At 35.2% G+C, this 57,671-nt stretch carries 57 protein-coding genes (1 of these 57 running past the window's edge); 24 read left to right on the top strand and 33 right to left on the bottom strand.

Annotated elements, in window-relative coordinates; genetic code table 11:
* Nucleotide 1: 1 nt before the first annotated feature.
* A complete protein-coding gene (locus tag L1S35_RS04345; protein ID WP_236396978.1) occupies nt 2-943 on the bottom strand; it encodes a LysR substrate-binding domain-containing protein in 942 nt (313 codons plus the stop codon).
* Between the two features lie 114 nt (nt 944-1,057).
* On the opposite strand from L1S35_RS04345, the gene L1S35_RS04340 reads away from it, so the two are divergent.
* From L1S35_RS04340 to can, 4 genes are all read left to right on the top strand, one after another.
* Complete coding sequence (locus L1S35_RS04340; protein WP_236396976.1) at nt 1,058-1,345, top strand: hypothetical protein; 288 nt, start codon at nt 1,058-1,060, stop codon at nt 1,343-1,345.
* 59 nt (nt 1,346-1,404) lie between these two features.
* Nucleotides 1,405-3,060: a SulP family inorganic anion transporter gene (locus L1S35_RS04335; protein WP_236396974.1), complete on the top strand. Its 1,656-nt coding sequence runs from the start codon at nt 1,405-1,407 to the stop codon at nt 3,058-3,060.
* Between the two features lie 10 nt (nt 3,061-3,070).
* A complete protein-coding gene (locus L1S35_RS04330) occupies nt 3,071-3,745 on the top strand; it encodes a carbonic anhydrase family protein (RefSeq protein WP_236396972.1) in 675 nt (224 codons plus the stop codon).
* Between the two features lie 133 nt (nt 3,746-3,878).
* Complete coding sequence (gene can / locus L1S35_RS04325) at nt 3,879-4,514, top strand: carbonate dehydratase (RefSeq protein ID WP_236396970.1); 636 nt, start codon at nt 3,879-3,881, stop codon at nt 4,512-4,514.
* A gap of 31 nt (nt 4,515-4,545) precedes the next feature.
* Here the strand turns inward: can and L1S35_RS04320 are convergent, their stop codons facing one another.
* The 5 genes from L1S35_RS04320 to L1S35_RS04300 form a co-directional block, all read right to left on the bottom strand.
* On the bottom strand, nt 4,546-5,751 hold the full coding sequence (locus L1S35_RS04320) for an LETM1-related biofilm-associated protein (RefSeq protein WP_236396968.1): 1,206 nt from the start codon (nt 5,749-5,751) through the stop codon (nt 4,546-4,548).
* Nucleotides 5,752-5,807: 56 nt separating this feature from the next.
* A complete protein-coding gene (locus L1S35_RS04315) occupies nt 5,808-6,422 on the bottom strand; it encodes a YdeI/OmpD-associated family protein (protein WP_236396966.1) in 615 nt (204 codons plus the stop codon).
* A gap of 19 nt (nt 6,423-6,441) precedes the next feature.
* On the bottom strand, nt 6,442-7,014 hold the full coding sequence (locus tag L1S35_RS04310; protein ID WP_236396964.1) for a hypothetical protein: 573 nt from the start codon (nt 7,012-7,014) through the stop codon (nt 6,442-6,444).
* Between the two features lie 249 nt (nt 7,015-7,263).
* On the bottom strand, nt 7,264-7,791 hold the full coding sequence (locus L1S35_RS04305) for a superoxide dismutase family protein (RefSeq protein ID WP_236396961.1): 528 nt from the start codon (nt 7,789-7,791) through the stop codon (nt 7,264-7,266).
* A gap of 67 nt (nt 7,792-7,858) precedes the next feature.
* Nucleotides 7,859-8,383 (bottom strand): DUF8685 domain-containing protein, encoded by a 525-nt coding sequence (locus L1S35_RS04300; RefSeq protein ID WP_236396959.1) that lies wholly within the window; start codon nt 8,381-8,383, stop codon nt 7,859-7,861.
* Nucleotides 8,384-8,608: 225 nt separating this feature from the next.
* Between L1S35_RS04300 and L1S35_RS04295 the strand changes: the two genes are divergently transcribed.
* Nucleotides 8,609-9,865, top strand: a complete 1,257-nt coding sequence (locus L1S35_RS04295) for a YncE family protein (RefSeq protein ID WP_236396957.1) — start codon at nt 8,609-8,611, stop codon at nt 9,863-9,865.
* On the opposite strand, the gene L1S35_RS04290 is transcribed toward L1S35_RS04295, so the two are convergent.
* From L1S35_RS04290 to L1S35_RS04280, 3 genes are all read right to left on the bottom strand, one after another.
* Nucleotides 9,862-10,332: a hypothetical protein gene (locus L1S35_RS04290; protein WP_236396955.1), complete on the bottom strand. Its 471-nt coding sequence runs from the start codon at nt 10,330-10,332 to the stop codon at nt 9,862-9,864. The two genes, L1S35_RS04295 and L1S35_RS04290, sit on opposite strands and share 4 nt — an antisense overlap.
* Nucleotides 10,333-10,336: 4 nt before the next feature.
* Nucleotides 10,337-11,305 carry a YitT family protein gene (locus L1S35_RS04285; protein ID WP_236396954.1) on the bottom strand — a complete coding sequence of 323 codons (969 nt, stop codon included), beginning with the start codon at nt 11,303-11,305 and terminating at the stop codon, nt 10,337-10,339.
* Nucleotides 11,306-11,383: 78 nt separating this feature from the next.
* On the bottom strand, nt 11,384-11,914 hold the full coding sequence (locus L1S35_RS04280; RefSeq protein ID WP_236396952.1) for a hypothetical protein: 531 nt from the start codon (nt 11,912-11,914) through the stop codon (nt 11,384-11,386).
* A gap of 187 nt (nt 11,915-12,101) precedes the next feature.
* Here L1S35_RS04280 and yaaA point away from each other — a divergent pair, with 187 nt between their 5' ends.
* Nucleotides 12,102-12,860 (top strand): peroxide stress protein YaaA, encoded by a 759-nt coding sequence (yaaA, locus tag L1S35_RS04275; RefSeq protein ID WP_236396950.1) that lies wholly within the window; start codon nt 12,102-12,104, stop codon nt 12,858-12,860.
* A 30-nt stretch (nt 12,861-12,890) separates the two neighbouring features.
* Here yaaA and L1S35_RS04270 read toward each other — a convergent pair whose 3' ends face one another.
* From L1S35_RS04270 to L1S35_RS04220, 11 genes are all read right to left on the bottom strand, one after another.
* A complete protein-coding gene (locus L1S35_RS04270) occupies nt 12,891-13,241 on the bottom strand; it encodes a coiled-coil domain-containing protein (RefSeq protein ID WP_236396948.1) in 351 nt (116 codons plus the stop codon).
* A 371-nt stretch (nt 13,242-13,612) separates the two neighbouring features.
* The gene (trpA, locus tag L1S35_RS04265; RefSeq protein ID WP_236396946.1) at nt 13,613-14,374 is read right to left on the bottom strand and encodes a tryptophan synthase subunit alpha; all 762 of its coding nucleotides are present in this window, start codon (nt 14,372-14,374) and stop codon (nt 13,613-13,615) included.
* A gap of 2 nt (nt 14,375-14,376) precedes the next feature.
* Complete coding sequence (gene trpB / locus L1S35_RS04260; protein WP_236396944.1) at nt 14,377-15,564, bottom strand: tryptophan synthase subunit beta; 1,188 nt, start codon at nt 15,562-15,564, stop codon at nt 14,377-14,379.
* Nucleotides 15,565-15,567: 3 nt separating this feature from the next.
* Nucleotides 15,568-16,194 carry a phosphoribosylanthranilate isomerase gene (locus L1S35_RS04255; protein ID WP_255700826.1) on the bottom strand — a complete coding sequence of 209 codons (627 nt, stop codon included), beginning with the start codon at nt 16,192-16,194 and terminating at the stop codon, nt 15,568-15,570.
* Complete coding sequence (gene trpC, locus L1S35_RS04250) at nt 16,194-16,979, bottom strand: indole-3-glycerol phosphate synthase TrpC (RefSeq protein ID WP_236396942.1); 786 nt, start codon at nt 16,977-16,979, stop codon at nt 16,194-16,196. Before trpC ends, L1S35_RS04255 begins: the two co-directional genes overlap by 1 nt.
* The gene (gene trpD, locus L1S35_RS04245) at nt 16,976-17,974 is read right to left on the bottom strand and encodes an anthranilate phosphoribosyltransferase (RefSeq protein ID WP_236396940.1); all 999 of its coding nucleotides are present in this window, start codon (nt 17,972-17,974) and stop codon (nt 16,976-16,978) included. Before trpD ends, trpC begins: the two co-directional genes overlap by 4 nt.
* The gene (locus tag L1S35_RS04240) at nt 17,971-18,540 is read right to left on the bottom strand and encodes an anthranilate synthase component II (RefSeq protein WP_236396937.1); all 570 of its coding nucleotides are present in this window, start codon (nt 18,538-18,540) and stop codon (nt 17,971-17,973) included. The genes trpD and L1S35_RS04240 overlap by 4 nt, the downstream gene beginning before the upstream one ends.
* 2 nt (nt 18,541-18,542) lie before the next feature.
* Nucleotides 18,543-19,937 carry an anthranilate synthase component I family protein gene (locus L1S35_RS04235; RefSeq protein ID WP_236396935.1) on the bottom strand — a complete coding sequence of 465 codons (1,395 nt, stop codon included), beginning with the start codon at nt 19,935-19,937 and terminating at the stop codon, nt 18,543-18,545.
* 262 nt (nt 19,938-20,199) lie between these two features.
* Nucleotides 20,200-20,766 (bottom strand): YceI family protein, encoded by a 567-nt coding sequence (locus L1S35_RS04230; RefSeq protein ID WP_236396933.1) that lies wholly within the window; start codon nt 20,764-20,766, stop codon nt 20,200-20,202.
* Between the two features lie 23 nt (nt 20,767-20,789).
* Nucleotides 20,790-21,422, bottom strand: coding sequence for an NAD(P)H-dependent oxidoreductase (locus L1S35_RS04225; RefSeq protein WP_236396931.1), 633 nt, complete (start codon nt 21,420-21,422; stop codon nt 20,790-20,792).
* Between the two features lie 12 nt (nt 21,423-21,434).
* Nucleotides 21,435-21,893, bottom strand: coding sequence for a MarR family winged helix-turn-helix transcriptional regulator (locus tag L1S35_RS04220; RefSeq protein WP_236396929.1), 459 nt, complete (start codon nt 21,891-21,893; stop codon nt 21,435-21,437).
* Nucleotides 21,894-22,061: 168 nt separating this feature from the next.
* Between L1S35_RS04220 and L1S35_RS04215 the strand changes: the two genes are divergently transcribed.
* Genes L1S35_RS04215 through L1S35_RS04205 form a run of 3 tightly spaced genes read left to right on the top strand, consistent with a single transcriptional unit; the run spans nt 22,062 to nt 24,360 of the window.
* Nucleotides 22,062-22,382 carry a rhodanese-like domain-containing protein gene (locus L1S35_RS04215; protein WP_236396927.1) on the top strand — a complete coding sequence of 107 codons (321 nt, stop codon included), beginning with the start codon at nt 22,062-22,064 and terminating at the stop codon, nt 22,380-22,382.
* 9 nt (nt 22,383-22,391) lie between these two features.
* Nucleotides 22,392-23,696: an NAD(P)/FAD-dependent oxidoreductase gene (locus L1S35_RS04210; RefSeq protein ID WP_236396926.1), complete on the top strand. Its 1,305-nt coding sequence runs from the start codon at nt 22,392-22,394 to the stop codon at nt 23,694-23,696.
* Between the two features lie 4 nt (nt 23,697-23,700).
* A complete protein-coding gene (locus L1S35_RS04205) occupies nt 23,701-24,360 on the top strand; it encodes a M15 family metallopeptidase (RefSeq protein ID WP_236396924.1) in 660 nt (219 codons plus the stop codon).
* Here the strand turns inward: L1S35_RS04205 and L1S35_RS04200 are convergent.
* From L1S35_RS04200 to tsaD, 7 genes are all read right to left on the bottom strand, one after another.
* Entirely contained in the window at nt 24,357-24,926 is a 570-nt protein-coding gene (locus L1S35_RS04200; RefSeq protein WP_236396922.1) for a hypothetical protein, read from the bottom strand. The genes L1S35_RS04205 and L1S35_RS04200 overlap by 4 nt on opposite strands.
* A 3-nt stretch (nt 24,927-24,929) precedes the next feature.
* Nucleotides 24,930-26,108 carry a THUMP-like domain-containing protein gene (locus tag L1S35_RS04195; RefSeq protein ID WP_236396920.1) on the bottom strand — a complete coding sequence of 393 codons (1,179 nt, stop codon included), beginning with the start codon at nt 26,106-26,108 and terminating at the stop codon, nt 24,930-24,932.
* A gap of 78 nt (nt 26,109-26,186) precedes the next feature.
* Nucleotides 26,187-27,146, bottom strand: a complete 960-nt coding sequence (locus L1S35_RS04190) for a zinc metalloprotease (RefSeq protein WP_236396918.1) — start codon at nt 27,144-27,146, stop codon at nt 26,187-26,189.
* 196 nt (nt 27,147-27,342) lie between these two features.
* On the bottom strand, nt 27,343-27,981 hold the full coding sequence (locus L1S35_RS04185) for a DUF4159 domain-containing protein (RefSeq protein ID WP_236397298.1): 639 nt from the start codon (nt 27,979-27,981) through the stop codon (nt 27,343-27,345).
* Nucleotides 27,982-27,988: 7 nt separating this feature from the next.
* Nucleotides 27,989-28,696 carry a 16S rRNA (uracil(1498)-N(3))-methyltransferase gene (locus L1S35_RS04180; protein WP_236396915.1) on the bottom strand — a complete coding sequence of 236 codons (708 nt, stop codon included), beginning with the start codon at nt 28,694-28,696 and terminating at the stop codon, nt 27,989-27,991.
* A 1-nt stretch (nt 28,697) separates the two neighbouring features.
* On the bottom strand, nt 28,698-29,270 hold the full coding sequence (locus L1S35_RS04175) for a hypothetical protein (protein WP_236396913.1): 573 nt from the start codon (nt 29,268-29,270) through the stop codon (nt 28,698-28,700).
* An 18-nt stretch (nt 29,271-29,288) separates the two neighbouring features.
* On the bottom strand, nt 29,289-30,311 hold the full coding sequence (tsaD, locus tag L1S35_RS04170; protein WP_236396911.1) for a tRNA (adenosine(37)-N6)-threonylcarbamoyltransferase complex transferase subunit TsaD: 1,023 nt from the start codon (nt 30,309-30,311) through the stop codon (nt 29,289-29,291).
* Nucleotides 30,312-30,528: 217 nt separating this feature from the next.
* On the opposite strand from tsaD, the gene L1S35_RS04165 reads away from it, so the two are divergent.
* From L1S35_RS04165 to L1S35_RS04145, 5 genes are all read left to right on the top strand, one after another.
* The gene (locus L1S35_RS04165; protein ID WP_236396909.1) at nt 30,529-34,932 is read left to right on the top strand and encodes a translocation/assembly module TamB domain-containing protein; all 4,404 of its coding nucleotides are present in this window, start codon (nt 30,529-30,531) and stop codon (nt 34,930-34,932) included.
* A gap of 142 nt (nt 34,933-35,074) precedes the next feature.
* A complete protein-coding gene (pfkA, locus tag L1S35_RS04160; RefSeq protein WP_236396907.1) occupies nt 35,075-36,061 on the top strand; it encodes a 6-phosphofructokinase in 987 nt (328 codons plus the stop codon).
* Nucleotides 36,062-36,154: 93 nt separating this feature from the next.
* A complete protein-coding gene (gap, locus tag L1S35_RS04155; protein WP_236396905.1) occupies nt 36,155-37,162 on the top strand; it encodes a type I glyceraldehyde-3-phosphate dehydrogenase in 1,008 nt (335 codons plus the stop codon).
* A gap of 58 nt (nt 37,163-37,220) precedes the next feature.
* A complete protein-coding gene (locus tag L1S35_RS04150; protein WP_236396903.1) occupies nt 37,221-38,072 on the top strand; it encodes a BadF/BadG/BcrA/BcrD ATPase family protein in 852 nt (283 codons plus the stop codon).
* Nucleotides 38,073-38,205: 133 nt separating this feature from the next.
* Nucleotides 38,206-38,580, top strand: a complete 375-nt coding sequence (locus L1S35_RS04145) for a methylglyoxal synthase (protein ID WP_236396901.1) — start codon at nt 38,206-38,208, stop codon at nt 38,578-38,580.
* 195 nt (nt 38,581-38,775) lie between these two features.
* On the opposite strand, the gene L1S35_RS04140 is transcribed toward L1S35_RS04145, so the two are convergent.
* The 4 genes from L1S35_RS04140 to L1S35_RS04125 all read right to left on the bottom strand — a co-directional run bounded on the left by L1S35_RS04140 (nt 38,776) and on the right by L1S35_RS04125 (nt 44,153).
* Nucleotides 38,776-40,356, bottom strand: a complete 1,581-nt coding sequence (locus tag L1S35_RS04140) for a Na+/H+ antiporter (RefSeq protein WP_236396900.1) — start codon at nt 40,354-40,356, stop codon at nt 38,776-38,778.
* A 45-nt stretch (nt 40,357-40,401) separates the two neighbouring features.
* Nucleotides 40,402-41,028 (bottom strand): hypothetical protein, encoded by a 627-nt coding sequence (locus L1S35_RS04135; protein ID WP_236396898.1) that lies wholly within the window; start codon nt 41,026-41,028, stop codon nt 40,402-40,404.
* Nucleotides 41,029-41,074: 46 nt separating this feature from the next.
* The gene (locus tag L1S35_RS04130) at nt 41,075-41,455 is read right to left on the bottom strand and encodes a RidA family protein (RefSeq protein ID WP_236396897.1); all 381 of its coding nucleotides are present in this window, start codon (nt 41,453-41,455) and stop codon (nt 41,075-41,077) included.
* A gap of 109 nt (nt 41,456-41,564) precedes the next feature.
* Complete coding sequence (locus L1S35_RS04125) at nt 41,565-44,153, bottom strand: putative LPS assembly protein LptD (RefSeq protein WP_370641049.1); 2,589 nt, start codon at nt 44,151-44,153, stop codon at nt 41,565-41,567.
* Between the two features lie 211 nt (nt 44,154-44,364).
* Between L1S35_RS04125 and L1S35_RS04120 the strand changes: the two genes are divergently transcribed.
* The 9 genes from L1S35_RS04120 (at nt 44,365) to L1S35_RS04080 (ending at nt 54,748) form a co-directional block, all read left to right on the top strand.
* Complete coding sequence (locus tag L1S35_RS04120) at nt 44,365-45,522, top strand: N-acetylmuramoyl-L-alanine amidase family protein (protein ID WP_236396895.1); 1,158 nt, start codon at nt 44,365-44,367, stop codon at nt 45,520-45,522.
* A 22-nt stretch (nt 45,523-45,544) separates the two neighbouring features.
* A complete protein-coding gene (locus L1S35_RS04115; protein ID WP_236396893.1) occupies nt 45,545-46,705 on the top strand; it encodes an N-acetylmuramoyl-L-alanine amidase family protein in 1,161 nt (386 codons plus the stop codon).
* Between the two features lie 51 nt (nt 46,706-46,756).
* A complete protein-coding gene (locus L1S35_RS04110) occupies nt 46,757-47,713 on the top strand; it encodes an MlaD family protein (protein WP_236396891.1) in 957 nt (318 codons plus the stop codon).
* A 9-nt stretch (nt 47,714-47,722) separates the two neighbouring features.
* Nucleotides 47,723-49,027: a 4Fe-4S dicluster domain-containing protein gene (locus L1S35_RS04105; RefSeq protein ID WP_236396889.1), complete on the top strand. Its 1,305-nt coding sequence runs from the start codon at nt 47,723-47,725 to the stop codon at nt 49,025-49,027.
* A gap of 115 nt (nt 49,028-49,142) precedes the next feature.
* Nucleotides 49,143-49,589, top strand: a complete 447-nt coding sequence (locus tag L1S35_RS04100) for an LNS2 domain-containing protein (protein WP_236396887.1) — start codon at nt 49,143-49,145, stop codon at nt 49,587-49,589.
* Between the two features lie 79 nt (nt 49,590-49,668).
* The gene (locus tag L1S35_RS04095) at nt 49,669-50,460 is read left to right on the top strand and encodes a (Fe-S)-binding protein (RefSeq protein WP_236396885.1); all 792 of its coding nucleotides are present in this window, start codon (nt 49,669-49,671) and stop codon (nt 50,458-50,460) included.
* Nucleotides 50,461-50,468: 8 nt separating this feature from the next.
* Nucleotides 50,469-51,236 carry a phosphatase PAP2 family protein gene (locus L1S35_RS04090; RefSeq protein ID WP_236396883.1) on the top strand — a complete coding sequence of 256 codons (768 nt, stop codon included), beginning with the start codon at nt 50,469-50,471 and terminating at the stop codon, nt 51,234-51,236.
* Between the two features lie 8 nt (nt 51,237-51,244).
* Nucleotides 51,245-51,727, top strand: coding sequence for an ABC transporter ATPase (locus L1S35_RS04085; RefSeq protein ID WP_236396881.1), 483 nt, complete (start codon nt 51,245-51,247; stop codon nt 51,725-51,727).
* A gap of 9 nt (nt 51,728-51,736) precedes the next feature.
* Nucleotides 51,737-54,748 (top strand): serine hydrolase domain-containing protein, encoded by a 3,012-nt coding sequence (locus tag L1S35_RS04080; RefSeq protein ID WP_236396879.1) that lies wholly within the window; start codon nt 51,737-51,739, stop codon nt 54,746-54,748.
* A 3-nt stretch (nt 54,749-54,751) separates the two neighbouring features.
* On the opposite strand, the gene L1S35_RS04075 is transcribed toward L1S35_RS04080, so the two are convergent.
* The gene (locus L1S35_RS04075; RefSeq protein ID WP_236396877.1) at nt 54,752-55,144 is read right to left on the bottom strand and encodes a ribosomal maturation YjgA family protein; all 393 of its coding nucleotides are present in this window, start codon (nt 55,142-55,144) and stop codon (nt 54,752-54,754) included.
* Complete coding sequence (locus L1S35_RS04070; protein WP_236396874.1) at nt 55,131-56,333, bottom strand: serine hydrolase domain-containing protein; 1,203 nt, start codon at nt 56,331-56,333, stop codon at nt 55,131-55,133. The genes L1S35_RS04075 and L1S35_RS04070 overlap by 14 nt, the downstream gene beginning before the upstream one ends.
* A 215-nt stretch (nt 56,334-56,548) precedes the next feature.
* Here L1S35_RS04070 and L1S35_RS04065 point away from each other — a divergent pair, with 215 nt between their 5' ends.
* Nucleotides 56,549-57,671, top strand: partial view of an NAD(P)-dependent oxidoreductase gene (locus L1S35_RS04065; protein ID WP_236396872.1) — the 5' portion only. The gene runs 83 nt beyond the window's last position; 1,123 of the gene's 1,206 nt are visible here — the first part of the coding sequence; its start codon is at nt 56,549-56,551; its stop codon lies beyond the right edge, outside the window.

Genomic DNA, 57,671 nt, shown 5'->3' with positions numbered 1-57,671 from the left:
CTTATTTTTTTTGCAGTGGACTTATGATTTGTACATTCTGAAAAACAATCGCACCTTTTACTACTCCTGCAATTGTGCTTCTCAAAGCATCAATAATATGAATTTTTAATTCACTTTTCGGAAAAATTAAACTTACTTCACGTGCTGGTTTTGGTTCTTTAAAATGACGCAATTTATGTTGGTCTTTTTCTTTTAAATCCAAAGTATGCAAATAAGGAAGTAGCGTTGTTCCCAAACCTTCATCAGCCAGTTTTATAAGTGTTTCAAAACTTCCGCTTTCAATTTGAAAATGTGCTTTTTCATTGGCAGCTACATTTCTGCACAAGTTCAATATTCCATCTCTAAAACAGTGCCCGTCCTGAAGCAACAGGATTTCATCTATATTTAAGTCATCAACTTCAATTTCCCGTTTTTGAAAATTGCTGTGACCTTCCGGGATGTATGCTACAAAAGGCTCAAAATACAAAACAACTTCTTTTATTTTTTCTTCCTGCAATGGTGTTGCTGCTATAGCGGCATCGAGATGTCCGTTATTAAGTTTGAGAATAATTTCATCTGTATTTAACTCTTCAATAATGAGTTTTACTTTTGGGTATTTTTTGATAAAGTTATTTAGAAACATAGGTAATAAGGTTGGCATTATCGTTGGAATGATTCCCAAACGAAATTCACCACCAATAAATCCTTTTTGCTGGTCAACAATATCCTGAATTCTATCCGCTTCGTTAACAATATTCTTAGATTGATTGACAATTTGTTGACCGATTTCCGTCAACTGAATAGGTTTCTTGGTTCTGTCAAAAATTTGTATGCCTAATTCCTCTTCAATTTTCTGAATTTGCATGCTTAAGGTTGGTTGGGTAACAAAACATTTTTCGGCTGCGAGTGTAAAGTTCTTATGTTCAGCAACTGCCAGAACGTATTTTAATTGTGTAATTGTCATTATATAGTAAAATTTGATACAAATATAAAACCTATAAATTTAATTTATAGTTAATGAATGTTAAAAATATTATAATCCTTTTCAAAACCTATTATGAATGCCTATTTTTGTGTCATGAAATTCATAGCAAGATTGATATTAATAGTATTTGTAACATTTCTTTCAACACCAACTTTGGTTACGTTGATTAAGAAAAATACAGACACATCTATGTTTTATAGTTTTGCGGAAGAAGAAATCCATAAAGAAATAAAAGAAGTTAAAGCCGAAGTAAAGCAACACTTTGATTATCCTTTCTTGGAATTACAAATCGATAAAAATACCGCCATTATTTCTGAAAATTTGTCACGACATGATAATGTTGCTTCGGAAATCTTTTCACCACCGCCCGATTTTAGTTAATAAAAATTCAAACCATCATTCTTTTGATGGCAATACTTTTATTAAACTAAATTTTTGGTATGACAAAAAAAATCAATCTTTTTGCTAACCTTAAATCTGATTTTTCATCAGGTTTAGTGGTTTTCTTAGTAGCACTTCCGCTTTGTTTAGGAATTGCTTTGGCTTCCGGTGCGCCTTTATTTGCCGGCATTATTTCCGGTGTTGTTGGTGGACTTGTAGTAGGTTATCTGAGCCAATCCCATCTTAGTGTTTCCGGTCCGGCTGCGGGTTTAACAGCCATAGTTTTAACAGCCATAAGTGATTTAGGTGCTTTTGATGTGTTTCTGATGGCAGGTCTGATTGCCGGTGCTATTCAGTTGCTGCTTGGTTTTATCAAAGCAGGAAGTATTTCCAATTATTTTCCGACAAATGTTATCGAAGGTATGCTGGCCGGTATTGGAGTAATTATTTTCCTGAAACAAATTCCACACGCCTTTGGCTATGACCCAGATCACGAAGGTGATTTAGGTTTCTTTCAACCCGATGGAGAAAACACTTTTTCGGAAATTTTCCAAATGGTAAATCATGTACAACCAGGAGCCATAGTCATCACTTTAGTTTCGCTAACTATTTTAATTGCATGGACAAAAATTGATTTTTTGAAAAAACTAAAATTAGTTCCAGCTGCTTTGATTGCTGTGGTAATTGGTATTCTTTTAAATGAATTTTTTATTCAAACAGGAAGTAGTTTAGCCATCGGAGCAGAGCATTTAGTTGCATTGCCGGTACCGACATCTTTTGAGGAATTCAAAGCAATATTTGTCGCTCCTGATTTTTCATCGATTACCAATAGCAAAGTTTGGATTGTCGGTGTAACAATTGCAGTTGTGGCTTCTATTGAAACTTTATTATGCGTTGAAGCTGCCGATAGAATGGATGCACAAAAACGATATACTGACACTAATGTCGAATTGAAAGCACAAGGTGTCGGAAACATTATCAGTTCATTACTTGGCGGTTTGCCAATGACATCAGTTGTAGTAAGAACTTCAGCGAATAATAATGCCGGAGCAAAATCTAAAATGTCAACCATAATTCATGGGACTTTGTTATTGGTAAGTGTTTTGTCTATTCCGGCACTTCTGAATAAAATTCCGTTGGCCACTTTGGCAGCTATTTTATTATTGATAGGCTATAAATTGGCCAATCCAAAAACAATTAAGCATTTTTGGGAAAAAGGTAAATACCAATTTGTCCCTTTTATAGCAACATTTGTTGGTGTTGTTTTTACCGATTTGTTAAAAGGTGTCGCATTGGGAATTATAATCAGTATTATTTTTGTTTTGAAGGGAAACCTGAAGCGTGCCTACAATTTCAGAAAAGAAGAATATGCCGATGGCGATGTCATTCATATCGATTTGGCTCAGGAAGTTTCATTTTTGAACAAAGCCGCAATTAAATCAACCCTAATGGCTATTCCGGAAAACTCGAGAGTGATTATTAATGCAGAAGATACGGTATATATTGCCCATGATATTTTGGATTTGATTCGAGAGTTTAAAACAACCAGGGCAAAAGATGAAAATATTAAAGTAAAATTAAAAGGATTCAAAAAGGCGTATCAGCTGGAAAACAGTGATGAAACCGTCAACAAAGTTAGTATCGAACATTATTATGATGTTATGAAAAGGAAAACCGTTAAGAGAGAAATTATTGATGAAAAATTTAATGATTAAAAACTGAAATATGAAAACGTTAAATAAAGAAATGCAAGCTTCTATTACACCAAGAAAAGCTTTAGAAATATTAAAAGAAGGAAATACCAGATTTATAAACAACTTAAAAGCACACAGAAATTTACTGGAACAAGTTAACGATACCCGAGATGGACAGTGGCCATTTGCAACAATTTTGAGTTGTATAGACAGTAGAACATCGGCTGAATTAATTTTTGATCAAGGATTAGGAGATATTTTTTCAGTTAGAATTGCAGGGAATATAGTTAATACTGATATTTTAGGCAGCATGGAGTTTGCCTGTAAAGTTGCGGGCTCAAAGCTAATTGTAGTGCTTGGACACAGTAAATGTGGTGCAATAAAAGGAGCATGTGATCATGTGGAAATGGGGAATTTAACAGAATTGTTGTCAAAGATTCAACCGGCAGTTTATCAAGAGATAGAAACCAAGGAAGAACGAAATGCCGCTAATGCTACTTTTGTTGAAAATGTTGCTGAAATTAATGTGAAGCGAAGCGTAAAAAATATTATTGAGCGCAGTAATGTACTAGAGCAAATGATTGCAAAAGGAGAAATCGGAATTGTGGGAGCTATGCATAATATTGAAACAGGAGAAGTTACTTTTTATAAAGACGCTGAATTTATTAATGAACAATTGAATGCAAGTTTCACCGTAGCTGAATAAGAATAAAAAAAATTAACTTGGTTATAGTTAGTGCCATTAATCACATGCTAGCAATAAATTGTGGTTAATGGTTTTTATATTTTATATATTTGAATTTTATACCAATAAAGGATGAAAAACTAAATCATTTTCAATGAGCGATTTTTATAAAAAAATATTAGACAACAATAAGGAATGGGTTGAAAAAACATTGGAAAAAGACCCCAATTATTTTAAAGATTTAGCAAAAGGTCAAACACCGCCGTTATTGTGGATTGGATGTTCTGACAGCCGTGTTCCTGCAAATGAAATTATTGGCGCCAAACCGGGAGAAGTTTTTGTACACAGAAACATTGCCAATATGGTTGTTCATTCCGATATGAATATGTTAAGTGTTCTTGATTATGCTGTGAATGTTTTAAAAGTAAAGCACGTAATTGTTTGCGGACATTATGGTTGTGGTGGTATAAAAGCCGCAATGGGAAATGATTCTATCGGAATTATTGATAATTGGATTCGCCATATCAAAGATGTTTATCGTTTGCACGATCAATATCTGGACTCAATCACCAACGAAGACGATCGTTTCAATGCTTTTGTTGAAATCAATACCAAAGAACAGGTTTTTGATTTGTCTAAAACCTCTATAGTTCAGGCAGCATGGAGAAACGGGCAGGAGCTTACTTTACACGGTTGGGTTTATGGTTTGAACTCGGGTTACGTAACCGATTTAAAAGTCAACATTAGTTCCAATAAAGATTTAGATGAAGTGTATCAGTTAAAGTTTTAAAAAGTAAATCGTCTTCGGGCGATTTTTTTATTTATTCTGATTCTCTTTCTTCGTTTTCGTTAAAAGCTGACGGTAATAACTGTGGAATGAACTTTATCAGAATTGGCAGTAATAAAGCTCCGCCAGGCAAAAGAAAAATAGTTAATGACGGCACCGATTTACAAATGTCAAGCAGTTGAACCTTAATTTTTTTCTTTTCTTCTTTATCCAATTCCTTATGAGTTGATTTTGCCAGCAGTTGCATCAGTTCCTTGCTTTGCGATAATTCTTTAACTAATCTTTTTTTGTTTCTGTTGATTAGGATTTGTACGCTTTCGGTAGTGTGATCATAGAAATTTTTTACCGGATTGGAATTGTTGAAATAAGGAATTTGGTTTTTGTATTTTACAATGAAATCATTAATAAAATCGATACTTTTTGTAATGAAAGATTCGGTAATCGCTAGTTTTTCACCTAATTTATACAAAAAATAGCGCTCCTCATTTTCTACTTTTTCATCGCTCCACAAACTGATTCCGGCCAAATCAAGCACATAAAATTTTTCCAAATCATTACTGAGATAACTTAAATCTAAGTCATCGATTGTTACAATTTTTGAAGATGAAAACTTATTGTAGCGCACAGAAGATTCAAAAAGTTTAGCTAACAAATCATCATGAACCGAAATTCCGGTCTTTGATTTCAGCGAAAGCGAAATAATACTAATAACAATATCCTCAATTTTGTTGAAGTATTTCTCAGGAAGCGAACCTTTTTCCAAGTATTTTTTGAATGCCAGCACATCTACAAAAAGTAACGCATTGGTAATTACATGAGAGAAACTTTTACTAAACAAATCTTCGTTAGTCTGAACTCTGTCGTGTATGATTTTTTCGAGTTTACTCGATTCAGAACTGCTTGGTAATATCTTTTCCAAAGGATTGAAGCCTTTAGGTATAAGCAAATCATAAAAAACAACTGCTTCAGCTATGAAATGATTCGCATCTGTATCGTTTTTGGTCAGGCAGTACATTCCATAAAGCGTATTCAGCATTCCGATTTTTGAAATTTCTTCAGGAAGTCTATCTGTAATACTTATTGGACTAGGTACATCAAAGCTAACAATATGCCCAAATATAAATCCTGTAGCCCGAGTTCGTATATAAAACTCAACCTCATTTAAAGATAAATCCGATTTGGCTACTTTTTGTTCAACAAAAAATTTATCTATCCAACCTGGTGCCGATGGGTTAATCATTTGAAATACTTTTACTTTGCAAAACTAAATCATTTTTGCGATGATTGAAACCAAATTTAGAATGTATCTCTTGATTTAATATTTTGTTCACAAAGGCTTATGATTTCTAAAATACGGGCTTTTCGTGTTTCCTCTCTTTTGGCCTGATTAAGCCAATACAGATAGCTTTTTCTGTAAGATGGACTAAAGGAATTGTAATTATCCAAAGCTTTTTTATTTTTTAAAAATGCAACTTCTAACTCTTTTGGCATTTCTAAATTCTCTACAGCATCAAGCGTTGTCCAGGAACCGTTTTGTTTAGCGATTTCAATCTTTTTTAAACCGCTTTCGTGCATCAGATTATCAGCAATAAGTTTCTCTATATAGGTTTTGTTGAGTTTGCTCCAAACACTTTTGTCTTTTCGCGGCGTAAACATTTGGCGTCTGCGTTCGTCGTCTAATCTCTTTACGGTAGAATCAATCCAACCATAACAAATGGCTACTTGAACTGCTTCTTCCCAACGCATGCTTTCAGCTTCGCTACCAACTTTATAGAAAACTAAATGAACTCCTTTTGACGTATGATGGTTGTCGTGCAGCCATTCGCGCCATTCCTGAGCATTTTTAAAGTATAAAAGTTCTTTTTCTTCCAATCGGTTTTCTTTTTCAGTTACATCGTATGCTTTTTTCATGTCATCTTGTGATAATTTTTCACTTATGTGGCATATAGGTTGTCGGACTACATTGGGCAAACTTGGTTTTAGCTGTTAGTGAAATTTTATAGTCTGAAATAAAAATAGTAAGTAGCCTTTGAAATTCCTTTTCAACATTTTCAGAAGGTTTGTTTTCTGTCTTATCCATAAAATTAAATAGGAAATAATCTATTGTTCCATCTGAGTTAAAATATATTCTATTGAAGCATCTTGTCGGCTTTTCCCATTTGAAGTTGTTTTCAGATAGGAATATGCCAAAGTCTTGTAATAGTTTGGCATATGCTTGCTGCATTGCTTTTTGCTCGGTTTCTGTTTTAAAAACAGCTAATGAAATGTTGTTGTGTAAAGCACTCGTATAGATACTGTCTAAATACTTAATTGAAATACCTTGTTTTTCAGCTTCCTGAAAAGTCAAGCCTGAATGTTGTCCAAAAATTTGTAAACAGGGTGTTAGCAAAAATGCAATAATAAAATTTATTTTTATCAAAGTATTTTTTTGTTTTCTGTCCATTTCGTCTTTTAAACTGATCGCTGACGTTTCGATGCTTGGCGAAGTAGCTGCTGGCCACATCTATTTACTAAATTTTACTTTAAATATTAATTATTCTTTGTAAAACTTTAAATACCAAACATAAATCCCTAAACTAAAAATTATATAAATAAGCTTTACATAAGTGTTTCGAGTAAATTCATTATCAAAGAAAAATAAAATAAAACTAGCAATGAATTGTAATAATAATATCGTTCTCAATATCTTTCTGTTCTTTGAAACTTGTGCTTTCATATGATTTAGTTAAATGTGGATTCGGCTTGCCACTAACTACTGTATAATCGCCGAACAAGCAACTCTTGCTCCGGCATTTCCTGTTGGTTGTGTAACAAAATCATCTGGTTTGTCGTGAACAATCAAGCCTTTGCCAAGAATATCTTTGGTGGCATCGCCGCAGCCAATGCACCATTCATCGGTTTTGAAAAGTACGGTTGCATTTCCGTCAACATCTGCAGTGAAATTGCCAATATCACCTTTATGATATTCAGCATCACCCCATTTTCCGTGTTTTTTGAATGTTGGATTCCAATGTCCACCAGCAGAAGCGGCATCCACTGCAGAACAATCCGATTTTTCATGAATATGGATAGCGTGCACTCCGGGTTTTAATCCGGTTAATTTGGCTTCTAAACTTACGACACCGTTCTTTTCAATGAATGCCGCAGTTCCTTGTACGTTACTGCCACTTTTTGATTCAAAGGAAATTGTAACCTTTTTAGAATCGCCACCTGCACTTGAACTTTTGCAGCTAAATATAAATAATCCGAGAGCTGCTATACCTAAAAATATCTTTTTCATAAAGTTCGATTTTGAAATATAAAAGTAAGCAATAAATGAGATTAGGAACTTCAAATAACGTTAAAGTTTATTTACTTTTTTCGCCAACAAAATAATCGCTTTGCGATTTGAATAAGACATTGAAAGTCGTCAAACTGCCATAAATACGCGTGATGTATTGTTGAAGTTCTACTTTTTCTATTTCTTCCAGATTACTTGCGTTGATTTTTTGTTCCATAACACGCAAACGATCACGAAGCATTACAATTTTATGAAAAAAGACATCTATCGGTACATCTTTGTGAGCCAAGCCGGCTTGTCCCGGTTCTAATTTCATGTTGCCACCTTTCCATTTGTCGCCAATGGCAACCGGTTCTCCGAGTCCGTTCCATTTTTTTAAGATAGAAAGAAGACTTTGCTCTACGTCGTAGAAACTAATGGTGTCAACTTCGTTTTCTGCTGCTTCGATTACTTCAAATTCACTATCGATTGCGATGGTCTCTAAACCACCGTCGATAAAAGTTACCCAATAGTCTTTTGAGGAAACGTTAGTTACAACGCCTTTACCGTATTCGGCATGATTTATTCTGGAACCAATTCCTAGTAGTTTCATATATTATATTATTTTATGTTAGTTTTTGATACTGAGTAATAAGGCGAACTAAAGTTCGCATACCTGACTGCCACTGGCAGTCCTCCTCTTAATATCAAATCTAGTAGTTTTATATGTTTGTTTATTAAGCCACTAAAATAGAAATTTGTAAGGAATAAAAAAACGTCAAACTGTAATAAACAAGTCATTCCTGCGTCAAACCTGAAACCATTTAAATTCAATCAAATGAAATATTGGAATTTGTTTTTGATTTTAGTTATGCTAAACGCAACATTTAGTGCCGCTCAGACACAAAGTGAAATCTATAACTCCAGTGTCAAAGCTTACGAAAGTAAAGACTATAAAACTTTTTTGCAGCTTACACGAAAATTAGACAGTCTTCGGCCTTTTCATCCAACTTATACCTATAATTTAGCTTCGGCCTATGCTTTGAATGACAATACGGAAAATGCATTGATTACATTGCAAAAAATGGTTTTAATGAATAATACTATCGATTTTGAAAAAGATGACGATTTCAAATCATTGAAAGAAACTGAAGAATTTAAATCAGTTGTTGCACTAAAGAATACTCAAAATGATGTTATAGCCACTTCTAATCCAATTATAACATTAAGTGAAAAAGAACTGCATCCCGAAGGTTTGACTTATTTGGGAAAGTCCAAAACATGGTTGGCATCAAGTATCAGAAAAAGAAAGATAGTGGCTTTTGATATTAAAACGGGGCAATGTAGGGATTGGCTTATAGACAATAAAATGCTTGCTGTTTTAGCTTTGAAAGCAGATAGTAAAGAAGAATTTCTTTGGGTTGCCACAGCAGCATTCCCGGAAATGGAAAACTTTAATAAAAGTATGACTGGCGAAGCCGAAGTTTTGAAAGTTAGTATTAAAACTAAGCAAATAGTAAATAGGTTTGCAATTCCGGGAAACCATGTTTTTGGCGATTTGATTTTAGGTAATAATGATGTTGTTTATGTTTCGGATAGCGGTAAACCAATACTTTATAAAATAGAAAATGATGTTCTAACCGAATTTGTTTCGTTTGAAAAAGATGGATTTAATCTGCAAGGATTGGCATTCAATAATAATCAAAGTAAACTCTTTATAGCCGATTATTTAAAAGGAGTTGCGGTTATTGATATGCAAACCAAAACCAAAACCTGGCTTACTTTTCCTAAAAATATAGCATCCAAAGGAATTGACGGATTGGTGTTTTACAACAATACTTTAATAGCTATACAAAACGGAGTAAAGCCGATTAGAATTACTGCATTGAAACTCAATTCGGAACAAAATCAAATCAGCAGTTTCAAAATACTTGACAATAACAGACCTGAGTTTGATGAACCTGCCTTAGCAACTGTAGTTGGAGGCAAAGTATATTTCTTTGCCAATTGTCCATGGAAAGCTTATGATAAAAATGGTGTTTTGGATGTGAATAAGGTTAGTAATCCGATACTTTTTAGTTGTAAACTGAATTAGTTATCGTAAGCAGAGCTGCAGTCTACTTTAACTAATGACACCCCTGAATCAAACTTAACTTTAGTAACATCTTTAAAATGAGTTCCGTCCGGAGTCATTTCGCCATAGCCAAGAATTGCTTTATCATCATTTAACTCAAAGGCAACCTGTCTCTTACTTGTTTTACCTTCTGAGCGAAAAGTATAATCTGCAATAAGAATTTGATCTGTAAGTTTACCTATAATAAATCCATTATTGCTATCCTTTTCAGCAAAAGCAAAATTTAATTTTCCGGTTACGCTGTCTGAATCCAACATATAGTGTAATTGCAATTCAATTTTATCGCCTTTCAAATCATAGGTATAGCATTCATTGTTTGATGGAGATTTCATTGGTTTTTCAATAACTTTAGTTGGAGTAACAGTTTCCTTTTTGCAACTTATAAAAAGCGTTAAAAAAGCAATTGAGAATAAGATTCTTGATTTCATACTATTAATGTTTTAGAGGTCTTTTTTTAATCATGCCGCCTTTGGTGTCTTTGATACTGTTCATTACAACAAAAGCAGTTGGCTCTATTTTCTCGATTTCGGTGTTGAGTTTGTTGAGTTCTAATCGGGTGATTACGGTGTAAATAATATCAACTTCTTTGGTTTCCCCACGTTTACCGTAGCCGCCTTTTCCGCTGTAAACGGTTACGCCACGTCCCATTTTTTCAATAATCATTTGACGCATTTTTTCGCTGCGTGATGAAATTATGGTTACGCCAATATATTCATCAATACCTTCAACAATAAAGTCGAGTGTTTTGGAAGCGGCCAAATAAGTTATCATGGAATAAAGTGCTATTTCTATACCCAAAAAATAAGCGGCAGCTGAGAAAATAATTACATTAATTACGACGATAATATCTCCAATTGTTGTTCCAAATTTTCGACTGAGATAAATAGCCAACACTTCTGTACCGTCAATGACTGCACCGCCTCTAACAGATAGTCCAATACCGGCACCGAGAAAGAAACCTCCAAAAACGGCAACCAGTAAGTTATCTGTGGTAACATCAGGGAAATTAACGGTTGCCAAACAAACCGAAAGTCCGGTGATGGCTAAAGCGGTCTTAACAGCAAATGCCTGCCCCATTATTCGGTAACCCAAAATGATAAAAGGAATATTAACGCCAATGATTAAAAAATAGAGTGGGATTGAGGTTAACGCCGAAACAAGTAACGAAATTCCGGTTGCGCCACCATCAATAAAATGATTTGTTAACAAAAAACCTTTGAAGCCGAATGTTGCAGAAAAAATTCCTAATGTAATTAAAAAGAAATCTTTAACATGGCGTTTAGCCAGAATCACAAATTCACGATAGCCTTTGGCTAAAGCATAATTTGAATATTTTGTACTTTTCTTTTTAGGCTTTTTGAGTATGGTTCGGATTACTATTTTCTGCCAAAATGAATTCATATGATTGTTGTTTTTAGATCATTTAACTATTGGTCAATATACAACAATTTGCCCGAATTGCAAGCTTTAACTTGCTTTTTACAAAGGCTTCGGAGTAACTTCTTTAGTGGAGATGGCAGAAACTTTGTTATCAGTATTAATGGTCACAAAGAGTTCTCTTTTATAAAGTTTCTTTTCATAATTGATGTTGTAGCGAAAAGTATATTCATCGGTAATCTTGTTACGTGTTATATCAATCAGATTAATCCCCAAAAACCTTCCGTTTCTTTGATTAATTTTTTGGCAAATAGCCGATATTTTTTCTTTAGTAGCATTTTGTCGAACCTTATCAGTAGCTTCGGTAGCGTTGAACCCCTTAAATCTCGAGATATTGCAGGTTTCCAATAATCTTGTTCCCAAATCGTCAGCGCGTTTTTTCTTAGCGACTTCTACTTCGTTTGGTTTTACTAAGGTAATATTATTTTCGACAGCTGCTTTTTTGCTTTTACAGGCAACAATCAGCAACACACAGCAAAACAAAATAATTCTTTTACTCATTCTTAAATATCTTTGTTGGTATTCGTGACCCGAGCCTGAAAGGCGAACTGATGTAATAATCTTCGATTTCATGAGATTTAAGTTTAGCAAGTATTAAAGATTTAATCTATACAAAATTAGAATGTCGTTTGAGTTTGGTCGTTATAAAATTTTGCAGAATGCTTATAAGATTTGCCAATAGGTTCATCGGAATAATTCATTTCAGCGTATATGGTTTTCAATATTGAATTTGTATTTTTGGAAATCTAATATTCATCAAATGAAAATCGTCATATCGCCTGCCAAATCGTTGAATTTTGAAAAAGAATTGCCTACAACTACTTTTTCGGAACCACAGTTTTTAAAGCAAGCCACTACCATTCAAAGAACCTTAAAAAAGAAAAAGCCAAAAGCGCTATCCCAACTTATGGATATTTCTGAAAAACTGGCGGAACTGAATTGGCAACGCAATCAGGATTGGAATACGCCTTTTACAACGGAAAACGCACGCCAAGCGGTTTATGCTTTTGATGGCGATGTTTATTTGGGTTTAGATGCCTATAGCTTACCATTGGATAAATTAGAAGTGCTGCAGGATAAACTCCGAATTCTGTCGGGTTTGTATGGATTACTAAAACCATTAGATTTGATACAGGCATATCGATTGGAAATGGGTACTTCACTGCCTATCGGAAAAAATAAAAATTTGTATGAGTTTTGGAAAAAGACCATTACCAAAGAACTAAACAGCGAATTGAAAAAAGGAGAACTGTTTATCAACTTAGCAAGTAATGAATATTTTAGTGCTGTTGATGCGAAGGCATTGAAAGTTCCTGTAATCACACCGGAGTTTAAAGATTACAAAGACGGACAACTGAAGATGATTAGTTTTTTTGCCAAAAAGGCGAGAGGCATGATGGTGCGTTATATCATTGATACCAATGCAGAAACTATCGACGACCTAAAAGGATTTAATTATGAAGGCTATGCTTTTGATGCGAATTTGAGTACAGGGAATACCTTAGTGTTTACCAGATAAAAAAAAGCCTCAATTTATTGAGGCTTTTTTTTATTTCAAATAGAAATACTCTTCATATTCCATGTGGGTTTCTCGGGTTACTTTGCGTTGGTCTCTCGCCAATTCTCTCATAGCTTCTACACCTTTCTTAGCACAACGCTTTATTTTAGTCAATCTTGATGAAAAGTCTATTAATCTATTGGCATCTTCCGGGCTGAGTTTTGTTTTTAATTCATCCACAAATGAAGTGAACTCTTTAACGACTTCACGATTCTCATCATAATCAGTTTTCAAATCGTCTAACAACTCGTCGATTTCCTTGCTGATTTCCTTGCAATGGTCTTCACTTTTCTTGTGAAGCTCTTCGATGATTTTCTTTTGATTCTTACCAAAAAGTCCCATGATACTTTGATTTAAAAGGTTGATGTTTAACAGCTAAACCAAATTTAAGGAATTGTTTTTAGAAAATCTATAAATTGTTAATAACTTGAAAAATAGTTAATTAGTAAATAGCTTCACTCAAATCAACTTTGCTTTTTCCTTTTTTTTGCCATCAGTAAAAACCGAATGCTAAATAGAAATTACAATTATACAGTAAAGAAAAATGCCATATGACAATACAGAACTTTGTTTGGTAATACCAAAATCTAAAGTAGCGCCAAAGTTTTAACTTTAGTACTGCTTTTTAATATAAAATCACAAAACTATCGCCATAGATAAATACTATAGTAAATATTTATAAAATTAATTATCAATACTATATGTAAAATTATCTAAAGCAAATTTTGGATGAATACAGAAATGTTTACTATTGGATTGTTAGCAATAAATTGAATAAAACTACTGCCAATAATAGCTCCTTTTTGATGTTTTACAGCTTGTTGAAAAGTAGTTTTGTTGCTAATTCCGAATCCAACTATTTGTGGATTTTTTAAATTCATGGACGCGATTCTTTCAAAATATGCCAATTGATTGTCGTCAAAACTATCTCTGCTTCCCGTTACACTAGAACTGCTAACCATATAAATAAATGCATTCGAATTCTCATCAATCAAACGGATGCGTTCTTCTGATGTTTGAGGCGTAATCAGGAAAATCATTGCAATGCCATAATCTTCAAAGAGCTGTTTGTGTTCTGAAAGGTATATTTCTAATGGTAAATCCGGAATTATTAAGCCGTCAATGCCAATTTCGCGACATTTTTTCAGAAAGTTTTCAATTCCAAATTGTAAAATCGGATTGAAATACCCCATGATGATTAACGGAATTTCTACGGTTTCCCGAATGTCTTTGATTTGTTCAAACAAAATTTCGGTTGTCATTCCATTTTTTAAAGCTTGTGTAGAGCTGGCTTGTATGGTTGGTCCGTCGGCTAAAGGGTCGCTAAACGGCAAACCGATTTCAATCATATCAACATTATTTTTGGCTAAGTTTTCAATTAAACTTTTAGTGTCGTTTAAATTAGGAAAACCTGCTGAAAAATAAATAGATAGTATTTTTTTATTCTCTGATAATTTGTTTTGAATTCTATTCATTTTTATAAGTTAAAATAGTTGATATACGTATTCAGATCCTTATCGCCACGACCAGACAAATTAATCACAACAACATCTTCGGGCTTGAATTTCTTTTGATGTAAAACTGCCAAAGCATGTGAGCTTTCAATCGCCGGAATAATACCTTCGGTTTTGGCTAATGCTATTCCGGCTTTCATCGCATCATCGTCAGTAATAGCAATAAATTCGGCTCTTTTGGTTTCAAACAAATGCGAATGCATTGGTCCAACACCGGGATAATCCAAACCTGCCGAAATAGAGTAGGGTTCAGTGATTTGTCCATCTTTGGTTTGCATCAAAAGCGTCTTGCTTCCATGAATAACGCCGATCTTTCCAAGAATAGAAGTTGCAGCGCTTTCTCCGGAATCAACACCTTTTCCGGCTGCTTCTACAGCGATTAGTTTTACGTTTTCATTATCTAAAAAATGATAGAAAGCTCCGGCTGCATTGCTTCCACCACCAACACACGCAATTACATAATCCGGGTTTTCTCTATTTTCGTGTTCTAAAAGCTGTTTCTGAATTTCCTCTGAAATCACACTCTGAAACCGCGCCACCATATCTGGATACGGATGAGGTCCAACTACAGAACCAATGATATAAAAAGTATCAACTGGATTGTTAATCCAATCGCGAATTGCTTCATTCGTTGCGTCTTTTAAAGTTTTAGATCCAGAAGTTGCCGGACGCACTTCAGCTCCAAGCATTTTCATTCGGGCTACATTTGGAGCTTGGCGTTCAATATCAATTTCTCCCATGTATACAATGCATTGCAAACCCATAAGCGCACAAACTGTCGCAGTTGCCACGCCGTGTTGCCCTGCGCCGGTTTCGGCTATTATTCTGGTTTTCCCCAGTTTTTTGGCTAACAAAATTTGTCCAATGGTATTATTGATTTTATGTGCGCCGGTATGACACAAGTCTTCGCGCTTTAAATAAATTTTGGTATTGAACTGTTCCGACAATCGCTTGGCAAAGTACAATGGCGTTGGTCTGCCTACATATTCTTTTAAAAGCGAATGAAATTCTTCCTGAAATGAAGGTTCGGCTGTTGCGGATAAATACTGTTGACGTAATTCCTCTACATTCGGATATAGCATTTCCGGAATGAATGCACCACCAAACTCGCCGTAAAATCCTTTTTCGTTTACATTGTAACTCGTTTTCATAGTTTATTCTTTAAAAGCGTTTATAAGCTGGTTTGTTTTTTCTGTTGATTTTAATCCTGGTGATAGTTCTAGTTTACTGTTACAGTCGATTGCGATACAGTTTTTGGAATAGTCTTTTGATAGAAATGATTTTACTTCTTCGATATTTTCTGCTCCAATTCCACCACTTAAAAAATAAGGCTTATCCAAATGATAGTTTTCTAAAACTGACCAATCGAAAGTAATTCCATTGCCGCCGTAATTTGTTCCTTTAGTGTCAAAAAGAAAGTGATCGCAATAATTAGTATAATTGTTTAAAGTATTAAAATTAAATTGGTTATCAATACTAAATGCTTTGATTACTTTAAATTTATTTTGTAGTAACAGATGACAAAATTCGGGACTTTCATCTCCATGTAATTGAACCAAATCTAATTCATGTTGTTTTACTTTTTCCTGAATTATTTCAAACGATGCATTGACAAAAACGCCCACTTTTTGAATGGATTTATCAATGTTTGGAATTGTATTTTCAAAATTACGCGGAGACTTTTCATAGAAGATGAAACCCAAATAATCAGGCTGCAACTCAACAATTTCACTTATGTTTTCAGTGAATTTCATACCACATATTTTGATTTTGATTGCCATTATCCTTTTAGTTGATTGATAAATTGCTCCAGACTTTTCCCTGGATTGTCGGTTTTCATAAAGTTTTCACCAATCAGAAAGCCTTCAAACCCGTAGCTTCTCAGTAATTTTATGTCATCAGTTGTGGTTATTCCACTTTCGGAAATTTTTACAAAGTTGTTCGGAATATGGTTTGATAAATCGATGCTGTTCTGCAAACTCACTTCAAAGGTTTTCAGGTTTCGGTTGTTCACGCCAATCAAATCAAGACTTGGCATGATGCTTTTATCTAATTCTTCACGATTATGCACTTCCAATAAAACTTCTAAAGCCAATGAATGCGCAAACTCTGAAAGTTGTTTGATTTCATTTTTGGATAAAACGGCTGCAATCAGCAGTATAGCATCAGCACCAAAGGCTTTGGCTTCCAATAACTGATATTCATCTACAATGAATTCTTTTCGCAATAACGGAATTTGAACAGCAGCTCGTGCTAAAAGCAAATCTTCCAACGAACCTCCAAAATACTGCATATCGGTTAAAACAGATATCCCGGAAGCGCCTCCGTTTTCATAACCTTTCACGATTTCTTCAACTGAAAAACTGCTATTAATTGTAGCTTTTGAAGGCGACCGGCGTTTGTGTTCGGCTATAATTCCGAATGGCGAATTGACAATCGACTTGCTCAAAGAGTTCGTTTTTTTGTTGAACAAATCAGCGTTTTCCAATTGCGCAACCGAAACCACGGCCTTCTTTAAAGCTATTTCTTTCTTTTTACTGGCGATTATTTGATCTAAAATACTCATGAGTTTTGACTGATTTGTTGCAGTTTTTGTAGTTTCTCTAAGGCTTTTCCGGATTGTAAACTTTCTTTAGCTTTCGCAAATGCATTAATTATAGATGAATTCTCAACTGTTGCAATCGCTAACGCAGCATTGGCACAAACCACATTTTGTTGGGCTTCAGTTCCTTTTCCGGAAATAATATTCATGAAAATATTAGCTGATTCTTCAATGGTTTCACCGCCTTTTATTTCTTCAAAATATAGTTTGGACAATTGATAATCATCAGCATTGACAATGCTTTCGGAGTTTTTGGTAATCATCTTGGCATCGGCAGTTAATGAAATTTCGTCATAACCATCCAAAGCGTGAAGAATCGTATAATTTACATTCGTATTTTGATACAGATATGCATACATACGAGCCAATTCCAAACTAAAAACACCTACCAATTGGTTCTTTGGAAAGGATGGATTTACCATAGGTCCAAGCATATTAAAGAACGTTTTAACGCCAAGTTCTTTTCGAATCGGACCAACGTTCTTCATTGCCGGATGAAACAAAGGTGCGTGAAGAATGGCAATATTCGCTTGGTCAATACATTTGGCTAAGAAATCTTTTTCATTGCTGAATTTTACGCCCAAAGTTTCCATCACATTACTCGAACCTGAAATGGAAGAAACTCCATAGTTTCCATGCTTGGCAACGTGAATTCCGCTTCCGGCAACAACAAAGGAAGCCAAGGTTGAGATGTTGAACGTATCTTTTCCATCGCCACCGGTTCCGCATAAATCGATGGTATTGTAGGCTGAAAAGTCAACGGGAATGCAAAGCTCTAAAAGTGCTTCGCGAAAGCCGGAAAGTTCTTCAATGGTAATGTTTCGCATCATATAGACTGTCAAAAACGAAGCAATCTGACTCGGATTGTATTGTCCCGAGGAAATGTTAACTAAGACTTCTTTGGCTTCTGCTTTTGAAAGCGTTTCGTGATTTATTAATCGGTTTAAAATTGTTTTCATGAGTTTACCCAATTTTCTAAAATTTGTTTGCCAAAAGGCGTCAGAACACTTTCAGGATGGAATTGCACACCTTTTACGTCTAATGTTTTGTGGCGTAATGACATGATTTGTCCGTTTTCATCTGTTGAAGTGATTTCCAAAACAGCAGGGAAATCAGCATTGGCAACCACCCAGGAGTGGTAACGTCCGACTTCAAAATCATTTGGCAAACCATTAAAAAGCGTTTCGTCTATAACAGATTGCGTCACTTTTGTAGCAACACCGTGATATACTTTATCAAGGTTTATAAGGCTTCCGCCAAAGACTTCTCCGATGGCTTGTTGACCCAAACAAACACCAAGTATGCTTTTGCTTTCGGCATATTTTGAAATCACAGCTTTTAGCAAACCAGCTTCATCCGGAATTCCCGGACCAGGCGAAAGGAGAATCTTGTCGAAAGATTGTAATTCTTCCAAGTCAAATTCGTCGTTTCTGAATACTGTGACTTTTGTATTCAAATCTTCCAGATAATGAACGAGATTGTATGTAAAACTATCGTAATTGTCGATGACTGCTATCTTCTTCATAACTATATTGTTTCTGCTAATTCGAGTGCTTTGTTGAGAGCTCCTAATTTATTGTAAACTTCCAGCATTTCGTTTTCTTCTGAGGAACTTTCTACGATTCCGGCGCCAGCCTGATAATGCAGTTGATGATTTTTGGAAAGGAAAGTTCGAATCATAATCGCGTGATTAAAATTGCCTTCAAAATCCATGAAACCAATGGCACCACCATAAAATGTTCGGTTTGTGTTTTCGATTTCTTCTATCAATTGCATTGCTTTGTGTTTTGGTGCGCCGCTTAAGGTTCCCGCGGGAAAAGTATTAGCAACTAACTTCATCGAACTTCCGGTTAGTTTTCCGGTGACTTTGGAAACCAAATGAATGACATGAGAAAAGAATTGGACTTCTTTGTATTTTTCGACTTTTACCTCAGTGCAATTTCTGCTTAAATCATTTCTGGCCAAATCAACTAACATAACATGTTCGCTGTTTTCTTTGGCGTCTTCGGATAATTTTTTAGCTAATTCGGCATCCTGTTCATCGTTTCCTGTACGTTTAAAAGTTCCGGCGATTGGATGAATTTCGGCATGCTTATTTGAAATTACGAGTTGTGCTTCGGGCGAAGACCCAAAAATCTTGAAATTTCCATAATCAAAAAAGAACAAATAGGGTGAAGGATTAATATTTCGCAAAGCTCTGTAAACATTAAATTCATCACCTTTAAAAGCCTGTGAAAATCGACGTGACAAAACCAACTGAAACACATCGCCACGATGACAGTGTTTTTTGGCTAAAGCCACATTCGATTTAAATTCGGCATCAGTTAAATTGGAAACCGAATTTCCTTCTTTGGTAAAACGGTAACTCGCAAAGGTTTTGGTTTGCAATAGTTGTTCAATTTCCTTGATGTTATTGCTGTTATCAATGCTGTGGCAAAAGATATACGCTTCGTTTTTGAAATGATTAATAGCAATAATGTTTTGGTAAACCGCATAATACAAATCGGGAATCGCCAAATCATCGGTTCTTTTTTGAATACTTATTTTTTCGAAATATTGCACCGCATCGTAGTTGATATAACCAAACAAGCCATTGTTGATGAACTTGAAGTTATTCTTTTCGGGTTGGAATTTAGAAGCGAATTCTTCAATAATCTTCGGCACATTCACGGAAGTGGAAATGGCAATTTTATCTGAAGTTCCATCAGGAAAAGAACTCACAATGCTATTATTTTCGATTTTTATCGAAGCGATAGGATTGCAGCAGATATAGGAGAAACTATTGTCGGCAGTATGATAATCGCTACTTTCTAACAAAATGCTATTCGGAAACTTATCCCGAATTTTGAGATAAATGCTTACCGGCGTAATCGTGTCGGCGAGGATTTGTTTGTGCTGTGTATGTAATTTAAACTGTTGCATGTTCAAAGTTGTTTAAATGAAAAAAGACCTGTCGTGAATGACAAGTCTTTTATATTATTTGGATAAATGATACCAATAACGGACTACTTCACGACGACTGACGTAAACTATTCCACCACCAAGTATTATTTAAAACGTTTTTCATTTTTGAATTTGTATTTAACAAATATAGGAATGTGTTTTTAATTTCCAAACAAAAAATAAAAAAAACCTCTCTCGTTCTAAAAACGAGACGAGGTTTTTCATAGCAATAGTTCCCTTTTTAGAACTGTAGGTTTACAGTTAAGTCGAAATCATCATTGATAGCTTTGTCTCCAATGCTTTCAAAGAAGCTTTTAGAACCGTATTTGATATCGTATTTAGTTCTGTCAATTTTTACCAATGTTGAAGCTGTATTTCCTTTTACAGCCAAATCAAAAGTTACCGGATTTGTGATTCCCTTGATAGTTAAATCAGCAGTTACTGTATAAACTCCGTTTGCTTTTGCAGCAATTTTTTTGAATACTAAAGTCGATGTTTTGAATTTTTCTGTGCTAAAGAAATCTGGAGATTTTAAATGTCCGTCTAATTTTCCTTTCCATTCACCTGATAAATCAGTAGTATTTACAGAAGTCATGTCAACTGTGAAATTTCCACCAGCCACTTTTCCTTTTTTGAAAATTAGAGTTCCATCTTGAAAATTAACTGTTCCCGAGTGTTCTCCGGTTACTTTTTTAGCGTTCCAGTTGATGGTGCTTTTCTCTACGTTGATTTTTTTACTTTGTGCTGTAGCTATTGTTGTTCCGAAAGCTACTACTAATGCGATTGCAATTGTTTTTAAATTTTTCATTGTTTTTAATATTTAAGTATTGATTATAAATTGATAAATAATTCTTCGTTTGATTTGCGCACTTTAACATAGTGTTGGGTTGCATCTTCTTCATGACGGTAACCAACAGTTGCTATTAAAGAAGCGTTTAGTCCTAATTTGTCCAGACCAAGGATTTCGTTAACTTTTTCAGGTTCAAATCCTTCCATTGGTGTTACATCAATGTTTAATTCGGCTGCAGCATTTAAAAGATTGCCCAAAGCTAAATAGGTTTGTTTAGCTGTCCAAGTATTTCTTTTCTCAACCGGAAGTGTTGAAATTTTTGATTTCATAAAATCACCATATCCTTGTATGGCTTCAGCCGGAATTCCTCTGGTTTCTGAAATATTCTCCAAATAAGTGTCAATTTGAGCATCACCAAAGTCAGTAATATTTGCAAATATTAATAATTGAGAAGCATCTACAATTTGCGACTGTCCCCAAGCTGCCGGTTGCAATTGCGCTCTTAATTCGGGATTGTCAATAATTAAAACTTTGTATGGTTGTAGCCCATAAGACGAAGCTGATAAACGAATCGCTTCTTTTAAAGTTTCTAAATCTTCTGCTGACACTTTTTTTGTAGCATCAAATTTTTTGGTGGCGTAACGCCAGTTGGCGTTTTTTATAAAATTTGTCATAGGTGTAATTAATTATTTTAATGTTCTGTATTTTTCTAATAAGGTATTCAATTGTTCCAACTCGGCTTGAGTTAGGTTTTTGGCAAAAAGTTGTTCGTGCTCCAGTACAAATGGATCTAATTCATTTAGAACATCTAATCCTTTTTGTGTAATCATGACTTCTATTTTTCTGCGGTTATCAGGGCAAACTTCACGAGTTACAAAATCCTTTAAAAGTAATTTGTCTATCAGTCGGGTAGTGTTGCTGTTTTTGGCTAACATTCGTTCCTGAATGATGCACATATTAGCAGGACAACCTTTTTGACCCCGTAGTATCCTCAAAACATTATATTGTTCTCCCGATAAATCATAAGGCTTCATTATTTCGGTAAACTTGTCATTGATAACGTTTTGGGTAAACATAATATTTAGTATGACTTTTTTGGAATCATCTAATGTTACTGTTGATTTTATCACGTCTTCTATTTTCATAATTACCAGTACAATATTTGTAGATACAAATGTATAACATATTTTTATTTGTATATACAAATGTTTGTTATTTTTTTGTTAATTTTTTAGTAGAGTAGAAGTTTGCTCTTTAATCAATGGGATTTAAATTAACAATAAAGTATATTTGTTATTCAAAAATTAGAAGCGATGAATTTATCACAAGAAGAATGGAAAACAAAATTAGAAAACGATCCTAATGCGGTTATCCTGGATGTTAGAACAGAAGAAGAGTGGAATGAAGGAATTATTCCGAATGCCGTTTTAAATGATATATATAAGGGTCAAGGTTTTATTTATAAATTAGACGAATTAGACAAAACCAAAAACTATTATGTCTATTGTAAAGCAGGTGCAAGAAGTGCGCAGGCATGTGCCATTATGAACCAAATGGGTTTTGAAAACACTTTTAATCTGGAAGGCGGATTTATGAAATGGAAAGGCAATGTTGCTTTTCGAGATGAAAATTAAACAAGTCAAATGAACATTCCAACTTCAAAAAAACCTCGTGTTGTTATTATTGGTGGCGGTTTTGCCGGAATAGCAATTTCCAAAAAACTTCGAAATAAGAATGTTCAGGTGGTACTGATCGACAAACACAATTACCACACCTTTCAACCTTTATTATATCAGGTGGCCACGGGCGGATTAGAAGCCGGTTCGATTGCTTATCCGATTCGGAAAGTCATTCAGGAGTATAATGATTTCTTCTTCCGATTGACATCCGTCAAGGAAATTGACACCAAAAACCAAACAATAATTTCCGAAATTGGGGATTTGAATTACGATTATCTAATCATTGCTACGGGTTCCAAAACTAATTATTTTGGCAATAAAGAAATCGAACGCTATTCGATGTCAATGAAAACCATTCCACAATCGTTAAATATTCGTAGTTTGATTTTGGAAAATTTTGAACAAGCGGTTTTAACAACAAATGAAGCGGATAGAAATACGTTAATCAATTTTGTTTTGGTTGGAGCCGGACCAACAGGTGTAGAGCTTGCCGGAGCTTTGGCCGAAATGAAAAAAGCCATTCTTCAAAAAGATTATCCCGATTTGGATATCGATAAAATGGAAATTAACCTTATTCAAAGCGGTGACCGGATTTTGAATACAATGAGCGAGAAATCATCGCAAGCGGCTGAAAAATTTCTACTGGATTTAGGTGTGAAAATTTGGAAAAATGTTCGCGTAACCAATTACGATGGAAGAACGATAAGCACCAATACCGATTTAAGCTTTGATTCTGCTACTGTAATTTGGACAGCCGGAGTTCAAGGAGCTAAAATTCCCGGATTAGATGCTAAATCGTTAGTTGAAAAAGTAGAACGAATTAGGGTAAACCAATACAATCAAGTGGTTGGTTATAGCAATGTTTTTGCCATTGGTGATATTTGTTCGATGGAATCAGAGGACTATCCGCAAGGGCATCCTATGATGGCGCAACCGGCAATTCAGCAGGGAAAATTATTGGGAGAAAACCTGATTAAACTTATTCATAAAAAACCAATGACGCCTTTTGAATACAATGATAAGGGTTCGATGGCAACCATTGGCAGAAATTTGGCAGTTGTCGATTTACCGCATTATCATTTTAGTGGCATTTTTGCCTGGTTTGTATGGATGTTTGTGCATTTGTTTTCGTTGATTGGATTCAAAAACAAAGCTGTTGTTTTCCTCAATTGGGTTTATAATTATATTCGTTTTGACCGCGAAGGACGATTAATCATCAGACCATTTAAAAAGAAAAGTTTTATTACGTTTACGAGTGATGAAGTTTAGAATTATGAAAAAGATAATTTGTTTGTTGCTGATTGGTTTATTGTTGTCCTGCAAATCAACCTATCTTGATTCAAAAAAATCACCAGCTTTACTAGATATAACTAAGGAAAATGACAGCAATGCTTTTGTCAATCTTAGAAATTACAGCAGCGATTTTGTGTTTGATATGAAATATGCCACAGCTGATAATTTCCTCAAAGAAAAAGTATATCCTTGCGATGAATGTTTCCTTCGGGTGAAAACTGTGAAGGCTTTATTGGAAGCCAATAAATCGTTTTTAACTAAAGGCTTCAGAATAAAACTCTACGATTGTTATCGGCCAAAAGCTATTCAGAAAAAGATGTGGAAAATCGTCCCTGATGCTAATTTTGTAGCCAATCCGAAGAAAGGTTCGATTCACAATCGTGGTGGTGCAGTCGATATTTCACTGGTTGATTCGCTTGGTGTAGAAGTAAATATGGGAACCAAATTTGATTTCTTTGGAGAAGAAGCCAGCCATAAGTATCAAAACCTTTCAGAAGAAATTTTGGCTAACAGAAAGTTTCTAAAAGAAATTATGCTGCAGCACAACTTCAAATCATTTGATTCAGAATGGTGGCATTATAATTTAAACGGAAGTAATAAAGACGAAGTTTCTAACCAGAAATGGCGTTGCGCTGATTAATTTTCAACACACTTTAGATAGTTGATAAAGTAACTTTCGGGTTGATAGGTCTTTTTGTCGAGCTCGGCCGTGAATTCTGTTTTAAAAGGATAATCAATTGTTTCTCCGGCAAATTTTATTCTCATAAAGGTTACAGGCGATACTTTTAACTCATCAAAATTTTCTTTTGAGAACACAAATGAACCTATCATAATTCGGCTATTTAGACTACTTTCATTTTGAATTAAAGTGCCGCAAGTATCATTTCCTACATAAAGCAAAGTCACAATTTTACCATTATTTAATTGCAAATAAATGCGTGAACTTGAATTAAAACAATAAGCGTTAACAAAACCGCTGCTTCTTCTTAGTATTTGTGTTTCAAGGCTTAAAATGTTGTTGTTGTTTGCTAATGAAAAAAAGATATCTGTAGAATTGCCTGCAAAGCTTCTCTCAAAAATGATGAATTGTTTGGTTGATTTATAAGTGCCTAAACTATCGCTAACATTGGTATCTATTTCGCATGGCTTTTGAGCAAATGCAATTAGGTCGGTAAAAAGAAATAGGGCTAAAATTATCTTGTTCATTATCTATTTTAATTTGGCGCAAAGTAAAACTATTTTATTATTATTTGCATCAGTTGTAAAAAAACAATACATAGTTCCACCATCTTTAATTTTCCATTTTTTGCGAATGTTTTCTACCGTTTCCGGAAAATTCCGTGTAGTAATGTTGGCTTTTTTGTTTTCTAAAAATGATTTCATGTTTTGTTTGTTGTACTCAAAGCTGTTTTCAATTTCAAATACTCTTCCCGGAAAATCAATCAACATATCCGAAGTGAATAAATGCGAATGCTGGTGCAGTTTTTCAACATTAAAATTTGCCGTAATTTCATCAAATCCACCCGATTTCATTATCGCAGCATTAGGTTCGTAAACATATTTTTTAGGCAGACTATAATTTGAAATGAATGAATTTCCGAGTTCAAAAGTAAATGTTTCTGTTGTATCTTTTGTCAGGTTGCAGCTAACGATTTGAATGTTTTTATAATAATCCTTTTCTAAAATCCAAAGCAGTTCCTTCACTTCATTTTCAAGCGCAACAATGTGAATGACTTTTACGCTTTTCAATTCGGATAATCCGGCAGTAATATCAAGAATTGGAGCAGTTTTAATTATGATGTTATTGGCAGATTCAAAATAAAAATCAAGCAATTCAGGAACATTTGGCAAGCAATCTTTAAGCATAAATACTTTGCCTTTAACATCATTTCTTCGGGAAGGATCAATATAAATCCAGTCAAATTTTCGATTTAAATTAGCCAGAATTTCAGTACTATCGCCAGCAAGACATTCAATGTTTTGTATTTGTAATAGTTTAAAGTTATGAGCCACAATTTTGGATAATTCAGGATTGATTTCGCAATGCGTAACCTGATTTACTTTTTTGGAAAAATAGAAATCATCCACACCAAAACCACCCGTCAAATCAATAAGCTTATCCCCGGAAACCAATTGTGATTTGTATTCCGCTGTTTTTTCGGAAGACGTCTGCTCCACCGAAATTTTACTTGGATAATAAATATTCGAAGTGTGAAACCAGGTAGGAAGTTTGGTTTTGGCTTTTTGTTTGGCTGCAATTTGATTTAGAATTGTTGTCCAATCCACATTTGAAAATTTGTTTTTCAGCAACGCCAATTTAGATACATCAGCATTTATATTTGAAGCAATAAACTCTTGAATTTCTTCCGATAAAATGGATTTATCCATGGGTAATAAATTTCATTAAAAATAAAAAAAAAACTCGCCGATGAAGACGAGTTTATATCAAATTTATATAAATAATTATTATGGTTGTGCAAAAGAAAATCTCGCTCCACCAGAAACAAAGATGGCATCCATACGGGCTTTTTGACCAACAGAGAACATATACATTCCTCTGTCATCAGTATAATCCATATAATTCATGGTCATTTCAACCGGAGTTCCTGAACAAGTGCTGTAATGTGGATAAGTTGGGTTGCCATAATTTGGTGCGTTATGCGATGGCGTATCAGCAACTAAATCATTTCCACAGGTTGCATCTCCCCAAATGTGACGAAGATTTAACCAGTGACCCACTTCGTGAGTAGCCGTTCTTCCTAAGTTATAAGGATAGCTTGAACTCGAATTGCTGTAAACACCAAAATACAATGGGTCAATCACAACACCATCAGTAGCTGATGAACCACCAGGAAACTGGGCATAACCTAAAATTCCGCCACCAATTTTTCCTACCCAAAAGTTTAATTTTGTGGTTGGACTCGTTGGATCTAATCCACCTTGTTTCGATTTTTTAATAGCATCTCTTGTTCCCCAAGAAGATTTGGTAGTTGCTTTTCTGATAACCTGATCTAAAACAAATGAGATTCCAACATTTGCTTTTACACCGGCAAATAAAGTCGGAACTTGATTGTAATCGGAGTTTTGAGCATTAAAATCTTTATTTAAAACATCAATTTGAGATTGAATCTGAGCTAAAGAAAGGTTTTCAGCGGTTGTTCTGTATAATACATTTACCACAACCGGAATTTCAATTTTGCCATTTACCAAACGATATTGGTTTGGGTTTCGTAAAGCATTTTCAGTAAACTCTTCGATTTGATTCATCTTCACAGCCAGTTCCGGATTTTCTTTTAATTGTCTTTCCAGTACTTCCTGAGAAGCACAGGCTCTTTTTGATGCTTTAGCCGTAGTTTGTGAATCATCTTCTTTTTGGCAGGAAAACATCGTAAGCATAACGGCTAACGACAAACAGATTTTTTTCATTTTTATTTGGTTTTTTTCCGTTGCGTTCCAAACAGTTCGGCTTCGCCTCGGGTGGTTAATTAATTAGCACAATTTTAGGAAATAATTTAGCAGTTTGCTAAAAAAGTAAGGCTACTTTTCAACAAATCGATGAACAACATCATTTTTTATAATTTGCTAATTATTTAATCAAAAATGAGAGAAAAAAACTATATGTTTAATTATTGAAGATGTAGTTCAAAATATTAGCACCCATTTTCAATGCTTTTTCGCGCACTTCTTTTGGGTCATTGTGAACTTCAGGATCTTCCCAACCATCGCCCAAATCACATTCAGAAGTGTAGAGTAACACTAATCGGTTGTCTACAAAAATTCCAAATGCTTGTGGACGTTTGCCATCATGCTCATGGATTTTTGGTAATCCATTGGCAAAAACATTTGGTTTTTGAAAAATAGGATGATTTGCCGGTATTTCGATTAAATCATTGTTAGGAAAAATACGTTTTATTTCTCTGCGTATGTATTGATCCATGCCATAATTGTCATCGGCATGAAGAAATCCACCGGAAAGTAAATAGTTTCTAAGGTTGATGATTTCGGCATCGCTAAAAACGACATTGCCATGACCGGTCATGTGCACGAAAGGGTAGGAGAAGATTTCAGAACTTCCGGGTTCAACTGTGGCTGCTTTTGATTTGATATTAGTATTAATCGTTTGATTCGAGTATTTTATCAAATTGGGTAATGAAGTTGGATTGGCATACCAATCGCCACCGCCACTGTATTTTAGCAATGCAATTTCCTGGGAAAAGCTTACTGCTGAAATCAATAAAAAAAGATAAGTCAGTTTTCTCATAAATTCGTTATGCTTCATTCTTAAAAACTACACTATGACAAGCTACTATTGCTGCGGTCTCTGTACGTAAACGTGTTGTTCCCAAAGATACAGGAATAAAATTAGCAGCAATAGCCTGTTGGATTTCTTTAACAGAAAAATCGCCTTCAGGACCAATGAGTATGGTTACATCTTCATTGGGTTTTAATTCATTTTTCAACGATTTCTTAGCTGTTTCCTCGCAATGCGCGATGAACAATTGTCCGGAATTTTGAGTTTTGACAAAATCTTTAAAAGAGATTGGTTCGTTTAATTTTGGTAAATAATAATGCAAAGATTGCTTCATAGCTGATTCTAAAATCTTCTGAAATCTATCTATTTTGATTACCTTTCTTTCGGAATGCTCACAGATAATTGGTGTGATTTCCTGAATTCCAATTTCGGTAGCTTTTTCTAAAAACCATTCGTAGCGTTCGTTCATTTTGGTTGGCGCAACAGCTAAATGCAAATGGAATTTTGACGCTTGCTGTTTTTCAAAAGAAACAATTTTTACGGTACATTTATTATCTGAAGCAATGGTAATTTTGGTTGTAAATAAAAAACCTAAACCATTTGTAACGTGTAAAATATCGCTTTCTTTTTTACGAAGTACTTTAATTATATGTTTGCTTTCTTCTTTGTCAAAAACAAAGGAAGTTTGGGTTTCAGTGATATTTGGATTGTAGAATAGTTGCATTTTAATATGTAGGTAGTCCTAATTTTCTATATTTTTCTAATTCTTCCCAACGGGCTGGATCAATTTCTTTCCAAAAGTGCTCATAAAAGTCTTTTTTTCGTTTGTCGTTTGTATGTATCATATTTGAAAAATATTCAATAAGTTTTGATTTATATTCTGAATTAGCAGTTAATAAATCTTTGTTATTTTCATCAAAAACTAAAACAGAAGTATTTATTGTTTCTAAACCTTCATATCCTCTTGTAGCGACAGTAAATTTGGTTGTATCGTTAGGAAATAGCCTAACTCTTTGCCACAATAAAAATGGTGTTTTACCATCGGGGTGAATTGTTTGATGCCATTTCCCAAATCTATCAAACATTCCTTTGTCTAAATAGAAAGCAGTTCGAACACATAAAAATTTAATTTCATTTAACTCTATTGTATCATTTTTTATGACGGTCTTAAATTTATCTTCCAAAATGCTTTCATAATTATTTTCATCCATAGACGGACACTTACTGTAAGGTATTTGTTTTGTCGAAGAACAAGATAACAAAATAGCTAGAGCAAAAAATAGTAATGCATTTTTCATGAGATCTAAATAAAAAAATTAAAACTCTATCCTCGCTTTAGAAACCACATCAGCATTCGAAAATTTATCATGTAAATATTTTTGATAACCCACAATTCCAATCATTGCCGCATTGTCTGTAGTGTATTCAAATTTTGGCACAAAAGTCTTCCAGCCGTATTTGCTTTCAGCATCATTCAACGTTTGGCGAATACCCGAATTTGCAGAAACACCACCACCAATCGCAATCTGATTGATACCTGTTTCGGCCACAGCCAATTTCAATTTATCCATTAAAATTTCGATAATCGTATGCTGTACGGATGCGCAGATGTCGGCTTTGTTTTCTTCGATGAAGTTTGGATTTTCCAATACATTTTTTTGAACAAAATAGAGTATCTGAGTTTTTAAACCAGAGAAACTAAAGTTCAAACCCGGAATTTTAGGTTTGGTAAACGGATATTTTTTGGGATTACCTTCTTTGGCAAATTGGTCAATCAATGGTCCGCCGGGATAAGGAAAGCCTAATATTTTTGCAGTTTTGTCAAAAGCTTCACCAACAGCATCGTCGGTAGTTTCGCCAATAATTTCCATATTGAAAAAGTCATTGACTTTGACAATTTGTGTATGTCCACCGGAAATGGTCAATGCCAAAAACGGAAATTCCGGTTTGTCAAAACCTTCCTCGTCAATAAAATGAGCCAGAATATGAGCGTGCATATGATTCACCGCAATCAACGGAATTCTCAAAGCCATAGCCAATGATTTGGCAAAAGAAGTGCCTACTAAAAGTGAACCCATCAATCCGGGACCTTGTGTAAAAGCAATGGCTGACAACTTATTTTTAGTGATGTTAGCTTTCTTTAAAGCCACATCAATTACAGGTACGATATTCTGTTGGTGTGCTCTAGAAGCCAGCTCAGGAACCACACCACCATATTCTTCATGAATGTTTTGTCGGGCAACTACATTCGAAAGCACTTTATCATTTCTTAAAACCGCAGCAGCAGTATCGTCACATGAACTTTCAATAGCCAGTATAAAAACTTCTTCGGTATGCATAAAAGGCGCAATTTTTGATTTATATTTGACAGTCGATCTAAGAAAATCAAATGTAAAGATTTTTACAAAGGTAATTTTCTTTCCCAAGTCAAAATAATAATTGGAAAAAATTAAGTCAAATACCCGTTTTAAAAAGTTTCGAAAAGTTCTTTTTCGGACAATAGTTGGACTTCTTTTACTCTTATTAATACTAAGCATAGCGCTTTCCCTTCCGATTGTGCAAACTAAAATCGCAGATTATACTACTGACAGAATCAATAAAGATTTTGGGACTAATATCAATATCGAAGAAGTTGCAATAACTTTTTTTGGTGGCGTAAAACTTAAAAATGTATTGATTTTAGATCATCATAACGATACGCTGATTTATTCACAACGTATTAAAACCAGTATTTTAGATTTAAACAAACTTATCAATGGGAAGTTGCTTTTTGGCGATTTGCGACTGGATTATTTTTATTTACAAATCAAGAATTACAAAGGAGAGAAGCACACGAGTTTGGATGTATTTGTTGATGCTTTTGATGATGGGAAAAAGGCTAGTGGCAAGTTTTTAATGAAGTCGAAAAATGTTTATCTTACCAACAGCCGTTTTGTTATGTTGGATTACAACAGAGCCAATCCAAAAGATGTCGATTTTACGAAGCTAAATGCGCATTTAAAAGATTTTCAAATCAAAGGGCCTAATGTAAATGCAGCAATTAAACGAATGAATTTCCACGACCATCGTGGCGTTCAGGTCGATAATTTAATCGCAGATTTTGAGTATACCAAGAAAAGTATCAAACTCGAAAAGCTCGAAGTTACCACCAAAGAATCTTTTTTGAAAGGTCGGGTCGTATTGAATTATAACAAAGACAATCGCGATTTCAGCGACTTCAATAACCGGGTAAAATTCGATGTTACCCTTGACAGTGCGACTTTGGCAACCAATGACATTCGTTATTTTTATAAGGAATTAGCCAAGAATCAGAAGTTTTCTCTGAATTCAAAAATCAAAGGAACGCTGAATAATTTTTATGCTACTCGTTTGTATTTAAAAGATCAAAAAAACTCAATTATCAAAGGCGATGTGAATTTCAAGAACTTGTTTCCACGTGCTCCGGGCGAGTTTTATATGAATGGTGATTTTAATAAAATATCTTCAAATTACAGCGATTTAACCAAGCTATTGCCAAATATTCTCGGGAAAAAGCTGCCAACGTCTTTGCAGAAGTTAGGGCAATTTAATTTTGCCGGAAGTGTAGAAGTCACACAACACTATATCAATTCTGATTTTGTCATGAATACCGCATTGGGTATCATCGAATCTGATTTGCATATGTCCGATATCAATAATATTGACAATGCAAAATACAACGGAAATATCATCCTGGATAATTTTGATGTTGGTGCTATTATGAACGACAAAACCATCGGAAAAGTAAGTATGAATCTCGATGTTGATGGGAAAGGATTTACCCAAAAATATATCAATACTTCTTTTGCAGGCGATGTTTATCAATTGAAATACAACGGTTATAATTACACCAAAATCATTGTTGACGGAAGTTTCAAGCAGCCTATATTTAAAGGAGAATTCTATGTGAATGATCCCAATTTGTTTATGGATTTCAAAGGAATTCTGGACTTATCCAAAAAAGAAAACATCTATGATTTCCATTCCAAAATTGATTATGCCAATTTGGTAAAACTGAATTTTATTAAAGATTCCATTTCTGTTTTTAAAGGTGATATCGTTGTAAATGCTACAGGAAATTCTTTTGATAATCTAAAAGGAAATCTGTTGCTGACTAATGCTTCTTATCAGAATAAAAAGGACTTGTTTTTTGTGGATTACCTAAACATCAATTCGAGTTTTGATGACAATGGAGAAAGAGCAATTATTATCAATTCTCCTGATGCGATTGAAGGTTCGGTGGTTGGAAAATATAAATTCAACCAATTGCAGAAAATGGTGGAGAATTCTTTGGGAAGTTTTTATTCCAATTATAAACCCAATAAAGTGCTGCCGAACCAATATTTAAAATTTGATTTCGATTTAAACAGTAAGATTATAGAAATATTTAATCCGGATATTTCCCTTGCCAAAAGCACCAAATTAAAAGGAAATATCAGTTCGGACAGCAAGAATTTCAAACTCGATTTCAGTTCCCCAAAAATAGTTGCCTATGACAATACGTTTGACAATATTTTGGTTCAGGTCGATAACAGAAATCCTTTGTATAATGCCTACGTTCAGTTAGATTCTATAAAAACAAAGCATTATAAAATCCGGGATTTTAGTATGATTAATACGTTTTCTAATGATACGCTGCAATTTAGAACCGAGTTTAAAGGTGGAAAAAGAGGTAATGATTTCTACAATCTGAATTTTTATCACACCATAAATAAAGAAAATAATAATGTAGTTGGGTTTAATAAATCGGAACTGCAGTTCAAGGATTATCTATGGTTTTTAAATGAAAAAGAAAACCCTGAAAAGAGTAAAATAGTCTTTGATAAAAAACTCAGCAATTTCTCGTTTAATGATATAGTTCTTTCACACGGAAATGAAAGCATGAATTTTATTGGCTCATGGAATGGCAAGAAGAATAAGGATTTACAGCTCACATTTGATAATGTCAATCTGAATAAAGTTACGCCCGATGTCGAGAAATTTAAGTTTGACGGAAACCTAAACGGGAAGATCAATTTCAAACAAAGTAATGCCATTTTTCAGCCTACATCAACCTTGCAGATAGACAGTCTGAAAGTCAATGACATTGCGCTCGGAAAAATGAATTTAGATATTCAGGGCGATGAAACACTGCGTAAATTCTATTTGAATTCCAATTTAGAAAATGAAAATGTAGAAGCTTTTAGTGCTAAAGGTGACATTCAGATTGTTGATGACAAAACCTTGTTAGATGTTGATTTGAATTTTGACAAGTTCAACCTCGGCGTTTTAGGAAAAATTGGCGGTGATGTGATTACCAATATTAGAGGATTTGCATCGGGAAATGCCCGAATTGATGGTGATGTTAACAATTTAGATTATAACGGAAGATTGTTTGTTGATAAGGCCGGATTAACAATTCCATATCTAAATACCGATTATGTGTTTGATGAGAATTCTGTAGTTGATGTTACTGAAAACAAATTCATCATCAGGGAAACCAATATTACCGATACGAAATTCAATACTAAAGGAAGTTTGAGCGGCTATATCAAACACAAGCAGTTTGGTGACTGGCAGTTGGATTTGTCTGTTTATGCCAAACGTCTTTTGGCTTTAAATACAGTTGACAAAGAAGATGCGGCTTATTATGGAAATGCTTTTATGAATGGTTCGGCAAGTATAAAAGGACCAACAGAGAATTTGATGATAAAAGTAGATGCGGAATCCGCTAAAGGAACCGATATTAAAATTCCGATAAACGATGCCGAAGCTGTGGAAGACAGCAAATACATACATATTAAAACGCCTGAAGAAAAGAAGAAAAAGGCAAATGCAAACGGTATACAGACTAAAAATTATAACGGACTTGAACTAGATTTTAATTTTGAGATTACAGAGATTGCCAATATTGAAGTAATTCTTAATAGAGAAAGCGGCCACGGTATGAAGGGCAAAGGAAACGGAACGCTGCTCTTTAGAATTAACACCTTAGGGAAATTTCAAATGTTTGGAGATTTCTCGGTTGTTTCCGGTTCCTATAATTTTAAATATGGTGGATTAATAGACAAAAAATTCGATGTAAAAAAAGGAGGTTCTATAAATTGGACAGGTGATCCAATGGCTGCTGTTTTAAATCTTGAAGCTGTTTATAAAACTACCGCAAATCCTGCGGTTTTAATTGATAATCCATCGTTCAATAAAAAAGTTGATGTTGAAGTTATTATTGGTGTCAAAGGAAATTTGACCAGCCCTGAGCCAGATTTTAATATCAATTTCCCGAATGTTAGTAGTTCATTAAAATCGGAGATTCAATATAAACTTGACGATAAAGATGCCAGACAAACACAGGCACTTTATCTACTTTCTACAGGTAGTTTCTTAAGTCAGGAAGGAGTTAATCAAAATCAATTGTCTAATAATTTATTTGAAAAGGCGAGCAGTCTTTTTAGCGATATATTTTCGGGTGATAATGATAAAATTTCTATAGCGCCTGAATATATAGTTGCCGACAGAACTCCGGGACAACAAACTGACGGACGATTTGGTGTTACCGTTTCTTCTAAAATCAATGACAGAATTACTGTTAACGGAAAAGTGGGTGTGCCAATTGGAGGAATTACAGAAACGGCGATTGTTGGTGACCTTGAAATCCAATATCGTGTGAACAGAGATGGTACGCTTAATCTAAGAGTATTCAATAAAGAAAACGATATTACTTACATAGGTCAGGGAATTGGATACACACAAGGTATCGGAATGTCTTATGAAGTTGACTTTGATACTTTAAAGGAATTGGTAAACAAGATTTTCAAAAATGCCAAAATAGAAAGAGCTAATTCGAATACCAGTGAAGTACACGATTCCAGTATGTCCCGAGATGACATACAAATCAAAGATAAAAAGGATAAGAAAAAAGAAGATCCAAGACCAAACCAAGAGGCAATTCCGACCGATGAATAGCTTCGCAATAGCACTAAAACCCTAAATAAATTAAAAAACTTATCAACTAAAACGTTTGAATTTGTTCATTTTATTAATAATATAATAATATGGGTAAAACAATGGTTCTTCTTTGCTAATTTTACATTTTAATACTTGAAAAATGTCAAAAAATATAAAAAAAATAGGTGTACTTACTTCAGGAGGTGATTCTCCGGGAATGAATGCTGCCATTCGTTCTGTCGTTAGAACTTGTGCCTATCATAATATTGAATGTACCGGTATTTATAGAGGATATCAAGGAATGATTGAAGGCGATTTTAAAGAGATGGGAGCAAGAAGCGTTAATAACATCGTTAACAAAGGTGGAACCATTTTAAAGTCGGCACGTTCTAAAGAATTCATGACAGTTGAAGGCAGAAAGAAAGCACACCAGAATTTAGTTAATGCCAACATTGATGCTCTTGTAGTTATTGGCGGAGACGGAACTTTTACGGGTGCTGAAATTTTTAACAATGAATTTGGCTATCCTGTAATGGGAATTCCGGGAACGATTGATAATGATATTTTTGGGACAAGTCATACTTTAGGATTTGATACCGCATTAAATACCGTTGTTGATTGTATCGATAAAATCAGAGATACGGCGAGTTCGCACAACCGTCTTTTTCTTGTCGAAGTTATGGGAAGAGATGCCGGACATATTGCTTTGAATGCCGGAATTGGAGCAGGAGCAGAAGAGATTTTAATTCCCGAAGAAGATTTAGGATTAGAGCGTCTTTTAGAATCATTGCGTAGAAGTAAAGCTTCCGGAAAATCATCAAGTATCGTAGTTATTGCCGAAGGCGATAAAATAGGTAAAAACGTATTCGAATTAAAAGACTATATCGAAGAGAATTTCCCTGAATATGACATTCGTGTTTCGGTTTTGGGTCATATGCAACGAGGTGGTTCGCCATCTTGTTTCGACAGGGTTTTAGCTTCCCGTCTTGGAGTAAAAGCAGTAGAATCATTATTAGAAGGAAAATCAAATTTCATGGTCGGAATGTTAAATGATAAAGTAGCGCTAACTCCGCTAGAGCAAGCTATCAAAGGACATTCGGAAATAGACAGGGATTTATTAAGAGTTTCCGATATCATGTCAACATAAAAATAGGGGATTTGGTTATTCGTGGATTTGGTTATTTGTAACCGTATTCTAAATAACCAAATAACCAGATTAACAAATAAACAATTAAAAAAAATGTCAAAAGTAAAATTAGGAATAAACGGTTTCGGTAGAATTGGAAGAATAGTATTCAGAGAAACTTTTAACAGAGATAATGTAGAAGTAGTAGCGATCAATGATTTATTAGATGTAGATCATTTGGCTTATTTATTAAAATACGATTCGGTTCACGGACGTTTTAACGGAAAAGTAGAAGTAAAAGATGGAAAACTATATGTAAACGACAGATACATCAGAGTTACTGCCGAAAGAGATCCAAAATTGGTTAAGTGGGATGATAAAGAAGTTGATGTAGATGTAGTAGCTGAATGTACCGGTTTCTTCACAACGATTGATACAGCAAAAGCACATATTGATGGTGGTGCGAAAAAAGTAATTATTTCAGCACCTTCGGCTGATGCTCCTATGTTTGTTATGGGTGTAAACCATCTTGAAGCTAAAGCAACAGATACAGTAGTCTCTAATGCTTCTTGTACAACCAACTGTTTAGCGCCATTAGCCAAAGTAATCAATGATAACTTCGGAATTGTAGAAGGTTTGATGACAACAGTACACGCTACAACTTCAACACAAATGACAGCTGACGGACCATCAAGAAAAGACTGGAGAGGCGGACGTGCAGCAAGCGTAAACATTATTCCCTCATCAACCGGAGCTGCAAAAGCAGTTGGAAAAGTAATACCGTCATTAAACGGAAAACTTACAGGTATGTCTTTCCGTGTTCCTACGGTTGACGTTTCTGTAGTAGATTTAACTGTGAAAGTAGCCAAAGAAACTTCGTATGACGAAATCATGGCTGTGTTGAAAAAAGCATCTGAAAATGAATTAAAAGGAATCCTTGGTTTTACCGAGGATGACGTAGTTTCTCAGGATTTTGTTTCTGACCCAAGAACCTCCATCATTGATGCTAAAGCCGGAATTGGCTTGAATTCAACGTTCTTCAAATTGGTTTCCTGGTATGATAACGAATATGGTTATTCAAGTAAATTGATTGATTTATCTGTTCACATCGCTAATTTGTAATAATAAAAAGGGTTAGTTTTACAATTCGTAATTACTAATTCGTAATTCGTAATTAAATATGAAATTACTAGTTGACAGTGGATCTACCAAAGCCGATTGGATTGCCATTGATGATAACGGAAAAGTACTTTTCACTACGCAGACACTGGGTTTAAATCCGGAAGTTTTAGATAAGGAAGAAGTCATTGCTCGTCTTGACGACAAGTTTGATATCGAACACAACAAAGACAAAGCAACGCATCTTTATTTTTATGGTGCCGGTTGCGGAACCGATAGAATGAAAGATTTTTTGACTAAAGTGTTTCAGGAGTATTTTTCGAATGCTATTGTTTCTGTTCATGAAGATACCTATGCGGCGGTTTATGCAACTACACCAAAAGATGAGGAAGCCATAGTCTGCATCCTTGGAACAGGTTCTAACTGTAGCTATTTTGATGGTAAAGTACTACACCAAAAAGTACAGTCTCTAGGTTATATTGCGATGGATGACGGTTCGGGAAATCGTTTTGGAAGACATTTACTTCGGGGGTATTATTTTAACAGTATGCCTAAAGAATTGGCTAGAGAATTTGAAGAAGAATACAATGTTGACGCCGATTATATCAAAGCCAATTTATACAAGGAAGCCAATCCGAATGCGTATTTAGCGACTTTTGCTAAGTTTATCATTAAGCACAAAGACAATCCGTTTTGTAAAAAAATCATCAAGAAAGAATTAAAATCGTTTACCAAAAACTATATCATGCAATTTGAAAACCACAAAGAAGTGCCGGTGCATTTTGTGGGTTCAATAGCATTTTATCTAAAAGACGAATTGGAAGCCATTTTAGCAAAATACGATATCAAAATAGGCAACGTACTACGAAGACCAATAGACGGTTTGATTGCATACCACGTTTTAAACAAATAAGTCATTCCTGCGCAGTTGGGAATCTATAACATACAAAAAGGTCTACAATAAGGTAGACCTTTTTTTGTGGACTTTCCGAAAAACTTTGTGCCTTTGTGGTTAAAATTTTAACTTGCATTAAAATACAGTTTATATGGAAATAGCCATCATTGCCCATGACGGAAAAAAAGCCGATATGGTTCAGTTTATCAATAAAAACAAAGCCATACTTCAGAAAGAAAACATCAAACTAATCGCTACCGGAACAACTGGCGGGAAAGTGGAAGCCGTTGGCATTAAAGTAAAGAAAATGCTTTCCGGACCACAAGGTGGCGATGCTCAGATTGCAGCCCGTGTTGCCGAAGGAAAAACCAAAATGGTATTGTTCTTTAAAGACCCCAACTCAAGTCATCCCCACGAACCGGATATTAATATGCTGATTAGAATTTGCGACGTACACAATGTGCCTTTGGCTACCAATGAAGCCACAGCACAGTTGTTATTGTTGGCTTTGGATGAGATTAAGTAGTCCTATTATTGTCATACTTACGAAGGAAGTATTTTTTCGTTACCACTCGAAAGGTTTTGTGAGGAAGTGGAGGGACGGCTTCGACAACTATTTGATCGTAAGCGTGATAAAAATAGATTCCCGCCTTTGCTGGAAAGACAAAAAAAAGTGGGAATGACAAAAGGCTTCCTTAACTTCGTAATTTCTAATTCGTAATTAAAGGTGCCTAACCTTTTCTTCCTCCATATCCAAACTATGCTGTAGTTTGCGAACGATTGCCTCATCTAGATTGCCGTTCTTTCGGTTCTTTTGAATCAGCCATTTTCGTTGTTGGCGTAGAATGTTGAGGTAGATGATTTTACCATCGGCAGTCATTTCGGTGTCTTCGGTCAGCATCTTGCTGGCTTCCCATTTGTCGGCTATTTTTTGCAGTAATGGTTGCTCTTTCAACGCTTTTCCGTATTGGCTTTTTAATTTTTCCAGGGCAAAGGCCGCCATTTCGTATTTTAGAAGTTTATACTGTTGTTGTTCTTCTGCCTCCTGTTCGGGTGTTGTTAGCTGCATTCTGCGTAAAAAGTAAGGTAGTGTTAATCCCTGTAAAATCAGAGTGAGCAGTATGACTACAAAAGTGATAAAAAGGATAAGGTTCCGTTGCGGAAAAGGATTCCCGTTATTTAAGTATTCCGGAATCGATAAGGCCGCTGCCAACGATACTACACCACGCATTCCAGTCCACCCAATGATGAATGGGGCTTTATATCCGGGGTTAGTTGTAAGGGCTACCGTAATAAAATTACGCATAACTAACGTAATGATTACTGCACCATAAGCCGCCAGCATTCTGACTATAATCAGAACCAATGTAATCAGGATTCCATAGCCAACCGCCGAAGTAAAGAGTATACCTTCCTTTTCAAGTCCGTCCATAACCTCCGGAAGCGAAAGCCCAATTAAGGTAAACACAAGCCCATTCAATACAAAAATAAGACTCTGCCACACATTATAACCCTGTACCCGCGAGGTACTCGTAAGGAAAGAATGTCGGTTATAGGATAAATATAAACCCGCGCTTACGACAGACAGCACTCCCGAACAATGGGCTTCCTCTGCAGTAAGATAGATGATATAAGGCATTACCAAGGTAAACACTATATCCATATTGGCATCGGTAGGCAAATATTTGTGGAGTTTCATAAATAGCAGACCAATCAAAAGACCAATGATAACGCCGCCTATTACCATCCAGGAGAAACTAACCACCGCTTTCGAAAAGACAAACTGAGTCGTACTAACTGCAACTAATGAGAACCTAAAAATGATTAGCGACGAAGCGTCGTTCAAAAGACTCTCGCCTTCCAATATAGAAGATATGGTGCGCGGGACTTTTACAAATTTTAAAATGGCACCGGCACTCACGGCATCAGGAGGTGATACTATGCCGCCTAATAAAAAACCTAATGCCAGTCCGAATCCGGGTATAAAATATTCTGCAACTAAAGCAACAGAGAATGCGGTCAGGAATACCACGACAAAGGCAAAGCTTAATATAATCCTACGCCAATGCCACAGCTCTTTCCAGGAGATAGACCAGGCTGCTTCATATAACAGCGGAGGAAGAAATATTAAAAATATAAACTCCGGATTTATTTTTATGCTTGGAATACCGGGAATGAAACTAATCAATAATCCGGCTATGATCAATAAGATTGGATAGGCAACCTTAATCTTCTCGGCAATCATCATTATGAGGACTATAGAGAAGATGAGAATGAGGTAGAAGGGGAAGTTGTCTAACATTGTTTCAGTATTGAGGAACTAAAACAAATATAAGATTTATAGTGTTTAATTGCTCAACGAACTTATAAAGTTATCAGTCAACAATCTTCCAATGTTTGGATTATTAAAATTGATATTGACGCTAAATAGATTGTTGTTTATAAAACTATTATACAAATCCTGAGTCAATAATAATTCGCCTGTTTTAGGATCGTATAATCTAGTTTGAACTTTGTAGAAATCATATTTTCCTATTTTCATATCAGTGCTGCTTAATTCGAATTTTAGGGTTTCGATATTAGAATACGTATCATTGAGCAGCTTAATCATAAAGTTTTTATGCTCTTCAAATGACTTTATACTGCTTCCTTCCAAAGATTCAAAAGTTGCCGAAAAAGTATTCCTTTTATCTACTTCAAAACCTATTAAATGAGGGCTTCTTTGTTTTAAGCCACCTTTTTTTTGTAATTCTTCAATTTTTTTAGCATCGGTTATTTCATAGTTCATTGGAATTTTTATTTTCCAGTCAAATCTATGACAGGTATAAACGCCATTTTCTATTTTCCCGTTTTCAGTTTCTTCGGTAGGCGTAACGTTTAGAGCTTCTTTCTCATTGGTCTCTGTTACTTTTTCCTGAGAAAAAACAAAATTGGAAGTCATTAGAAGTGTAAAGAAGATTATCTTTAGATTCATGCTTTTAGTTTTTAGGATACTGCCAACTGCGACTGCCAACTGAACACTATTTTACAGCTGTCATCGAAATCTCAACATTCACGCCTTTTGGCAGTCCGGCTACCTGAACCGTTTCTCTCGCCGGCGCTGTCGCTTCATCAAAGTAACTTCCGTAAACGGAATTGATATGGGCAAAATCACTCATGTTCATGATAAAGATGGTTGTTTTTACTACGTTGTCAAAAGTCATGTCGGCCGCTTCGAGAACGGCTTTCATGTTTTCCATGACCTGTTTGGTTTCGGTTTCGATATCATCAAGAACTAATTCCATAGTCGCAGGATTTAGTGCAATTTGCCCCGAAGTATAAAGTGTGTTTCCAACCAGAACAGCTTGGTTATAAGGTCCTATTGGAGCAGGTGCTTTGTCTGTGAAGATTATTTTTTTCATTTTTATGGTTCTATGTTGTATGTTGTATGTTGTGAGTTATCGGTTGTCAGTTATGTGTTAACCTTTTATTTCAATTTATAATTCATAACTCATAACTCATAACTTATAACTAATTCAAACTTCTATCTGCCTGATTTCGTTTATCCCATTTGATATCGCTCAAAACGCCTGATTTTATTCCTATAAAGAATCCCCAATACGGGTTGTCTCCGAACGGTACCCAGTTGAAATCCATTCGCCAACTCAGCAAATCTCTTTCAAATCGGAGTTGTGTAAAAGTAACACCTTTTTGTACAAAATCATAACCTGTTGAAGCACCTACTTTCCATTTGGGTGTTAAATCAGTATTCATAGAAATCATCAGCGAGTTTCCGGTTATTTTTTTCTGACGATTGTTATTAGAATACGTCAAAGAATAAGCAAGTGTAACATTCCATGGCAATTTATATTTGAAGAGCTCATTTGAAGCATTGTCTTTTTTGTCATCATCGTTACCAAATTGGCTCTGTCGCCTGTCGCTCAAATCGGTATTACTGCCAAACAAATCGTCTTCACGACCACCATTTCTCTCGCCTTGGGTATTTCTATTTTCCGCATCTTTACCATCGTCACTAGAGAAAGCATAGTTTAACGTCATATTAGCGCTGGTCATTCTAAATAAACTACCGCCATTGTCAATGTTCCAGGTATCGATTCGTCTTCCGGTATTACTGATGGCATAAGGATCGAGTGTCATACCAAAATTCACATTCATCTTTTGTTTAAACAATAGCGTCCCACCGCTAACACGTAGTGGAGACCATTTTAATGAATCGGCTGTAATATCATAATTTGTTGAAAAATTCAGGTTGTTCAGCAACATTATTTTTTTAGGCTCTGTTTTGGTCGAATCTTTCTCGGTTACTTTGGCTTCGAAGGTATTACTCAAATTGAATCCTAAATTATTGGACATGTTTTTTCCGGGTGAACCAAAAATTCCGTTGTCAAATCGCGTGTACTCTTTTATCATAGTGCCGCTTCCGTCAGAATCGTAAGTGTCATAGTATTGTGAAAAACTTGGCGTATAACTATAGGTAACGTTTGGACGCATCACGTGGCGGATCGCCTGTATTTTTTTCTTTTCGCCAAAATTAAAGGTTCCGTAAATGGTGGTTCCCAATCCGGCGCTAAAAGAATAGGTTCTGAAGGCGTCAAATCCTTGTACTTCGGTATCAACAACTCTATTTACTGTTGGGTCATATTGACGTCGGATGGTTTTTAAATACCATACTTCATTATAATTCATCGAAGTGGTTGCACTAAAAAACTTGAAGACTTTAAAATTGGTGCTCAGCGGAATAGTATGTTGAAAACCAACTTTCGCATCCTTGAACATTTGTGGTTTAAAGAAAAGTGAATCGGTAGTCTGAATTCGGTTTTCGCCTCTTAGGTTATATTGTAAATTGATATTCTTAAAAAAACCTTTTTTACTTCCGTCTTTCGGGGCAAAAGGATACATTCTGTCAACACTCAATTGCAAAGTAGGCAGGGTCATGTTAATTTGTTCAGTATTTGTGTTTTGTGAATGAGTGGCCGTTATTGACATGTTCACTTGAGGTACAGAATTGAAAGTTTTAGAATAAGAAATCGATGAACTCAAGGTGTTGTTCAGCCTTGAACCTACATTAACCTGATTGATTGAATTGACAAAATATTTACTACTTCCAAGATTTACCGAAGCCGAAAAACGAGAGTTCGGATTTGATTTAGAATCTTTAGAATGCGACCATTGGATGTTGTAAATATTAGTTCTCGAATAATCAGGATAGCCTCTTTCGCTATTGATTAAGTTTTCGAAACGGATATTTACATTTCCGTTAAATTTATATTTTTTGGCATACGATGATTCGAAGCGCATGGCATAACTTCCGTTGGTGTAATAATCGCCAAGAATAGCCAAGTCGTAGTTATCGCTTAACGCAAAATAGTAACCACCATTTTGCAATGAGAAACCTCTGGTATTGCTGTCGTTATAATTTGGAACAATTAATCCGGAACGGCTTTTTTCCGACATCGGGAAGAAAGCAAAGGGCAAGGCTAAAGGCGTTGGAACATCAGCAATAACCATATTGGTAAATCCAACAACCACTTTTTTTCCCGGGACTAATTTTACTTTATTGGTTTGAAAATAATATTCAGGATCATCAACGTCTTCCGCTGTAGTAAATCGAGCTTTTTTCATAAAGTAAACAGAGTCGTTTTCTTTTTTGGTTATTTCGGCTTTTACTTTAAATTCTCCTTGATCGGTTCTTGAATTCCAAACCAAAGCTTTTTTAGTTTTAAAATTAAATCGGATAGAATCGGGTTCTACCACATTGCTTCCCTGTTTAAAAACAGGTCTTTGCGTATAGACGCCGGCAGTATCTTTTATTCTTCCGGCATATACTTCACTTTTGTCATAATCAATGACAATAATTCCTGATTTCAGTTCAATATCCTGATAATAAACTTCAGCCTGATTGTAGAGTGTGATTAGCTTTTTCTTTTGATCAAACTTTTCGTAGTCAACTGCTTTACGTTTTATCTTATCTTCCAATAAAGGCTTTTTCTTGATGCTGTCAGGTACTTTAACTTCGGTAACTTCTAAGACAGGTTCGGTAGTTTTTTCAGGTGTAGTTTGCTGATTTTTAGGAGGGAAAGAATTGGGTTCCTTTAGCAACTCTTGTGAATATATTTTTGCGTTTCCCAGTGTTAGGAAAATTGTTAAAAAAACGATATAAAATAAGTTTCTTTGCAAAGGTTTAATACTATTTTTGTAGAAATATGGCTTGATTTTTGACGAGGCAAACTTACATAATATTTCCGGTCAAAAATAAGGAAATATTGGTATTATAACCTTTCGGTTTTAATTAAAATTAACTTTTGAGTTTATGAGATTTTTAAACGGCATAAAAACCTGTTTTACAGTACTTTTCTTTTTTAGTATGCTGAATGTTTTCGGACAATCAGATTCTAATAAGTTTTCGGTAGTATTGGATGCAGGTCATGGTGGAAAGGATCCCGGGAATTCCTATCACGGATATGTTGAAAAAGACATTGCTCTAAAGACCACTCTTAAAGTGGGTAAATTTCTTGAAAGAGAAAAGAATTTAGAAGTGACCTATACCCGTAAAACAGACGAATTTATAGAATTGGTAAACCGTCCGAAAATCGCAAATAAGATAGATGCTAATTTATTTGTTTCTATTCATTGCAATTCGGTTAAAAATTTTGAACCTGCCGGAACAGAAACATTTGTAATGGGACTTTCAAGAACTAATATGAATTTGGAGGTTGCCAAAAAAGAGAACTCGGTAATTTTATTGGAAGACAATTACAAAAAAACCTACCAGGGATTTGACCCAAGTAAGCCGGAAAATTTAATAGGGCTTCAAATTATCCAGGAAGAGAATTTGAACAGCAGCATCAGCCTTGCAACAACCATTCAGGATAATTTCACCAATCGGTTAAACCGAAAAACAAGAGGCGTAAAGCAGCAACCTCTATGGGTTTTAGATGCAGCCAAAATGCCTGGTGTTTTGATTGAGTTAGGTTTCTTATCCAATAAAGAAGAAGGTGAATATTTAAATTCAGATGAAGGACAAACCGAAATGGCACGTCAGATTGCTAATGCTATTATTCATTACAAAAAAACCTATTTCAATGAACCATTAACAGAAGAAGAAATAAAGGATGTTGAAAAAAAGTATACACCACTAAAGGAAATTGAAGATACAGTAATTGTTAAGCCTAATTACTCGAGCCCAATGGGCGAACAGGCGAAGCAAATGGTAAAAGAAGAAACCGGACAGACGATATATAAAATACAGCTATTCGCTAGTTCTAAAAAAAGAGACTTGTATTCGAGTGATTTCAAAGGTTTAAAAGATATTTCATATACATTCGAAAACAATCTGTACCGCTATTATTACGGGAAATCGTATGATTTAGAGTATACAAAAAAAATGTATAACGAGGCCAAAAGTCATGGTTTTAAGGATGCCTTTATAGTGCTGTTTGCCGATGGAAAAGTGTCAGCTTTAAAATAATTAATTTAGTTAAAAATAGATTTTGAAAGTAATAAAAAATATAAAGACAATAACAATAACAGCGTTGGCTGTTTTGTTTTTTTCTACTACAGCACATTCCCAAAAATTTAAAGTAACCCTCGATGCCGGTCATGGAGACCATGATTATGGCGCTGTTTATCACGGACATATTGAAAAGAACATTGCTTTGGCAGTGACACTGAAAGTAGGTAAACTGTTGGAGAAAAGTTCAGGGATTGATGTCATCTATACGAGAAAAGGCGATCAGTTTATTGCTTTAGATGAGCGCGCCAACATTGCCAACAGAGCTGATGCCGATATTTTTGTTTCGATACATTGCAATGCCAATGCTAACAACGCTGCCGATGGTTGCGAAACCTATGTAATGGGTATGTCTAAAAATGCTTCCAATCTCGAAGCGGCGAAACGAGAGAACTCGGTTGTGACTTTAGAAAAAGATTATAAACAAAAGTATGAAGGTTTCGACCCAAAATCTCCTGAATCCTATGCCGGAATGACAATGGCTCAAGAATTATACCTTGAACAGAGTATAGCTTTAGCTGGAAAAGTGCAGGGTCAATTCATTCAGCTTGGCAAAAAAAGCCGTGGAGTGAAACAGGCACCTTATATGGTTTTACACAAAGCGTATATGCCAAGAATTTTGATTGAAATGGGTTTTATATCTAATCCGGCAGAAGGTGCTAAGTTGGATTCAGAAGCAGGGCAACAGGAAATAGCCGAATCGATTGCTAATGCTATTATCAGTTACAAAAAAGAATATTTTGGTGCCAGCGATAATGATAATGCCATAAAACCATCACAACAAATAGAAGCTGTAAAGAAACCTGATACATTGACCAAAAAACCAACAGTAAAAACTCCGGATGTTAAAAAGCCTGAAGCAAAGTCAGATCCAGTTAATTCGGGGGTTGCTACATTCAAAGTGCAGCTTTCGGCAAGCGGGAGAAAACTGGAGCTTGTACCAAGTAATTTCAATGGTTTAAGTAACATTTCCGTTTCTTCTGATGGGAGTCTGTACAAATATATGTATGGAGAAACGACCAATTATGATGAAGCAAAACGATTATTATCGGAAGCCAAAGCCAAAGGATACTCATCAGCTTTTTTAATTGCCTTTAAAAATGGAAAGAAAGTATCGGTTCAAGACGCATTAAAGCAATAATAATAAGGAGTTTTAATTATTTATTTTAACTTTGCCAAAAACAGATTTACATTGAAAATCACAAGAGAAATCAAGACAGCAATTTTAGTAATTGCCTCTATTTTATTATTTATTTGGGGTTATAGCTTTTTAAAAGGAAGAGATTTACTTACTGATTATAAAACGTTCTATGTTCAATACGACAATGTAGAAGGGCTGGTTGCTTCAGCACCTGTAACGATTAACGGACTCAATGTCGGGAAAGTGAATGAAATCAAATTTATAGGTACAACTGGTAAAATTCAGGTGTCATTACAAATTAAATCCGATTTTCCTTTTTCAAAATCAAGTATCGCTTCGATATACGAACCCGGATTAATCGGAGGGAAGCAAATTATGATTACACCAAATTTTGAAGATAAATCGGTAGCCGAGTCCGGAATGACTTTACAAGGCGATATTAAACCTGGATTAACTTCATTGGTAGCAGAGCGATTAACACCGCTTCAGGAAAAGGTAGAAAAAATGGTGGTATCTGCAGATGCACTTTTAAAGAATGTGAATACTGTTTTAGATGCTAAAACCAAAGAGAACCTAAAAAGCAGCATCGCCAATCTTGATGCTACTTTAGCCGAATTCAAAGTAGCTTCGAAATCGGTAAACGAAATGTTAGCGGATAACAAAGGAAAAATCAATTCAACCATGGCAAATGTGGATAAGGCTTCGGCTAATTTTGCTAAAATATCGGATTCGATTTCCAAAGCAAACATTGGTAAAACCGTTAAAAGTTTAGAGAAAACATTAGCAAGCGTTGATAAAATAATGGCTGATGTTCAAGCCGGTAAAGGAACTTTAGGCAAACTTGCCAAAGACGAAACGATGTACACTAACTTTGCTAAAACGTCTAAAGAATTAGAATTATTGTTGCAGGATTTGCGTTTAAATCCAACACGATATGTAAATGTGTCTCTTTTCGGAAAGAAAAACAAACCGTATAAAGCACCCGTAAACGATACTATTAAAAAGTAACCCAAAACCATGATGTATATCGACAACATACTTTTTGCTATCATTCTTGTTGCGGGAATTGGTTTTTTTGCTAAAAATGTAAAGAAGCTAAAGCGAAATATAAATCTGGGTCATGATGTTAATCGCACTGATAATCCATCAGCACGTTGGAAAAACATGGCTATGATTGCGTTGGGTCAATCCAAAATGGTAAAAAGACCTATTGCCGGATTATTACATATTATAGTATACGCAGGTTTTATTATCATCAATATCGAAGTTTTAGAAATCATTATTGATGGACTTTTCGGAACACACAGAGTATTTTCATTCCTTGGTGGATTTTATGGTTTCTTAATTGGTTCTTTTGAAATCCTTGCTGTATTGGTTTTAGTAGCCGTAATCATTTTCTGGATTAGAAGAAACATCATCCGATTAAAACGTTTTGCAAGCTCCGATTTGAAAGGTGCACCAAAAAGAGATGCCGATACAATTCTGTATTTCGAAATGGTTTTGATGTCGTTGTTTTTAGTTATGAATGCTTTTGATTTGCACTTTCAAGACATGAATTCGGGGAATATCATCTCACGATATTTAACACCTTCACCAGATACTTTTTCTCTCGAAGCAGTAATAATTATTGAAAGAGTTGCCTGGTGGTTACACATTACCGGAATTTTAGTTTTCCTGAATTATTTATACTATTCAAAACATCTGCATATTCTTTTGGCTTTTCCAAATACTTATTTCGCTGATTTGAATCCGAAAGGACAATTCGACAATTTAGAAAGTGTAACCAAAGAAGTAAAACTGATGATGGATCCAAATGCCGATCTTTTTGCTGCGCAGCCTGTTGATGAAAATGCAGTTCCAAGTAAATTCGGAGCTTCGGATGTGCAGGATTTGAATTGGGTGCAATTACTAAATGCTTATACTTGTACCGAATGCGGTCGTTGTACTTCGTCCTGTCCGGCAAATCAAACCGGTAAGAAATTATCGCCACGTAAAATCATGATGGATACACGTGACCGAATGGAAGAAGTAGGAAGAAATATAGATGCCAACAAAGGTGTTTTTGTTCCCGATAATAAATCGTTGCTGAATGATTATATAACGGCCGAAGAACTTTGGGCATGTACCTCGTGTAATGCTTGTGTTGAAGAATGCCCGGTAAATATCAGCCCGTTGTCAATTATCATGGATATGAGACGCTATTTGGTAATGGAGCAAAGTGCTGCGCCACAATCTTTGAATGCAATGATGACCAATATTGAGAACAATGGTGCACCATGGCAATACAACCAACAAGACAGATTAAACTGGAAAAATGAATAATTGAATTAGGATGCAATTTATCGCATCCATATAAAAATAAAAACAAATGACCAAAAATGTGAGGCTTGGGAATTTGTCAAATGAATGTGAACTATTAAAAAAAATTAGAAAAAAAATGAAAGCGGAAGACATCGAAAAAAACTTGCAAAGTATTACCGAAAACGGGCAACATTTAAGTCCAATTTTACCAGAAGGAATTAAGAACTATTTAATCGATATAGACGGAACGGTTTGTGACGATATTCCAAACGAAGAGCCTGAAAGAATGCTGACTGCAGAGGTTTATCCTGATGCATTAGTTACTTTAAACAAATGGTACGACGAAGGTCACATTATATTCTTCTTTACTTCAAGAACAGAAGCTCACAGAGAATATACTGAGATTTGGTTAAAAAAACACGGATTCAAATACCATGGAATTCTATTCGGAAAACCACGTGGTGGAAACTACCACTGGATCGACAATCACTTGGTAAAAGCAACCCGTTACAGAGGAAAGTTTACCAATTTGATAGAAAAAGAAGTAACTATTCAAGTGTTCGATGACGAGCATCACGATTAATATTCGGTAATTCGGTTATTTGGTTATTTGAAGTATAGCCGAATAACCAAATAACCAGATAACCAAATAAACAAAAAAAATGTCAGAAGTATTAAATGTGCCAACCATGGCAGAAATGATGGCTCAAGGCAAGCAACCCGAAGTATTGTTTTGGGTTGGTTGTGCAGGTAGTTTTGACGACAGAGCAAAGAAAATCACTAAGGCATTTGTGCGTATTCTAAATCGTGCAAATGTCGAGTTTGCTGTTTTGGGTACAGAAGAAAGTTGTACCGGTGACCCGGCAAAGCGTGCTGGAAATGAGTTTTTGTTTCAGATGCAGGCGATGATGAACATCGAAGTGCTGAATGCCTACGAAGCTAAAAAAATCGTAACTGCCTGCCCACATTGTTTTAATACACTGAAAAATGAATATCCTGAATTGGGCGGAACATACGAAGTAGTACATCACACCGAATTCCTAAAGCAACTTTTAGATTCAGGAAGATTGACTATTGAAGGCGGACAATTCAAAGGAAAAAGAATTACGTTTCACGATCCATGTTATCTCGGAAGAGCTAATAATGTATATGAGGCACCAAGAGATTTAATCCAAAAACTGGATGCTGAATTGGTCGAAATGAAGCGTTCAAGAGCTAACGGTTTGTGTTGTGGCGCCGGAGGTGCCCAAATGTTCAAAGAGCCGGAAACCGGCAACAAAGACATCAACGTAGAAAGAACCGAAGATGCTTTGGAAACCAAACCCGAAATAATCGCTGCCGGTTGTCCATTTTGCAACACGATGATGACCGACGGCGTTAAAGCCAAAGAACAGGAAGCAAACGTTAAAGTAATGGACGTAGCCGAATTAATCGCTAACGCACAGGACTTATAATCTGATTAATGAATTTGAAATCAAAGATCCTTTTTTGCATTTGTAGTTTTGCTTTTTTTGTTTCTAATGCGCAATCCGTTTCAGATACAATTCCGAGTCAAAAAACGGACTCTATTCAGTTAAAGTTCAAATACAAAAGTCTAATCATTCCGGCTGTTTTTATAGGTTACGGAATTGTTGGATTAGAAAGCGGTCAGATTAAAGGTTTCAATTCAGGTATAAGTAGTGAAGTTAAGGAGAGCATTGATGAAAAAACATCCATTGACGATTTTTCGCAATACACACCAATTGCAGCTTTCTATGGTTTAAGCGCTTTTGGAGTAAAGAGTAAAAATAATTTTAAAGATAAAACGATAATTTTTGCAACTTCTTATCTTTTAATGGGATTGACAGTAAATGCTTTTAAGAAAACGGCATCAGTTGAACGTCCGGATGGAAGCAGCCTTAATTCATTCCCTTCAGGACATACAGCTACCGCTTTTATGGGAGCCGAATTAATGATGCAGGAATATAAAAATGAATCGGTGTGGTACGGAATTTCAGGCTATGTAATAGCTGCAGGAACCGGAGCTTTCCGAATGTATAATAACAGGCACTGGTTTACAGATGTTGTAGCTGGAGCCGGAATAGGAATTCTTAGTGCAAAAGCGGGTTATTGGTTATATCCAATTACAAGTAAATGGTTCACAAAAAAGAACTCAAAAAATACTAAAACTGCTATGATTCCGTTTTATAATGGTAAAACAACCGGTTTTGCATTTGTAAAAACATTTTAATTAAAATTATGTATATCCCTTTTGAAAATTTACCTGAAGACTCCAGAATTTGGATTTACCAATCCAATCGAAAATTTTCAGACGATGAAATGACTGAAATCGAAAATGATTTAAAAGCATTTATCGAAAACTGGTCAGCACACGGAACCGGATTAGAAGCTTCTTATCTATTGAAATACAACCGTTTCATCATTCTTGCTGTTAATCAAGAGGTGCAACAGGCAACAGGCTGTTCTATAGATTCTTCTGTGAGTTTCATCCAAAATCTTGAGCAAAAATACCAAGTCGATCTGTTGGATAAAATGAATGTAACGTTTAAAAACGGAGAACATATTGCTCACAAATCATTAATTGATTTCAAGCGAATGGCTAAAGAGAAAGCCGTTACCGCCAACACTATAGTTTTTAACAATTTGGTGAACAGCATCGAAGAATTTAACGAAAACTGGGAAGTTCCTGCGGGCGAAAGCTGGCACAGTCGTTTCTTTTAATCCATTTACATGAAAAGGGTAGTATTCAGTATAGTTTTATGCACAGGATTGCTATTTTTGATTACGAATTGTTCGTCAGTCAAAAACAAGCCAACTGTTGTTGTTCCTGTAACTGAACCAAATCCTGAAGTAGTAGTTCCGATTGATGAAACGGTTTATCATCCGCATCCTAAAAAGAACTTTTTCCCCGAAACTGATAAAGAAACCCGTTGGGTTGATAGTATTTACAATCAAATGTCTTTTGATGAAAAAGTAGGCCAACTGTTTATGGTTGCTGCCTATTCTAATAAAGATGCTGCGCATGTTGCTGATGTTGAAAAGTTGGTCACCGAGAATAAAGTCGGTGGATTAATCTTTTTTCAGGGCGGACCAATGCGTCAGGCACGTTTGACCAATAAATACCAATCACTTGCCAAAGTACCTTTGTTTATTGGTATTGACGCCGAATGGGGTTTAAGTATGCGAATCGATTCAACTTTTCGTTATCCTTTTAACATGACTTTGGGCGCCATTAAAGACTTGAAGTTGGTTGAAAAAGTAGGAGCCAGCATGGCTAAGGAAAGCAAGAGAATGGGAATTCATTTCAATTTTGCACCGGTTTTAGATATCAATACCAATCCAAAAAATCCAATTATCGGTTACCGCTCTTTTGGTGAAAATAAAGTTAGCGTTACCGAACATGCTATTGCTTTAATGAATGGCGCTCAAGCCGAGGGAGTTTTTTCTACCGGAAAACATTTTCCCGGACACGGAGATACAGCAACCGATTCGCACAGTACTTTGCCTGTGGTAAATGCTTCTTTGGATCATTTGGATAAAGTTGAATTGTATCCATACAAAAGAATGTTTGATGAAGGTCTGGTTTCAGTAATGGTAGCGCATTTAAATGTCCCAAGTTTAGAACCTAGAACAGGTTATCCAACCTCTGTTTCTTATGATGTGGTTACCAAACTTCTTAAAAAAGAGTTAGGTTTTGACGGATTAATTTTTACAGATGCACTGAATATGAAAGGCGCAGCCAATTTCAGAAAACCAGGCGATATTGATTTGGAAGCGTTCCTGGCCGGAAATGACATACTGCTTTTTGCAGAAAATGTACCGCTTGCCGTAGAGAAAATATGTGTAGCTTATCAGGACAGTCTAATTTCCGATGAGCGATTAGCACAATCGGTTAAGAAGATTTTGCGCTATAAGTTCAAAGCAGGATTGAATAATTATAAACCTATCGAAGGCATCAATTTATATAACGATTTGAATCCGAAATCGAATGAGACTTTGCAATATGAATTGTTTGAAAATGCTGTTACTGTTGTAAAAAATGACGGAAACATTCTGCCAATTAGAAATCTAAATCAAAAAATTGCCTATGTAAAATTAGGTGATGACACCAACAGTTCTTTCGTCACTACGTTAAAGAAATACACTAATGTCACCGAAGTTTCAGAAACGAATATCGATAGCTTAATGGCTAAGTTAACCGATTATGAAACGGTTGTCATAGGATATCATAAATCGCATAAATCTTGGTGGAAATCGCCTGAACTGACAGTGCCTGAATTACAGGTAATAGATTCAATTGCCTCTAAAAAGAAAGTAATTCTGGATTGTTTTGCCAAACCGTATTCCTTATCGAGAATTTTAAATTTTGATGAAATACCCGGTGTAATAGTCTCGTATCAGAATGGAAACATTGCGCAGGAAGTTTCAGCTGAATTGATTTTTGGAGCTATTGACGCCAAAGGATTGCTTCCGGTTTCTATTAATACTTCATTAAAAGCAGGAGACGGAATCACGACTCAAAAACTCAACCGCTTGGGTTTTGCTACACCGGAAAGTGTAGGTATGAGTTCAGAAAAACTCAAGCATATAGAAACTTATGCTCAAAAAGCAATCGATAATAAAATGACGCCGGGAGTGCAGATTTTGGTTGCCCGAAAGGGAAAAGTTATCTATCAAAAATCTTTTGGGAAGCAAACCTATGAAGGTGATGTAAAAGTGAAGAACAGCGATTTGTATGATGTAGCTTCTCTAACCAAAATAGTAGCGACTTTACCCAATTTGATGCAGGTTTATGACCAAAAGAAAGTAACACTCGAAACTACTTTAGGCGAAATGCTGCCACAATTTAGAAGTTCTAACAAACAGAAAATAACGTTTAAAGAATTGTTATCCCACTATGGCAGAATGCAGGCATGGATTCCGTTTTACACCGCTACATTAGATTCAGCCAAAAAACCAATGGAAAAATACTATCGTAAAATATACAGTGAAGGATTCACCAAAAAAGTTTCCGATAGTTTGTATTTACGCGATGATTATCATGATACCATTATGAAACGAATCATCGACAGTCCGCTTATTGATAAAAAAGAATACCGCTACAGCGATTTTACCTTTATCATTTTGAAACAATATCTGGAGAAAATTATGGGCAGACATTTGGATGAATTGGCAACAGACAATTTCTATAAAACACTTGGGATGAATAATACACTTTATAATCCTTTGACTAAATTTGATAAAAGTGTGATTGCACCAACAGAAATAGATACTTATTTCCGTCATGATACCATTCAAGGTTATGTTCACGATATGGAAGCCGCGATGGAAGATGGAGTAGCCGGACATGCAGGGATTTTTTCCAATGCTATGGATATTGCCAAGATGATGCAGATGTATCTGCAAAAAGGAAATTATGGAGGTATTCAATATTTCTCGGAAGCTACGTTTAACGATTTTAATACGTGTTGGTTTTGCGGTGAAGGAAACCGTCGCGGCTTAGGATTTGACAAACCGCAAATAAGTGGTGGCGGTCCAACTTGTGGTTGTGTTTCAATGTCAAGTTTTGGACATACAGGTTTTACGGGAACTATTGCTTGGGCTGATCCTGAAATGGAAATAGTTTACGTCTTCCTATCCAACAGAACGTATCCTGATTCTAATTTGCCAAATAAACTTTCAAAAGAAAACATTCGCGAAGACATCCAAAAAGTCATTCAGGATGCGATTATAGAGAAATAACAGCTATGCTTTTTCTTTCCGAAGAAAATATTCAACGGCAATCACTACAACTATCCCTGCGATATAAGAAATAATATCTTCCCAGGAAAATGATGTTCCGATAACTGTTCGGGCGATTTTTGAATTTTGCAATTCCAGTTTTTCAACAATATTCAAATACTGCAGAAATTCTATAGTGAATGCAAACAGCAATACAAATATCGAGGCCGTTGTCACTTTTAAATTTAGAAATGATTTTAGAAAACAATAAATCAGAATAACAACAAGCACATCACCAAAGTAAGGGCGCACAAAGTTGTCATGAACATACAGCGCGATTAGCGTTTCGATAATGAAAAGTGAAATAGTTAGTGCAAAATATTTCAGATTAAATTGTATCATATTAATCCTCGCCATTATCATCCAACTTAAATGGATAATCGCCAAAAAGGGAAGCTAATCTTTTAGCCTGATACGTTTTTCGGGTAAACTTATTCGATAATACAATAATCGTAACTTTCTCTTTTCTTAGGTTGATAAAACAGGAAGTATTTCCATGCCACCAGCCGTTATGATAATAAAAAGGCTCGCCTTTTTCAAACTCCGACATTCTGATGCCTAAACCATAATTACGTATTCCTTTGGCTTCATAACTATATCCTTGGTACATTTTTTTAAGCAAGTCCGGATTCAGGAAAAAAGGAGCATAGCGGGCTTTGTCAAATTTCAATAAATCTCTTGGAGTCGAATAGATGTTTTTATCGCCGTAAATTCCATCCAGATAATCAATCCCAATTTCTACATTATTTCCTTTATAGGACGGAGCAATGATATCGCGGTCTTTAGTGATATCAAAAACAAAAGTATTGGTCATACCAAGCGGCGCAAAAATCATTTCTTTCATCGCTGCCGGATATTTTAATCCGGTAACTTTTTCAATAATCAGGGCAAGCATTGCGTAATTGGTGTTGCAATAGCCAAATCCTGTATCGGTTGGTCTTTCTAAAGTAATTCCTTTTTCCACCATAACCTTTACAATGTCTTCATTGGTTAGGGTTTCCTTTTTGTCCCAATTCCCATTTTCAAAAGTGAAATAGGCATAATTTCTCATTCCGCTACGGTGATTAAGCAGCGTTTGAATAGTTACTTCAGGATAAGGAAAGTTTTTGATAATGGTATTTACCTTTTGGTCTAAGGTAATTTTTTTGGCATCAATAAGCATTAGTACAGCTGTGGAAGTCAATACTTTACTCACAGAAGCAATATGCAGAGGCATGTTTTTGGAAATCATTTCTCCCGTTCCTTTATTGGCATAGCCCATATAATTTTCGTAGATTATCTGTCCGTTTTTGGCAACCAAAAAAGCTACGTTATCATTTTTCTCAGACCATGTTTTCTCAAAATAACGACTAACACCATATTTTTTATCATTAATATAAGCCGAATTAAGTGCCGGAAGTTCTTCCTGTAAAGGCTGCATTACCGGAATTCCGTTTTTATTTACTTTAATTATGCCTTCTTCGTTTTTCTCTTGTTTAGAACAAGAAATGGTAAGCATAAGTATAGCTAATAATTGAGTAGTATAGAGACTGATTTTAGATGTCATTTTGATAATGATTGAAAAACAAATATAACCATTCATTAAAGTTATAGAATTACTTTTTTAGAAAGCTTTCAACAGGTTTTTCACAATTTTTTAAGTCAAATTCATAAAGTTATAATAATCAATACCAATGATAAAATTTGGTGAAATTTATTTTTCAAAAAAAGTTTTGAAAACGTTTTCGTTACAACTACTTTTGGCATCACAAAAAAACACCCATGAAGTTTGGAATTATAAAAGAGCGAAAAAATCCACCCGATAGAAGAGTAGTTTTTACTCCTGAAGAATTAGTCCGTTTGCAAAAAGAACATCCCGAAGCCATAGTAAAAGTCGAAAGTTCTGACATCAGAGTTTTTACTGATGAAACCTATAAAAACTTAGGCATTGAAGTAACTGATGATGTTTCAGATTGCGATGTTTTCTTTGGTGTAAAAGAAATTCCGGTTGATTATTTGATTCCGAATAAAAAGTATTTCTTCTTTTCACATACTATTAAAAAGCAAGTTCATAATCGAAAATTGCTTCAGGCGATATTAGACAAAAAGATAACGTTATATGACCACGAAACTATAGTCGATGCAGGTAACAAACGTCTGATTGGCTTTGGTCGTTATGCCGGAATTGTTGGAGCATACAATGCTTTTAGAGCATTCGGAATAAAATATGAATTGTTCAGTTTGCCAAAAGCAGAAACCTTACAAACCAAAGATGACTTAGTCGTTCGATTGAAAAGACAAATTTTACCAAACATCAAAATTGTTTTGACTGGTCATGGCAAAGTTGGAATGGGAGCAAAAGAAATTCTCGACGGAATAAAAATAAAACAAGTTGCTCCTGAAGATTTCTTAAACAAAATATACTCTCACCCGGTTTACACTCAAATTGACGTCTTAGATTATAACAAACGAATTGACGGAAAAGTAGCAGAAGATAACAGCGATTTTTTTAAAAACCCTCAAGATTACATCTCAAATTTTGAACGTTTTTCCAAAGTGGCTGATATTTTCATGGCTGGACATTTTCACGGAAACGGTGCGCCGGATATTCTTACTCTTGATATGCTTCAGGCTTCTGATTGCAAAATAAAAATTGTTGCCGATATTTCCTGTGATGTCGATGGTCCAATTGCTTGTACGATAAGATCATCAACAATTGCAGAACCTTTTTATGGTTTTTTACCAATTGAAAACAAAGAAGTTCCCTATACACATCCGGGTTCCATTATGGTTATGGCCGTTGATAATTTGCCTTGTGAATTACCCAAAGATGCCAGCGAAGGTTTTGGCGAAATGTTTATGGAACATGTTATTCCGGCTTTTTTTAACAATGATAAAGACGGAA

This window comes from Flavobacterium anseongense, from assembly GCF_021608185.1.
Taxonomy (GTDB): Bacteria; Bacteroidota; Bacteroidia; order Flavobacteriales; family Flavobacteriaceae; genus Flavobacterium; species Flavobacterium anseongense.
The sequence above is the reverse complement of the archived record's forward strand: the minus strand, read 5'-3'. Positions and strand labels throughout refer to the sequence as shown.

Bases quoted from the DNA above. Each gene is read 5' to 3' on its own strand.
- L1S35_RS04175 (WP_236396913.1), bottom strand. From the start codon at position 29,270: ATGAAAAATGCATTACTATTTTTTGCTCTAGCTATTTTGTTATCTTGT.
- L1S35_RS04070 (WP_236396874.1), bottom strand. From the start codon at position 56,333: ATGACATCTAAAATCAGTCTCTATACTACTCAATTATTAGCTATACTT.
- L1S35_RS04300 (WP_236396959.1), bottom strand. From the start codon at position 8,383: ATGAAACTACTAGGAATTGGTTCCAGAATAAATCATGCCGAATACGGT.
- L1S35_RS04100 (WP_236396887.1), top strand. From the start codon at position 49,143: ATGAAAGCGGAAGACATCGAAAAAAACTTGCAAAGTATTACCGAAAAC.
- L1S35_RS04240 (WP_236396937.1), bottom strand. From the start codon at position 18,540: ATGAAGAAGATAGCAGTCATCGACAATTACGATAGTTTTACATACAAT.
- L1S35_RS04145 (WP_236396901.1), top strand. From the start codon at position 38,206: ATGGAAATAGCCATCATTGCCCATGACGGAAAAAAAGCCGATATGGTT.
- L1S35_RS04285 (WP_236396954.1), bottom strand. From the start codon at position 11,305: ATGAATTCATTTTGGCAGAAAATAGTAATCCGAACCATACTCAAAAAG.
- L1S35_RS04190 (WP_236396918.1), bottom strand. From the start codon at position 27,146: ATGAAAAAAATCTGTTTGTCGTTAGCCGTTATGCTTACGATGTTTTCC.
- L1S35_RS04085 (WP_236396881.1), top strand. From the start codon at position 51,245: ATGTATATCCCTTTTGAAAATTTACCTGAAGACTCCAGAATTTGGATT.
- L1S35_RS04150 (WP_236396903.1), top strand. From the start codon at position 37,221: ATGAAATTACTAGTTGACAGTGGATCTACCAAAGCCGATTGGATTGCC.
- L1S35_RS04295 (WP_236396957.1), top strand. From the start codon at position 8,609: ATGAAATATTGGAATTTGTTTTTGATTTTAGTTATGCTAAACGCAACA.
- trpD (WP_236396940.1), bottom strand. From the start codon at position 17,974: ATGAAAACAATTTTAAACCGATTAATAAATCACGAAACGCTTTCAAAA.
- L1S35_RS04120 (WP_236396895.1), top strand. From the start codon at position 44,365: ATGAGATTTTTAAACGGCATAAAAACCTGTTTTACAGTACTTTTCTTT.
- L1S35_RS04205 (WP_236396924.1), top strand. From the start codon at position 23,701: ATGAAAAAGATAATTTGTTTGTTGCTGATTGGTTTATTGTTGTCCTGC.
- tsaD (WP_236396911.1), bottom strand. From the start codon at position 30,311: ATGCATACCGAAGAAGTTTTTATACTGGCTATTGAAAGTTCATGTGAC.
- pfkA (WP_236396907.1), top strand. From the start codon at position 35,075: ATGTCAAAAAATATAAAAAAAATAGGTGTACTTACTTCAGGAGGTGAT.
- L1S35_RS04230 (WP_236396933.1), bottom strand. From the start codon at position 20,766: ATGAAAAATTTAAAAACAATTGCAATCGCATTAGTAGTAGCTTTCGGA.
- L1S35_RS04255 (WP_255700826.1), bottom strand. From the start codon at position 16,194: ATGGCAATCAAAATCAAAATATGTGGTATGAAATTCACTGAAAACATA.
- L1S35_RS04280 (WP_236396952.1), bottom strand. From the start codon at position 11,914: ATGAAATCGAAGATTATTACATCAGTTCGCCTTTCAGGCTCGGGTCAC.
- trpC (WP_236396942.1), bottom strand. From the start codon at position 16,979: ATGAGTATTTTAGATCAAATAATCGCCAGTAAAAAGAAAGAAATAGCT.
- can (WP_236396970.1), top strand. From the start codon at position 3,879: ATGAGCGATTTTTATAAAAAAATATTAGACAACAATAAGGAATGGGTT.
- L1S35_RS04140 (WP_236396900.1), bottom strand. From the start codon at position 40,356: ATGTTAGACAACTTCCCCTTCTACCTCATTCTCATCTTCTCTATAGTC.
- L1S35_RS04215 (WP_236396927.1), top strand. From the start codon at position 22,062: ATGAATTTATCACAAGAAGAATGGAAAACAAAATTAGAAAACGATCCT.
- L1S35_RS04345 (WP_236396978.1), bottom strand. From the start codon at position 943: ATGACAATTACACAATTAAAATACGTTCTGGCAGTTGCTGAACATAAG.
- L1S35_RS04335 (WP_236396974.1), top strand. From the start codon at position 1,405: ATGACAAAAAAAATCAATCTTTTTGCTAACCTTAAATCTGATTTTTCA.
- L1S35_RS04105 (WP_236396889.1), top strand. From the start codon at position 47,723: ATGATGTATATCGACAACATACTTTTTGCTATCATTCTTGTTGCGGGA.
- L1S35_RS04310 (WP_236396964.1), bottom strand. From the start codon at position 7,014: ATGTGGCCAGCAGCTACTTCGCCAAGCATCGAAACGTCAGCGATCAGT.
- L1S35_RS04130 (WP_236396897.1), bottom strand. From the start codon at position 41,455: ATGAAAAAAATAATCTTCACAGACAAAGCACCTGCTCCAATAGGACCT.
- L1S35_RS04185 (WP_236397298.1), bottom strand. From the start codon at position 27,981: ATGAGAAAACTGACTTATCTTTTTTTATTGATTTCAGCAGTAAGCTTT.
- L1S35_RS04180 (WP_236396915.1), bottom strand. From the start codon at position 28,696: ATGCAACTATTCTACAATCCAAATATCACTGAAACCCAAACTTCCTTT.
- L1S35_RS04075 (WP_236396877.1), bottom strand. From the start codon at position 55,144: ATGGCGAGGATTAATATGATACAATTTAATCTGAAATATTTTGCACTA.
- L1S35_RS04080 (WP_236396879.1), top strand. From the start codon at position 51,737: ATGAAAAGGGTAGTATTCAGTATAGTTTTATGCACAGGATTGCTATTT.
- L1S35_RS04095 (WP_236396885.1), top strand. From the start codon at position 49,669: ATGTCAGAAGTATTAAATGTGCCAACCATGGCAGAAATGATGGCTCAA.
- L1S35_RS04320 (WP_236396968.1), bottom strand. From the start codon at position 5,751: ATGATTAACCCATCGGCACCAGGTTGGATAGATAAATTTTTTGTTGAA.
- L1S35_RS04210 (WP_236396926.1), top strand. From the start codon at position 22,392: ATGAACATTCCAACTTCAAAAAAACCTCGTGTTGTTATTATTGGTGGC.
- L1S35_RS04090 (WP_236396883.1), top strand. From the start codon at position 50,469: ATGAATTTGAAATCAAAGATCCTTTTTTGCATTTGTAGTTTTGCTTTT.
- L1S35_RS04315 (WP_236396966.1), bottom strand. From the start codon at position 6,422: ATGAAAAAAGCATACGATGTAACTGAAAAAGAAAACCGATTGGAAGAA.
- L1S35_RS04270 (WP_236396948.1), bottom strand. From the start codon at position 13,241: ATGGGACTTTTTGGTAAGAATCAAAAGAAAATCATCGAAGAGCTTCAC.
- L1S35_RS04195 (WP_236396920.1), bottom strand. From the start codon at position 26,108: ATGGATAAATCCATTTTATCGGAAGAAATTCAAGAGTTTATTGCTTCA.
- gap (WP_236396905.1), top strand. From the start codon at position 36,155: ATGTCAAAAGTAAAATTAGGAATAAACGGTTTCGGTAGAATTGGAAGA.
- trpB (WP_236396944.1), bottom strand. From the start codon at position 15,564: ATGAAAACGAGTTACAATGTAAACGAAAAAGGATTTTACGGCGAGTTT.
- trpA (WP_236396946.1), bottom strand. From the start codon at position 14,374: ATGAATAGAATTCAAAACAAATTATCAGAGAATAAAAAAATACTATCT.
- L1S35_RS04135 (WP_236396898.1), bottom strand. From the start codon at position 41,028: ATGAATCTAAAGATAATCTTCTTTACACTTCTAATGACTTCCAATTTT.
- yaaA (WP_236396950.1), top strand. From the start codon at position 12,102: ATGAAAATCGTCATATCGCCTGCCAAATCGTTGAATTTTGAAAAAGAA.
- L1S35_RS04340 (WP_236396976.1), top strand. From the start codon at position 1,058: ATGAAATTCATAGCAAGATTGATATTAATAGTATTTGTAACATTTCTT.
- L1S35_RS04330 (WP_236396972.1), top strand. From the start codon at position 3,071: ATGAAAACGTTAAATAAAGAAATGCAAGCTTCTATTACACCAAGAAAA.
- L1S35_RS04235 (WP_236396935.1), bottom strand. From the start codon at position 19,937: ATGCAACAGTTTAAATTACATACACAGCACAAACAAATCCTCGCCGAC.
- L1S35_RS04290 (WP_236396955.1), bottom strand. From the start codon at position 10,332: ATGAAATCAAGAATCTTATTCTCAATTGCTTTTTTAACGCTTTTTATA.
- L1S35_RS04305 (WP_236396961.1), bottom strand. From the start codon at position 7,791: ATGAAAAAGATATTTTTAGGTATAGCAGCTCTCGGATTATTTATATTT.
- L1S35_RS04200 (WP_236396922.1), bottom strand. From the start codon at position 24,926: ATGAACAAGATAATTTTAGCCCTATTTCTTTTTACCGACCTAATTGCA.
- L1S35_RS04220 (WP_236396929.1), bottom strand. From the start codon at position 21,893: ATGAAAATAGAAGACGTGATAAAATCAACAGTAACATTAGATGATTCC.
- L1S35_RS04225 (WP_236396931.1), bottom strand. From the start codon at position 21,422: ATGACAAATTTTATAAAAAACGCCAACTGGCGTTACGCCACCAAAAAA.